54 protein-coding genes (2 of these 54 only partly in view) are annotated in these 57,268 nt (G+C 58.7%); 37 read left to right on the forward strand and 17 right to left on the reverse strand.

The annotated features are described in order from the left end of the window. The 12 genes in view from pulD to KB892_RS21100 are tightly spaced (at most 20 nt apart) and all read left to right on the forward strand, a layout consistent with a single transcriptional unit that may run on beyond the window. On the forward strand, positions 1-1,759 hold the 3' portion of the coding sequence (gene pulD / locus KB892_RS21045; protein ID WP_004151935.1) for a GspD family T2SS secretin variant PulD. Its footprint begins 215 nt before the window's first position; 1,759 of the gene's 1,974 nt are visible here — the last part of the coding sequence; the start codon falls outside the window, past its left edge; the stop codon is at positions 1,757-1,759. Further along, positions 1,756-3,249, forward strand: a complete 1,494-nt coding sequence (gspE, locus tag KB892_RS21050; protein WP_004151936.1) for a type II secretion system ATPase GspE — start codon at positions 1,756-1,758, stop codon at positions 3,247-3,249. The genes pulD and gspE overlap by 4 nt, the downstream gene beginning before the upstream one ends. 1 nt (position 3,250) lies before the next feature. Continuing rightward, on the forward strand, positions 3,251-4,465 hold the full coding sequence (gene gspF / locus KB892_RS21055) for a type II secretion system inner membrane protein GspF (RefSeq protein WP_004151937.1): 1,215 nt from the start codon (positions 3,251-3,253) through the stop codon (positions 4,463-4,465). A gap of 20 nt (positions 4,466-4,485) precedes the next feature. Further along, the gene (gene gspG, locus KB892_RS21060; RefSeq protein ID WP_002889054.1) at positions 4,486-4,908 is read left to right on the forward strand and encodes a type II secretion system major pseudopilin GspG; all 423 of its coding nucleotides are present in this window, start codon (positions 4,486-4,488) and stop codon (positions 4,906-4,908) included. Then, positions 4,908-5,423 (forward strand): type II secretion system minor pseudopilin GspH, encoded by a 516-nt coding sequence (gene gspH, locus KB892_RS21065; RefSeq protein WP_004151939.1) that lies wholly within the window; start codon positions 4,908-4,910, stop codon positions 5,421-5,423. Before gspG ends, gspH begins: the two co-directional genes overlap by 1 nt. Further along, positions 5,420-5,785 (forward strand): type II secretion system minor pseudopilin GspI, encoded by a 366-nt coding sequence (gspI, locus tag KB892_RS21070; RefSeq protein WP_002889025.1) that lies wholly within the window; start codon positions 5,420-5,422, stop codon positions 5,783-5,785. The genes gspH and gspI overlap by 4 nt, the downstream gene beginning before the upstream one ends. After that, positions 5,782-6,378, forward strand: a complete 597-nt coding sequence (gene gspJ / locus KB892_RS21075; protein ID WP_004151940.1) for a type II secretion system minor pseudopilin GspJ — start codon at positions 5,782-5,784, stop codon at positions 6,376-6,378. Before gspI ends, gspJ begins: the two co-directional genes overlap by 4 nt. After that, positions 6,375-7,361 (forward strand): type II secretion system minor pseudopilin GspK, encoded by a 987-nt coding sequence (gspK, locus tag KB892_RS21080; protein ID WP_004151941.1) that lies wholly within the window; start codon positions 6,375-6,377, stop codon positions 7,359-7,361. Before gspJ ends, gspK begins: the two co-directional genes overlap by 4 nt. Further along, positions 7,348-8,541: a type II secretion system protein GspL gene (gspL, locus tag KB892_RS21085; RefSeq protein WP_004151942.1), complete on the forward strand. Its 1,194-nt coding sequence runs from the start codon at positions 7,348-7,350 to the stop codon at positions 8,539-8,541. Before gspK ends, gspL begins: the two co-directional genes overlap by 14 nt. After that, the gene (locus KB892_RS21090) at positions 8,534-9,019 is read left to right on the forward strand and encodes a type II secretion system protein M (RefSeq protein ID WP_004151943.1); all 486 of its coding nucleotides are present in this window, start codon (positions 8,534-8,536) and stop codon (positions 9,017-9,019) included. Before gspL ends, KB892_RS21090 begins: the two co-directional genes overlap by 8 nt. Continuing rightward, on the forward strand, positions 9,009-9,755 hold the full coding sequence (locus KB892_RS21095; protein WP_004145897.1) for a type II secretion system protein N: 747 nt from the start codon (positions 9,009-9,011) through the stop codon (positions 9,753-9,755). Before KB892_RS21090 ends, KB892_RS21095 begins: the two co-directional genes overlap by 11 nt. Further along, the gene (locus KB892_RS21100) at positions 9,752-10,552 is read left to right on the forward strand and encodes a prepilin peptidase (protein WP_002888947.1); all 801 of its coding nucleotides are present in this window, start codon (positions 9,752-9,754) and stop codon (positions 10,550-10,552) included. The genes KB892_RS21095 and KB892_RS21100 overlap by 4 nt, the downstream gene beginning before the upstream one ends. 47 nt (positions 10,553-10,599) lie before the next feature. On the opposite strand, the gene hrpB is transcribed toward KB892_RS21100, so the two are convergent. Beyond that, complete coding sequence (gene hrpB, locus KB892_RS21105) at positions 10,600-13,029, reverse strand: ATP-dependent helicase HrpB (protein WP_004151944.1); 2,430 nt, start codon at positions 13,027-13,029, stop codon at positions 10,600-10,602. A 72-nt stretch (positions 13,030-13,101) separates the two neighbouring features. Here hrpB and thpR point away from each other — a divergent pair, with 72 nt between their 5' ends. The 9 genes from thpR (at position 13,102) to panD (ending at position 20,097) form a co-directional block, all read left to right on the forward strand. After that, a complete protein-coding gene (thpR, locus tag KB892_RS21110; RefSeq protein ID WP_004145901.1) occupies positions 13,102-13,638 on the forward strand; it encodes an RNA 2',3'-cyclic phosphodiesterase in 537 nt (178 codons plus the stop codon). Next, a complete protein-coding gene (gene sfsA / locus KB892_RS21115; RefSeq protein ID WP_002888848.1) occupies positions 13,638-14,354 on the forward strand; it encodes a DNA/RNA nuclease SfsA in 717 nt (238 codons plus the stop codon). Before thpR ends, sfsA begins: the two co-directional genes overlap by 1 nt. A 162-nt stretch (positions 14,355-14,516) precedes the next feature. Then, entirely contained in the window at positions 14,517-14,972 is a 456-nt protein-coding gene (gene dksA, locus KB892_RS21120) for an RNA polymerase-binding protein DksA (RefSeq protein ID WP_002888845.1), read from the forward strand. Positions 14,973-15,031: 59 nt separating this feature from the next. Continuing rightward, positions 15,032-15,913, forward strand: coding sequence for a tRNA glutamyl-Q(34) synthetase GluQRS (gene gluQRS / locus KB892_RS21125; protein WP_004145903.1), 882 nt, complete (start codon positions 15,032-15,034; stop codon positions 15,911-15,913). 62 nt (positions 15,914-15,975) lie between these two features. Next, the gene (gene pcnB, locus KB892_RS21130) at positions 15,976-17,370 is read left to right on the forward strand and encodes a polynucleotide adenylyltransferase PcnB (protein WP_071526609.1); all 1,395 of its coding nucleotides are present in this window, start codon (positions 15,976-15,978) and stop codon (positions 17,368-17,370) included. Continuing rightward, positions 17,367-17,846 carry a 2-amino-4-hydroxy-6-hydroxymethyldihydropteridine diphosphokinase gene (folK, locus tag KB892_RS21135; RefSeq protein ID WP_004151947.1) on the forward strand — a complete coding sequence of 160 codons (480 nt, stop codon included), beginning with the start codon at positions 17,367-17,369 and terminating at the stop codon, positions 17,844-17,846. The genes pcnB and folK overlap by 4 nt, the downstream gene beginning before the upstream one ends. 120 nt (positions 17,847-17,966) lie before the next feature. Then, a complete protein-coding gene (gene panB / locus KB892_RS21140) occupies positions 17,967-18,758 on the forward strand; it encodes a 3-methyl-2-oxobutanoate hydroxymethyltransferase (RefSeq protein WP_002888841.1) in 792 nt (263 codons plus the stop codon). Positions 18,759-18,769: 11 nt separating this feature from the next. Next, positions 18,770-19,624, forward strand: coding sequence for a pantoate--beta-alanine ligase (gene panC / locus KB892_RS21145; protein WP_002888835.1), 855 nt, complete (start codon positions 18,770-18,772; stop codon positions 19,622-19,624). 92 nt (positions 19,625-19,716) lie between these two features. Beyond that, a complete protein-coding gene (gene panD, locus KB892_RS21150) occupies positions 19,717-20,097 on the forward strand; it encodes an aspartate 1-decarboxylase (RefSeq protein WP_002888834.1) in 381 nt (126 codons plus the stop codon). Between the two features lie 35 nt (positions 20,098-20,132). On the opposite strand, the gene KB892_RS21155 is transcribed toward panD, so the two are convergent. The 4 genes from KB892_RS21155 to KB892_RS21170 form a co-directional block, all read right to left on the reverse strand. Further along, positions 20,133-21,386 carry a polysaccharide deacetylase family protein gene (locus tag KB892_RS21155; RefSeq protein WP_004145907.1) on the reverse strand — a complete coding sequence of 418 codons (1,254 nt, stop codon included), beginning with the start codon at positions 21,384-21,386 and terminating at the stop codon, positions 20,133-20,135. A gap of 58 nt (positions 21,387-21,444) precedes the next feature. Then, a complete protein-coding gene (locus KB892_RS21160) occupies positions 21,445-21,885 on the reverse strand; it encodes a PTS sugar transporter subunit IIA (RefSeq protein WP_002888830.1) in 441 nt (146 codons plus the stop codon). A 122-nt stretch (positions 21,886-22,007) separates the two neighbouring features. Continuing rightward, a complete protein-coding gene (locus KB892_RS21165; RefSeq protein WP_002888827.1) occupies positions 22,008-22,778 on the reverse strand; it encodes an ABC transporter permease in 771 nt (256 codons plus the stop codon). Further along, complete coding sequence (locus KB892_RS21170) at positions 22,775-23,701, reverse strand: ABC transporter ATP-binding protein (protein ID WP_002888823.1); 927 nt, start codon at positions 23,699-23,701, stop codon at positions 22,775-22,777. Before KB892_RS21170 ends, KB892_RS21165 begins: the two co-directional genes overlap by 4 nt. A gap of 184 nt (positions 23,702-23,885) precedes the next feature. Between KB892_RS21170 and can the strand changes: the two genes are divergently transcribed. Beyond that, a complete protein-coding gene (gene can / locus KB892_RS21175; protein WP_002888821.1) occupies positions 23,886-24,548 on the forward strand; it encodes a carbonate dehydratase in 663 nt (220 codons plus the stop codon). Positions 24,549-24,607: 59 nt separating this feature from the next. Here can and hpt read toward each other — a convergent pair whose 3' ends face one another. Beyond that, positions 24,608-25,144 carry a hypoxanthine phosphoribosyltransferase gene (hpt, locus tag KB892_RS21180; protein WP_002888819.1) on the reverse strand — a complete coding sequence of 179 codons (537 nt, stop codon included), beginning with the start codon at positions 25,142-25,144 and terminating at the stop codon, positions 24,608-24,610. A 4-nt stretch (positions 25,145-25,148) separates the two neighbouring features. Next, entirely contained in the window at positions 25,149-25,268 is a 120-nt protein-coding gene (locus tag KB892_RS21185) for a hypothetical protein (protein WP_012542835.1), read from the reverse strand. A gap of 80 nt (positions 25,269-25,348) precedes the next feature. Between KB892_RS21185 and KB892_RS21190 the strand changes: the two genes are divergently transcribed. After that, positions 25,349-27,739 (forward strand): glucose/quinate/shikimate family membrane-bound PQQ-dependent dehydrogenase, encoded by a 2,391-nt coding sequence (locus tag KB892_RS21190; RefSeq protein ID WP_002888816.1) that lies wholly within the window; start codon positions 25,349-25,351, stop codon positions 27,737-27,739. Between the two features lie 83 nt (positions 27,740-27,822). Here the strand turns inward: KB892_RS21190 and cueO are convergent, their stop codons facing one another. Next, complete coding sequence (cueO, locus tag KB892_RS21195; protein WP_002888811.1) at positions 27,823-29,421, reverse strand: multicopper oxidase CueO; 1,599 nt, start codon at positions 29,419-29,421, stop codon at positions 27,823-27,825. 145 nt (positions 29,422-29,566) lie between these two features. On the opposite strand from cueO, the gene KB892_RS21200 reads away from it, so the two are divergent. The 7 genes from KB892_RS21200 (at position 29,567) to speD (ending at position 35,731) form a co-directional block, all read left to right on the forward strand. Beyond that, on the forward strand, positions 29,567-29,914 hold the full coding sequence (locus KB892_RS21200) for a YacC family pilotin-like protein (protein WP_002888808.1): 348 nt from the start codon (positions 29,567-29,569) through the stop codon (positions 29,912-29,914). 247 nt (positions 29,915-30,161) lie between these two features. Further along, the gene (locus KB892_RS21205) at positions 30,162-30,572 is read left to right on the forward strand and encodes a hypothetical protein (RefSeq protein ID WP_002888804.1); all 411 of its coding nucleotides are present in this window, start codon (positions 30,162-30,164) and stop codon (positions 30,570-30,572) included. 581 nt (positions 30,573-31,153) lie between these two features. Then, complete coding sequence (locus KB892_RS21210; RefSeq protein WP_014342874.1) at positions 31,154-31,411, forward strand: hypothetical protein; 258 nt, start codon at positions 31,154-31,156, stop codon at positions 31,409-31,411. A gap of 48 nt (positions 31,412-31,459) precedes the next feature. Beyond that, positions 31,460-32,652 (forward strand): IS3-like element ISKpn18 family transposase gene (locus tag KB892_RS21215; RefSeq protein WP_085955245.1). Its coding sequence is split into 2 segments (ribosomal slippage): positions 31,460-31,736 and positions 31,736-32,652, totalling 1,194 coding nucleotides; the frame shifts between segments, so codons are not numbered across the junction. Between the two features lie 32 nt (positions 32,653-32,684). Continuing rightward, positions 32,685-33,902 (forward strand): FKBP-type peptidyl-prolyl cis-trans isomerase, encoded by a 1,218-nt coding sequence (locus tag KB892_RS21220; RefSeq protein WP_004151360.1) that lies wholly within the window; start codon positions 32,685-32,687, stop codon positions 33,900-33,902. Positions 33,903-34,051: 149 nt separating this feature from the next. Continuing rightward, positions 34,052-34,912 carry a polyamine aminopropyltransferase gene (gene speE, locus KB892_RS21225; RefSeq protein ID WP_002888741.1) on the forward strand — a complete coding sequence of 287 codons (861 nt, stop codon included), beginning with the start codon at positions 34,052-34,054 and terminating at the stop codon, positions 34,910-34,912. 24 nt (positions 34,913-34,936) lie between these two features. Continuing rightward, the gene (gene speD / locus KB892_RS21230) at positions 34,937-35,731 is read left to right on the forward strand and encodes an adenosylmethionine decarboxylase (protein WP_002888739.1); all 795 of its coding nucleotides are present in this window, start codon (positions 34,937-34,939) and stop codon (positions 35,729-35,731) included. Between the two features lie 72 nt (positions 35,732-35,803). On the opposite strand, the gene yacL is transcribed toward speD, so the two are convergent. Then, on the reverse strand, positions 35,804-36,166 hold the full coding sequence (gene yacL, locus KB892_RS21235; RefSeq protein ID WP_002888737.1) for a protein YacL: 363 nt from the start codon (positions 36,164-36,166) through the stop codon (positions 35,804-35,806). A gap of 186 nt (positions 36,167-36,352) precedes the next feature. Beyond that, complete coding sequence (gene acnB, locus KB892_RS21240) at positions 36,353-38,950, reverse strand: bifunctional aconitate hydratase 2/2-methylisocitrate dehydratase (protein WP_002888735.1); 2,598 nt, start codon at positions 38,948-38,950, stop codon at positions 36,353-36,355. Between the two features lie 431 nt (positions 38,951-39,381). On the opposite strand from acnB, the gene KB892_RS21245 reads away from it, so the two are divergent. Both KB892_RS21245 and KB892_RS21250 read left to right on the forward strand, forming a co-directional pair. Then, complete coding sequence (locus KB892_RS21245; protein WP_002888734.1) at positions 39,382-40,989, forward strand: DUF3300 domain-containing protein; 1,608 nt, start codon at positions 39,382-39,384, stop codon at positions 40,987-40,989. An 11-nt stretch (positions 40,990-41,000) separates the two neighbouring features. After that, positions 41,001-41,807, forward strand: coding sequence for a DUF2950 family protein (locus KB892_RS21250; protein ID WP_002888733.1), 807 nt, complete (start codon positions 41,001-41,003; stop codon positions 41,805-41,807). Positions 41,808-41,852: 45 nt separating this feature from the next. Here the strand turns inward: KB892_RS21250 and KB892_RS21255 are convergent, their stop codons facing one another. The 5 genes from KB892_RS21255 to pdhR all read right to left on the reverse strand — a co-directional run bounded on the left by KB892_RS21255 (position 41,853) and on the right by pdhR (position 49,425). Then, positions 41,853-42,137, reverse strand: a complete 285-nt coding sequence (locus KB892_RS21255) for a hypothetical protein (protein ID WP_002888732.1) — start codon at positions 42,135-42,137, stop codon at positions 41,853-41,855. A gap of 164 nt (positions 42,138-42,301) precedes the next feature. Next, complete coding sequence (gene lpdA, locus KB892_RS21260) at positions 42,302-43,726, reverse strand: dihydrolipoyl dehydrogenase (protein WP_002888731.1); 1,425 nt, start codon at positions 43,724-43,726, stop codon at positions 42,302-42,304. A 206-nt stretch (positions 43,727-43,932) separates the two neighbouring features. Then, positions 43,933-45,831 carry a pyruvate dehydrogenase complex dihydrolipoyllysine-residue acetyltransferase gene (gene aceF / locus KB892_RS21265; RefSeq protein WP_004178598.1) on the reverse strand — a complete coding sequence of 633 codons (1,899 nt, stop codon included), beginning with the start codon at positions 45,829-45,831 and terminating at the stop codon, positions 43,933-43,935. Between the two features lie 14 nt (positions 45,832-45,845). Beyond that, positions 45,846-48,509 carry a pyruvate dehydrogenase (acetyl-transferring), homodimeric type gene (gene aceE, locus KB892_RS21270; RefSeq protein ID WP_002888700.1) on the reverse strand — a complete coding sequence of 888 codons (2,664 nt, stop codon included), beginning with the start codon at positions 48,507-48,509 and terminating at the stop codon, positions 45,846-45,848. A 136-nt stretch (positions 48,510-48,645) separates the two neighbouring features. Continuing rightward, entirely contained in the window at positions 48,646-49,425 is a 780-nt protein-coding gene (gene pdhR / locus KB892_RS21275) for a pyruvate dehydrogenase complex transcriptional repressor PdhR (protein ID WP_002888699.1), read from the reverse strand. 643 nt (positions 49,426-50,068) lie between these two features. On the opposite strand from pdhR, the gene aroP reads away from it, so the two are divergent. The 3 genes from aroP (at position 50,069) to KB892_RS21290 (ending at position 53,980) form a co-directional block, all read left to right on the forward strand. Beyond that, positions 50,069-51,439, forward strand: a complete 1,371-nt coding sequence (aroP, locus tag KB892_RS21280) for an aromatic amino acid transporter AroP (RefSeq protein ID WP_004147090.1) — start codon at positions 50,069-50,071, stop codon at positions 51,437-51,439. Positions 51,440-51,623: 184 nt separating this feature from the next. After that, positions 51,624-53,030: a glycoside-pentoside-hexuronide (GPH):cation symporter gene (locus KB892_RS21285; protein ID WP_002888698.1), complete on the forward strand. Its 1,407-nt coding sequence runs from the start codon at positions 51,624-51,626 to the stop codon at positions 53,028-53,030. Continuing rightward, positions 53,030-53,980, forward strand: coding sequence for a glycoside hydrolase family 43 protein (locus tag KB892_RS21290; RefSeq protein ID WP_002888696.1), 951 nt, complete (start codon positions 53,030-53,032; stop codon positions 53,978-53,980). Before KB892_RS21285 ends, KB892_RS21290 begins: the two co-directional genes overlap by 1 nt. Positions 53,981-54,215: 235 nt before the next feature. Here the strand turns inward: KB892_RS21290 and ampE are convergent, their stop codons facing one another. Both ampE and ampD read right to left on the reverse strand, forming a co-directional pair. Next, on the reverse strand, positions 54,216-55,070 hold the full coding sequence (ampE, locus tag KB892_RS21295) for a beta-lactamase regulator AmpE (protein ID WP_002888694.1): 855 nt from the start codon (positions 55,068-55,070) through the stop codon (positions 54,216-54,218). After that, a complete protein-coding gene (ampD, locus tag KB892_RS21300; protein ID WP_002888692.1) occupies positions 55,067-55,630 on the reverse strand; it encodes a 1,6-anhydro-N-acetylmuramyl-L-alanine amidase AmpD in 564 nt (187 codons plus the stop codon). The genes ampE and ampD overlap by 4 nt, the downstream gene beginning before the upstream one ends. A 133-nt stretch (positions 55,631-55,763) precedes the next feature. Here ampD and nadC point away from each other — a divergent pair, with 133 nt between their 5' ends. Continuing rightward, a complete protein-coding gene (nadC, locus tag KB892_RS21305; RefSeq protein ID WP_002888684.1) occupies positions 55,764-56,657 on the forward strand; it encodes a carboxylating nicotinate-nucleotide diphosphorylase in 894 nt (297 codons plus the stop codon). A gap of 181 nt (positions 56,658-56,838) precedes the next feature. Further along, positions 56,839-57,268: the 5' portion of a prepilin peptidase-dependent pilin gene (gene ppdD / locus KB892_RS21310; protein ID WP_002888683.1), read on the forward strand. 2 nt of this gene lie beyond the right edge of the window; only the first 430 of its 432 coding nucleotides appear in the window; the start codon lies at positions 56,839-56,841; only part of the stop codon is in view: it crosses the right edge, with 1 base visible at position 57,268.

Here is a 57,268-nt window from a genome sequence, read left to right on the forward strand (position 1 = left end):
ACAATATTATCAATTCTTCCTCAGCGTGCTGGATGTATATGGCTTCGCCGTGATCAATATGAATAACGGCGTGCTAAAAGTGGTCCGCGCCAAAGACGCCAAGACCTCGGCCGTGCCGGTCGCCAGCGCGGCCGCGCCGGGCGAAGGCGATGAAGTGGTCACCCGGGTGGTGCCCCTGACCAACGTCGCCGCCCGCGATCTCGCCCCGCTGCTCCGCCAGCTGAACGATAACGCTGGCGCCGGCAGCGTGGTCCATTATGAGCCCTCCAACGTACTGCTGATGACCGGCCGCGCGGCGGTTATCAAACGCCTGCTGACCATTGTCGAGCGCGTCGACAACGCCGGGGATCGCAGCGTGGTGACCGTGCCCCTTTCCTGGGCCTCCGCCGCGGAAGTAGTCAAACTGGTTACCGAGCTTAATAAAGATACCAGCAAGTCGGCGCTGCCGGGCTCGATGGTGGCGAACGTGGTGGCCGATGAGCGCACCAACGCGGTACTGGTGAGCGGCGAACCAAACTCGCGCCAGCGCATCATCGCCATGATCAAACAGCTCGACCGCCAGCAGGCGGTACAGGGTAACACCAAAGTGATCTACCTGAAGTACGCCAAAGCCGCCGATCTGGTGGAGGTTCTGACCGGGATCAGCAGCTCGCTGCAGAGCGACAAGCAAAGCGCCAGGCCAGTGGCCGCGATCGACAAAAATATTATTATCAAAGCCCACGGCCAGACCAACGCCCTGATCGTCACCGCGGCGCCGGACGTGATGAACGATCTTGAGCGGGTGATCGCCCAGCTCGATATCCGCCGCCCGCAGGTGCTGGTGGAGGCGATTATTGCCGAAGTGCAGGATGCCGATGGCCTTAATCTCGGTATCCAGTGGGCAAACAAAAACGCCGGCATGACGCAGTTCACCAACAGCGGTTTGCCGATATCGACGGCTATCGCCGGCGCCAACCAGTACAACAAAGACGGTACCATCAGCAGCTCGCTGGCCAGCGCCCTCGGCTCGTTTAACGGTATCGCCGCCGGCTTCTATCAGGGGAACTGGGCGATGCTGCTCACCGCCCTCTCCAGCAGTACCAAGAACGATATTCTGGCCACCCCCAGCATCGTCACCCTCGATAACATGCAAGCCACTTTTAACGTCGGCCAGGAAGTTCCGGTATTAACCGGCTCGCAAACCACCTCAGGCGACAACATCTTCAATACCGTCGAGCGCAAAACCGTCGGCATTAAACTGAAGGTGAAGCCGCAGATTAACGAAGGCGATGCGGTGCTGCTGGAGATTGAGCAGGAGGTATCGAGCGTTGCCGACTCGGCCTCCAGCACCAGCAGCGATCTCGGGGCGACCTTCAATACCCGGACGGTGAATAACGCCGTGCTGGTCGGCAGCGGCGAAACGGTGGTGGTTGGCGGGCTGCTGGATAAAACCGTCACCGATACCGCTGACAAAGTGCCGCTGCTCGGGGATATTCCGGTGATCGGCGCCCTGTTCCGCTCCGACAGCAAGAAAGTGTCGAAACGCAACCTGATGCTGTTTATCCGCCCGACCATCATTCGCGATCGCGATGAGTACCGCCAGGCTTCTTCCGGCCAGTACACCGCCTTCAACAATGCGCAAACTAAACAGCGGGGTAAAGAAAGCAGCGAAGCGTCGCTCAGCAACGACCTGCTGCACATCTATCCGCAGCAGGAGACCCAGGCCTTCCGCCAGGTCAGCGCCGCCATTGACGCCTTCAATCTCGGAGGCCGCCCATGACGCCAGCCGCCGAACGCCGTCCGCTGTTGCCCTTCGCCTGGGCCCGCGCGCACCATCTTGTGCTGCTCAGCGACGGCGAATGCTGCGAAGCGCTGTGCCGCCCCGATACCGCCGCCCGGGCGCTGCTGGAAGCGCGCCGCCTGGCGGACGGCCCGATGCGCGTCAGCCGTCTGGCGCCGGACGCGTTCGAGAAAGTGCTGGTGCTCAGCTATCAGCGTGATTCGGCGGAGGCGCACCGCATGATGGCCGACATCGGCAACGAGCTCGACCTCTATACCCTCGCCGAAGAGCTGCCGGACACCGACGATCTGCTCGACAGCGAGGACGACGCGCCGATCATCCGCCTGATCAACGCCATGCTCACCGAGGCCATCAAAGAAAAAGCCTCGGATATTCATATCGAAACCTACGAGCGCCATCTGCAGATCCGCTTTCGCGTCGACGGCGTGCTGCGGGAAATTCTGCGCCCGCAGCGGCGGCTGGCCGCCCTGTTAATTTCGCGCATCAAGGTGATGGCCAGTCTGGACATTGCCGAAAAGCGGGTCCCTCAGGATGGCCGCATGGCGCTGCGCATCGGCGGGCGAGCAATCGACGTGCGCGTCTCCACCCTGCCCTCCAGCCACGGCGAACGCGTCGTCCTGCGTCTGCTGGACAAAAACAGCGTCAACCTGGATCTGCTGACGCTGGGCATGCCGCCCGCCCTGCTCGATCGGGTCGATGCGCTGATCGCCCGCCCGCACGGCATCATCCTGGTCACCGGTCCGACCGGCTCCGGGAAAAGCACGACGCTCTACGCCGCCCTCAGCCGCCTCGACGCCCGGGAGCGCAACATCATGACCATTGAAGATCCGGTGGAGTATGAGCTGGAGGGCATAGGCCAGACCCAGGTCAACGCCAAAGTCGAGATGACCTTCGCCCGCGGCCTGCGTGCCATCCTGCGCCAGGATCCGGACGTAGTGTTGGTGGGCGAAATCCGCGATGGCGAAACCGCCCAGATCGCCGTTCAGGCCTCGCTGACCGGGCACCTGGTGCTGTCGACCCTGCACACCAACAGCGCGCTGGGCGCCATTTCCCGTCTACAGGATATGGGCGTGGAGCCTTTTTTACTCTCCACCTCGCTGCTGGCGGTGATGTCGCAGCGGCTGGTGCGCCAACTGTGCCCGCACTGCCGTCAGCCCTGGCAGGCGGATGCCAACACCGCCCGGCAGATGGCGGTCCCGGTCGGCGCGCGGCTGTGGCAGCCCAAAGGCTGTCCGGAGTGTAATTTCATCGGCTATCGTGGGCGTACCGGGATCCATGAACTGCTGCTAATCGACGATCGCGTGCGCGCCGCCATCCACCGCGGCGAGAACGAGATCACCCTGATCCAGCAGCTGGGGCCAGCCTGGCAAACCCTGCGTCATGCCGGACGCGACAAAGCGCTGGCGGGGATCACCAGCTGGGAGGAGGTGATGCGGGTCACCGAACAGCAAACGACGGAAAGCGTCTAAGATGGCCCTGTTTCGCTATCAGGCGCTGGACGCGCAGGGCAAAACCCGCCGCGGCCTTCAGCAGGCCGACTCCGCCCGCCACGCCCGCCAGCTGCTGCGGGACAAGGGCTGGCTGGCGCTGGAAGTGACAACTGCCGACCCGGCGCGGCGACTGTGGGCCGGCGGATCCCTTACCCGGCGTACCAGCGCCGGTGATTTAGCCCTGCTCACCCGCCAGCTGGCGACTCTGGTTGCCGCCGGGATCCCGCTGGAAAAGGCGCTCGATGCCGTCGCCCAGCAGTGCGAAAAGCCGTCGCTAAGAACGTTAATGGCCGGGGTGCGCAGCAAAGTGCTCGAAGGCCACTCGCTGGCGGAGGCGATGCGCGCCTATCCCGCCTGCTTCGACGGGCTGTTCTACGCCATGGTGGCGGCCGGCGAAACCTCCGGCCATCTCGACGGCGTACTGAACCGGCTTGCTGACTATACCGAGCAGCGCCAGCAGCTCCGCGCCCGCCTGCTGCAGGCGATGATCTACCCCATCGTACTGACGCTGGTCGCTATCAGCGTGATCGCCATTCTGCTCTCCACCGTGGTGCCGAAAGTCGTTGAGCAGTTTGTCCATCTTAAACAGGCCCTGCCCTTCTCTACCCGGCTGCTAATGAGCCTGAGCGACATCGTGCGCAGCGCGGGCCCCTGGCTGGCGCTGCTGTCGTTACTGGCGCTGCTGGCGCTGCGCTATCTGCTGCGCCAGCCCGCCCGGCGGCTCGCCTGGGACCGGGCGCTGCTGCGCCTGCCGGTCATCGGCCGCGTGGCCCGCAGCGTCAACAGCGCGCGCTACGCCCGCACCTTAAGCATTCTCAATGCCAGCGCGGTGCCGCTGCTGCTGTCGATGCGCATCAGCGCCGACGTCCTCAGCAACGCCTGGGCGCGCAGCCAGCTGGCGGCGGCCAGCGAATCGGTACGCGAAGGCGTCAGTCTGCATCGGGCGCTGGAATCCACCGCCCTGTTTCCGCCGATGATGCGCTACATGATCGCCAGCGGCGAACAGAGCGGAGAACTGACCGCCATGCTGGAGCGCGCGGCGGAGAACCAGGACCGGGAGCTGAGCGCGCAGATCCAGATGGCCCTCAGCCTGTTTGAGCCTCTGCTGGTGGTCACCATGGCCGGCATGGTGCTGTTTATCGTGCTGGCCATCCTGCAGCCGATCCTGCAACTGAACACCCTTATGAGTATGTAACTGTATTAATGGAGAAAACTATGCAACGGCAACGCGGTTTCACGTTACTGGAAATTATGGTGGTGATCGTCATTCTCGGCATTCTCGCCAGCCTGGTGGTGCCTAACCTGATGGGCAACAAGGAGAAAGCGGACCGCCAGAAAGTCGTCAGCGATCTGGTGGCGCTCGAGGGAGCGCTGGACATGTATAAACTCGACAACAGCCGCTACCCCAACACCGAGCAGGGACTGCAGGCGCTGGTGACCGCTCCGGCCGCCGAGCCGCATGCCCGCAACTACCCGGAAGGCGGCTATATCCGCCGTCTGCCGCAGGACCCGTGGGGAAATGAGTATCAGCTGTTAAGCCCGGGTCAGCATGGCGCCATCGACGTCTTCAGCGTCGGCCCGGACGGGATGCCCGACACCAATGACGATATCGGCAACTGGACCCTCGGGAAGAAATAGTGTCTCAGCGCGGTTTCACCCTCCTGGAGATGATGCTGGTCCTGCTGCTGATCGGCGTCAGCGCCAGCATGGTGCTGCTGGCGTTTCCCTCCGCCCGCACCCAGGAGGCCACACAGATCCTGGCGCGCTTTCAGGCGCAACTGGATTTTGTCCGCGAGCGCGGGCAGCAAACCGGTCAGCTCTTCGGCATTATCATCCACCCTGAGCGCTGGCAGTTTATGCGCCTGCAGCCTGCCGACGATAGCGCCCCGGCGGCGGCTGACGACCGGTGGGGCAACGCGCAGTGGCTGCCGCTGCAGGCCGGACGCGTCACCACGGCGGAAACCCTCCCGCGGGCCAGGCTGACGCTGCGCTTTCCCGACGGCCAGGCGTGGACGCCGGGCGAGCAGCCCGACGTGCTTATTTTTCCCGGCGGTGAAGTCACGCCGTTTCAGCTGCGGATTGACGCCGCGATGGGCATCAACGTCGACGCCCAGGGCGACAGCCAGCCGCTGGCGGCGCGGGAGCAGCCATGAAGCGTGAAGCCGGAATGACGCTTATCGAAGTGATGGTCGCGCTGGTGATTTTCGCCCTCGCCGGCCTGGCGGTGATGCAGTCCACCCTGCAGCAGACGCGCCAGCTCGGGCGTATGGAAGAGAAAATCCTCGCCAGCTGGCTGGCGGATAACCAGCTGGTGCAGCTGCGGCTGGAGAAACGCTGGCCTGCCCTCAGCTGGTCTGAAACCACCGTGGAGGCCGCCGGGACGCGCTGGTTCGTTCGCTGGCAGGGAGTGGAAACCGCGCTGCCGCAGCTGCGGGCGCTGGACGTGGAGGTCCGGCGGCAAAAAAGCGATCCCGCGCCGCTGGCCACCCTGCGCACCTGGGTGACGCCGCCATGATAACGAAAATACGCGGTTTCACTCTGATCGAAACGCTGCTGGCGCTGGCTATCCTCGCCGTCCTCAGCGCCGCCGCCGTGATGGTGCTGCAGAACGTCATCCGCGCCGATGGCCTGACCCGCGAGAAAAGCCAGCAGATCGCGGCCCTCCAGCGCGCCTTTCGCCAGATAGCCGACGATGTCACCCACATCATTCCCCGTCGCGCCAGAAACAGCGACACGTTTTTCTTCGCCGGACGTTTCCAGTTGCAGAGCGACGACTGGGGACTGGCCTTCAGCCGCAGCGGCTGGCCAAACCCGCTGGGGATCCTCCCGCGCTCGGAGATCCAGAACGTCAGCTACCGTCTGCGCCAGCAGCAGTTTGAACGTCTGAGCTTCGATCAACAGGATCCGCTGACCGGCAGCCAGCCGACGGTCCGGGTGCTGCTGCGCGAGGTCACAGCGTTTCGCCTGCGGTTTTACGCCGACGGGCGCTGGCAGGAAACCTGGGACCGCCCGCAGAGGCTGCCGCAGGGGCTGGAGATCACCCTGACGCTGGCGAACAGCGGGGAGATAACCCGCCTGTTTTTACTCACCCCGGGAGGCGGCCAGTGATAAATCGGCAACGCGGCGTCGCGCTCCTGATGGTGCTGTTCATCCTCGCCCTGATGATGATCCTCGCCAGCGCCATGACCGAGCGCACCGCGGTCATGTATCAGCATACCGCCGTGACCCTCGATAATTTGCAGGCCAGATGGTACGCCCTGGCGGCGGAAAATATGGCCGCCGCGCTGCTGCAACGCGATGCGCTGGACTCGCCCAGTCAAACGAACCTGGCGCAAACCTGGGCGCAGGAGGGGCGCCGCTTTACCCTCGACGATGGCGAAATCCGCGCCACGATCCGCGACGGGCACGCCTGCTTTAACCTCAATGCCATCAACCATCGCACGGATGAGGCTGGCGACGGAACGCCCTACCCGACCGACGTCTTCGTTCGGCTGCTGGCGCTGCTCGGCGAGCCGCCGCTGCGCGCCAGCCAGATCGCCGCCGCCCTTGGCGACTGGACGGACAGCGACGGCCAGCCGCGGCTGAACGGGGCGGAGGACGAGGTCTATATGGCGCAAACCCCGGGCTATCTCGCCGCCAACCAGCCGATGCAGGATGTCAGCGAGTTGCGCCTGCTGGCCGGGATGGACGCCGCGCTCTATCAGCGCCTGCTCCCCTTCGTCTGCGTCCAGCCGGATGACGCGCTGCAGGTCAATGTCAACACCCTGCGCCCCTCCCAGGCCGCCCTGCTGGTGGCCCTCTTTCCCGGCGATCTGACGCTGCAGGAGGCGCAACAGCTGCTGCACAACCGCCCGCGAACCGGGTGGAGCAGCGTCGCCGCCTTTCTCGCGCAGCCGACGCTGCAGAAAACCGATACCACGCTTGCCCGTCCCTGGCTGACGGTGCACAGCGCACGCTTTATCGCAGCTTTTACCGTGGTGACTGGCAATCTCCGCTTTCAGCTGTACAGCGTCCTGCAACAATCGGGGCGCACGTTTACCGTCGTCCAGCGGCGATATGGACTCTCTATGGTGGTCGATGAACAAGATTAATGCTTCTCCCCAGGCCATGCTGATCGTGCGCCTCGCCGCCGCGCAGGCGCCGCTGCACTGGCAACTCTTCGCCCCCGGCGAGCCGCACCACGAGGCCAGCGGCCGGTGGCCGACTGACGACGCCAGCCCTTTCCCGGCGCTGGCTGAGCAGTACCCGGCCTGGGTGCTGATCCCGGCCAGCGACTGCGCGTTTCACTCGCTCAACCTACCGGCGGGCCTGCGTAAACCGCCGCTGCAGGTGGCCCCGTTTCTGCTGGAAGAGCAGCTGGCAGACGATGTGGAAGCCACCCATTTTGCTCTGCTCCACCGCCAGCAGGCCCAGTGCGAGATCGTCGCCGTACAGCGGCAAAAAATGCGCGACTGGCTGGCGCGCTGCGAATCGCTCTCCTTACAGCCCCTGGCGTTGACGCCCGACGTGCTGGCCCTGCCCTGGCAACCGCCGGCGTGGAGCGCGGTGCAGGTGGACGAGCAGTGGCTGATCCGCCACCAGCCGTGGGGCGGCATGGCGGCGGAAAACGTCTGGCTGACGGAGCTGCTGCAGAGCGAGGCGGAAGAGCACGTCATCGACAGCTATTCGCCGCCGCCCGCGGCGCCGGGCGTCTGGCGGGAGCAGCCTGCGCAGACATTGCTGACCCTTGCCGCACGCCATCCGGCAGCGCAGAAACTCAGTCTGCTGCAGGGGGAGTTCGCCGTCCGGCGGCGGTCTGCGCAGGCGAGCTGGCGTCCGGCGCGGTATGCCGCGCTGGCTCTGGCGTTACTGGCAGGGGCAAACAGCGTGCTGGACCATCGCGATCTGGCGCGTCAGGCCGAGGCGGCGCAACAGGCCAGCCGGGCCTTCTATCACCGCTGGTTTCCGACGGAGAAAAAGGTGATTAACCCACGACTGCAGATGCAGCAGCACCTGCAAACCCTCACCCGTCAGGCGCAGCATGCCCCCCTCGTCGACCGCCTCAGCGCCTTGCAAAACATCCTCAGCGAAACGCCGGGGATCCGTCTGCGAGCGCTGAGCTGGGATGCCGCGGGCAATCGTCTGCAGCTGGATATCGCCGCGGTCACTTCCCGGGCGCTGGAGCAGTTTACCCAGCGGGCGCAGCCGCGGTTTCGCGTCCGGCCGGGCGACATGATCACGAAACCGGATGGCATTGAGGGACAACTGACGCTGGAGGAAAACGATGGCTAATCTGCTTATCTGGTGGCGGCAGCGCACGCCGTCGGAGCAGCGCCTGTTGCTTGGTCTGACAGGGCTGCTGGCGGCATGCGCCTTCTGGTATGGGCTGTGGCAGCCCTGGCGAGCCCGCGAGGCGCAGTGGCGGCAAACCCTGGTGAAAGAGCAGGCCAGCCTGCGCTGGATGACGGAGCAGGCTCCGCGCCTGCAGCAGCTCAGCCAGCAGCCCGCGCCGGCGGCAAAAGAGGCGCTCACCGCGCTGGTGATGCGCGAGGCGGCGAGCCACGGACTGACGGTCATCCGCCTGCAGCCGCAGGGAAAACGTCTGCAGATCACCCTTCAGCCCTGCGCTTTCCAGGCGCTGATCGACTGGCTGGACGCTCCGGCGATGCGCGGCGTCAACGCGATCTCGCTGTCCGTGACCGGGCAGCCGTCGCGACCCGGCTGGGTCACGGTCAACCATCTGCTGCTGGAGCGCGACGATGAAGGCTAACTGGATCGCGGGCGGACTGCTGCTGGTCCTCTATCTGTTGTGGCTCACCGCCACGGCTCCGGCGCGCCTGCTGGCCCCCATGCTGCCGCCCGGCGTACAGGTGGGGCAGTTTAGCGGCAGCGTCTGGCGCGGCGCGGCGCAACCGGTCTACTGGCATGGGGAACGGCTTGAACGACTGGCGTGGTCGCTGACCCTGGCGGGCTGGCAGGTCTCTCTCAGCGATCCCCGCGGCGTGATGGGTCAGGCCCGGCTGTGGGGCCTTCGCGATCTGCGCCTACAGGAGGGGCGGCTCACCGCCCCCGCCAGCCTGCTCAGCCGCTGGTTGATGTCGACTATGCCCGTCAAGGCCGCGGGGGAGGTCACCTTCAGCCTGACCGAAGGGCGGTTCAGCGACGGACGCTGCCGGCATATCATCGCCGGAGGCGCGCAGTGGCGGCAGGCCCGACTGCACTCTCCGGTCGGCAGCCTGGAGCTGGCCCAGGTTAATGGCACCTTCCGCTGTACGGTGGACGGCGCCGTGGCGCTGACTCTCCGTCAGGACTCTCATCAGCTGAGCCTCAGCGGCCAGGGGACTCTGTCGCCCGATGGCCGCTATCTGTTTCGCGGCACGCTACAGCCCCGGCAGGGGATGCCGCCGCTGCTGGCGCTGCTGGTCACGCGCCCGACAGCGAATAACGCCCCGGGCCCGACGCCGTGGCAGCTGCAGGGAAAATGGTTACCACAGGAGCAAAAATGACGACACTAGCCGCGTTATCGCTGCACTTTCCCTTTGTCTGGTATGGCTTTCTACTGCTGTTCGGCCTGGCGCTGGGCAGCTTTTACAATGTGGTGATCTATCGTCTGCCGCGCATGTTGACCCAGACCGCGGACGACGAGCGGATAACCCTCAGCACCCCGGGCTCTTCCTGCCCGCAGTGCCGCCAGCCGATCGCCTGGCGGGACAATATCCCGCTGCTCAGTTTCCTCTGGCTGGGCCGTCGCGCCCGCTGCTGTCAGGCGCCCATCGCGTGGAGCTATCCGCTGACCGAGCTGGCCACCGGCCTGCTGTTTATCCTCGCCGGAGCTTTGCTAGCGCCGGGCCTGCCGCTGGCGGGCGGCCTGGTGCTGCTCTCGTTCCTGCTGATACTGGCGAGGATTGACGCCCGGACCCAGCTGCTGCCCGATCGCCTGACTCTGCCCCTGCTGTGGGCCGGGCTGCTGTTCAATCTTAACGAGGTGTACATTGCCCTGCCGGATGCGGTCGCCGGGGCGATGGCCGGTTATCTGGCGCTGTGGTCGGTCTACTGGCTGTTCCGCCTGCTGACCGGGAAAGAGGCGCTGGGCTATGGCGATTTTAAGCTGCTGGCGGCGCTGGGCGCCTGGTGCGGCTGGCAGGTTCTGCCGCAGGTGCTGTTGCTCGCTTCGGCCAGCGGGCTGGTGTGGACCCTGCTGCAACGCCTGTGGACCCGGCAGTCGCTGCAGCAGCCGCTGGCCTTCGGCCCCTGGCTGGCGCTGGCCGGCGGGAGTATTTTTCTCTGGCAGCAGATGGTCTAGCGTTTGCGAACCGACTGGCCGGGCAGGATGCCGCCCGGCAGCGGCGGCTACGAGTATTTTTTGCTGCGGCGGGTCGGGGCGGCGTTGGCCGGATCGTCCGGCCAGACGTGCTTCGGATAGCGTCCCTTCATCTCTTTCTGCACCTCGCGGTAGCTCCCTTGCCAGAAGGCGCTCAGATCGCAGGTGATCTGCAGCGGACGCTGGGCAGGCGACAGCAGCTCCAGCACCAGCGGCACCCGTCCCTCGGCGATCACCGGCGTCGTGGCCTCGCCGAACATCTCCTGCATACGCACCGCCAGCGCTGGCGGGTTCTCCGCATGGTATCGGATCGCCAGGCGGCTGCCGGTCGGCACGGTATAGTGCGTCGGCAGCTCACGATCCAGCTTCTGGCGCAGCGGCCATGGCAGCCAGTCCTGTAGCGCCTGACGCAGATCCAGCGCCTTCAGCGTCCGCAGGGAATGAACGCCGTTCATCTGCGGCAGCAGCCATGTCTCCAGCGAGGCCAGCAGCGAAGCGTCATCCACTGCGGGCCATGCCTCTTCCGGCAGCCACTGCGCCGCACAGTGCAGCCGCAGGCGCAGCTGCTCAGCCTCTGGCGTCCAGTTGAGCACCCCGAGGCCTTTCTCACGAATACCGTTGAGCATCGCCTGATGCAGCTCTGCCTCAGAGGGCTTCGCCAGCGGCTGGGTCTTGATCACCAACTGGCCGATCACCGTCCGCCGCCAGGCTTTCAGCGTCCCCTGCGCTTCATCCCACTCCACCGTGTCGGAACTTTTCGCCAGTTCAGGGCGGGCGGCGATCAGCTCGCCGATTTCCACTGGCAGAGCCAACAGCATGCGGGCATCCGGCGAAGCGCTGCCCTGCAGCAGCAGCGGAGCGATAAGCCATTCATGACGGCCCAGCGCGTCGTCGGCGTCCAGCATCGCGCCCATGCCGTTCGCCAGCTGGTAGCGCCCCTCCTGACCGCGGCGGCGGGCGATGCGATCGGCGAAGGCCGACGCCAGCAGCCCCGCCATTAGCCCGGCATCGGGCTGGCCGCCGCGGCGGGCCAGGCGCTTCATCAGCTGCTGCGATCGCTGCTGCCAGTTGGCCTGCTGACGGGAAAAGACGGCCCCCAAATCCACCAGTCCGCCGCGCGGCGGCTCCTCGAGGATCGCCGCCAGCTTTGCCGCTGTCACCGCCTCGTCATCGGTCTGCGCGGCGGCCAGCATCGCCGCCAGCCGCGGCTCGTTGCCAAGCGCTGCCATTTTGCGGCCAAACGCCGACAGCCGCTCGCCGTCCAGCGCCGACAACGCCTCCAGCAGGCGGCGCGCGGCGGCCAGATTGACCGCGGGCGGCTGATCCAGCCAGGCCAGCGCGGCCGGATCGTGGCAGCCCCACTGCAGCAGCTCCAGCAACAGCGCCGACAGATCGCTGTGCAGGATCTCCGGCTCGCTCTGCGCCGCCGCCCGTTCCGCCTGTTCTTTGCCGAGCAAATGCAGGCAGATCCCCGGGGAGAGACGACCGGCGCGTCCGGCACGCTGCATCATCGATGCCTGGCTGATGCGCTGCGTCACCAGCCGGGTCAGGCCGGTGCGCGGGTCAAAGCGGGCGACCCGCTCCTGGGCGCTGTCGACCACCAGGCGGATCCCCTCGATGGTCAAACTGGTCTCGGCAATATTGGTGGCCAGCACCACTTTGCGCTTCCCGGCCGGCGCCGGGAGGATCGCTTTGCGCTGTTCGCTTAAGGGCAACGCGCCATACAGCGGGCAGAGAATGACATCCTCCGCCACGCGCTCCGTCAGCTGTTCCAGAACGCGCTGGATCTCGCCGACGCCGGGCAGAAACAGCAGCATCGATCCCTGTTCATGCCGCAGGAGCTCCGCCACCGCTACCGCCACCGCCTCATCAAAACGCTGGTGCGCGGAGAGCGGGCTGAAGCGACGCTCCACCGGATAAGCGCGCCCCTCCGAGACCACCACCGGCGCCTCCGGCAGCAGACGCTGCAGGCGATCGTTATCGAGGGTCGCCGACATGATCAGCAGCTTGAGATCGTCACGTAACCCCTGCTGGACGTCCAGCAGCAGGGCCAGGGCCAGATCCGCCTGCAGGCTGCGCTCGTGAAACTCATCGAGGATCACCAGCCCCACGCCCGTCAGCTCCGGATCGCGCTGGATCATGCGCGTCAGGATCCCCTCCGTAACCACCTCCAGGCGGGTCTGCGGTCCGACGCAGGTTTCGGCGCGCATGCGGAAACCCACGGTCTCCCCCGGCTTTTCGCCAAGCAGTTCAGCCAGCCGCTGCGCGACATTACGCGCCGCCAGGCGCCTCGGCTCGAGCAGGATAATGCGTCCCGCGATGTTGCCCTCGGCGAGGATCTGCAGCGGCAGCCAGGTCGACTTCCCGGCGCCGGTCGGCGCGTTGAGCAAAACCTGCGGCGCATGCTGCAGGGCGGATAACAGTTCTGGAAGGACAGCGGCAACCGGCAATGAGGACACAAAAGGCTCCGGGGGTTAACATTCAGGGGTTCGCATTGTAGCATCCCCCTAATTCATTACCGAGTCTCTATCATGTCTGAGCCGAAAAGGCTGTTTTTTGCGCTTGAACTGCCGTCTGCCGTCCAGAAGCAAATTGTCCAGTGGCGGGCAACGCACTTCCCCGAAGATGCCGGCAGGCCCGTCGCGGCGGATAATCTTCATCTGACGCTGGCGTTTCTCGGCGAGGTGAGCGCGGAAAAACAGCGGGCGCTGGCCGCTCTCGCTGGCCGGCTGCGCCAGCCGGGCTTTACCCTGACGCTGGACGATGCCGGACAGTGGCTACGTTCGCGAGTGGTATGGCTCGGAACCCGCCAGCCGCCGCGCGGCCTGCTGCAGCTCGCCAGCATGTTGCGCGCTCAGGCGGCGCGCAGCGGCTGCTATCAGAGCCCGCAGCCGTTTCACCCGCATATTACCCTGTGGCGCGATGCTCGCCGGGCGGTGCCGATCCCGGCCCCCGGCTTTCGCTGGACATTTCCGGTGAACGAGTTCGTGCTCTATGAGTCCAGCTTTAGCCGGGGGCGCACGCGCTACACGGCGCTGGAACGTTATCCGTTTGATAAGGAAAGTTGATGCAGTTTGATCCGCCGTTGCAGCCCGCCATTTTGCTTAAACGTTACAAACGATTTCTTGCTGACGTGGTCACCCCCGATGGCCGCGAGCTGACGCTCCACTGCCCGAATACCGGAGCGATGACCGGCTGCGCCGCCCCGGGCGACACCGTCTGGTATTCCACCTCGGACAATGCGAAGCGCAAATATGCCCACACCTGGGAATTAACTGAAACCCAGCAGGGCGCAGTTATTTGCGTCAATACGCTGCGCGCGAATTCTTTGGCGAAAGAGGCGATTTCCGCCGGAATAATTCCTGAACTTTCAGGCTATAACCAGCTGAAAAGCGAAGTGAAATATGGCGAAGAGAATAGCCGTATCGATATTATGTTACAGGCAGATGACCGACAAAACTGCTATATTGAAGTGAAATCGGTTACGTTGGCGGAGAAAGAATACGGTTATTTTCCCGATGCGGTGACCACGCGCGGTCAGAAGCATCTGCGGGAACTGATGGCCGTCGCGGCAAATGGCGACCGCGCGGTGATTTTATTTGCCGTCCTGCATTCGGCAATTGACCGTTTTTCTCCCGCGCATCATATTGATGCCAGATACGCACAGCTGTTAACAGAAGCCCAGGACAAGGGGGTGGAAATTCTCGCCTGGAAAGCGGAACTTTCTACGACGAGGATGACTCTGAATAAGCCGATCGCCGTGGTGTTAAACCCCGGTAAATAAGTGGCTAAATAGTGTTCGGGTCGCAAGCGCGAATACGCTTTTCTTCACAGGGTTGTCAAGTGTAACGTTTAGATAATTGCTATCCGGAAAAGCATCTGCTATTTATAGCGGCCTGATTTTCCCCCACATGGGGATCGATAGTGCGTGTTAAGGAGAAGCAACATGCAAGAAGGGCAAAACCGTAAAACATCGTCCCTGAGTATTCTCGCCATCGCTGGGGTGGAGCCGTACCAAGAGAAACCGGGCGAAGAGTATATGAACGAAGCCCAGCTGGCGCACTTCAAGCGTATTCTTGAAGCATGGCGTAATCAACTCAGGGATGAAGTGGATCGCACCGTATCGCACATGCAGGATGAAGCAGCTAACTTCCCGGACCCGGTAGACCGTGCCGCCCAGGAAGAAGAGTTCAGCCTGGAACTGCGTAACCGCGACCGCGAACGTAAACTGATCAAAAAGATCGAGAAAACGCTGAAAAAAGTTGAAGACGAAGACTTCGGCTACTGCGAATCCTGCGGCGTGGAGATCGGCATTCGCCGTCTGGAAGCGCGTCCGACAGCGGATCTGTGCATTGACTGCAAAACCCTGGCGGAAATTCGCGAAAAACAGATGGCGGGCTAATCCCCTGCTGCCTCACTCTCTGGCGGGAGTCTCTCCCGCCTGGTTCTGTTGTCCGTACCATGACTGACTCACGCTATATAGGGCGCTTCGCCCCCTCCCCCTCCGGCGAACTCCACTTCGGCTCTCTGATCGCCGCGCTCGGCAGCTACCTGCAAGCCCGCGCGAACCAGGGTATCTGGCGTGTTCGTATTGAAGATATCGACCCGCCGCGCGAAGTCCCCGGCGCCGCCGATACCATCCTGCGCCAGCTTGACCACTACGGTCTGCACTGGGATGGCGACGTGCTGTGGCAGTCGCAACGGCACGAAGCCTACCGCGAGGCGCTGACGTGGCTGGGCGAGCAAGGGCTGAGCTATTACTGCACTTGCACCCGCGCGCGGATCCACGCCGTGGGCGGGATCTACGACGGCCACTGCCGCGACCTCGGGCTGGGGGCGGAAAACGCCGCGCTGCGCCTGCGCCAAACCCGTCCGGTACTGCAGTTTAGCGACCGTCTGCGCGGCACGCTCATCGCCAATGAGCCGCTGGCGCGAGAGGATTTTATTATCCACCGTCGCGACGGGCTGTTCGCCTACAACCTGGCGGTGGTGGTCGACGACCACTTTCAGGGGATCACCGAGATTGTCCGCGGCGCAGACCTGATTGAGCCGACGGTGCGGCAGATTTCGCTGTATCAGCATTTTGGCTGGCAGGCGCCGGATTACCTCCATCTGCCGCTGGCTCTCAATGGCGACGGCAATAAACTCTCTAAACAAAACCACGCGCCGGCGCTGCCGGAAGGCGATCCGCGCCCCGAAATCGTCCGGGCGCTCCGCTTTCTGAATCAGGCGATCCCCGAGGAGTGGCAGGCCCTGAGCATCGATGATTTACTCGCCCAGGCCGTCGCCAACTGGCAGCCGGCGAAAATCGAGCATTCTCAAATGGCTCCCGCTGAGCTATGATTAGCCGCTATTTTTACACTGTACAGTTGATCTGAAGTCCGTCTGACACTACGAGGTGCACCATTTTTACCCGAGTCGCTAATTTTTGCCGTAAGGTGCTAAGCCGTGAGGAGCGCGAGGCAGAAGCCGCCGTCGAACCAACGCCTATGACGGTGATCCCGCGTGAGCAGCATGCTATTTCCCGCAAAGATATCAGTGAAAACGCCCTCAAGGTCATGTACCGCCTCAACAAGGCGGGCTACGAATCCTGGCTGGTCGGCGGCGGCGTCCGCGACCTGCTGCTTGGCAAAAAGCCAAAAGATTTTGACGTTACCACCAACGCCACGCCGGATCAGGTACGCAAGCTGTTCCGCAACTGCCGTCTGGTTGGGCGACGTTTCCGCCTGGCGCATGTGATGTTCGGGCCGGAAATCATTGAGGTCGCCACCTTCCGTGGCCATCACGAAGGGCATACCACCGATCGCGTCACCTCCCAGCGGGGCCAGAACGGCATGCTGCTGCGCGATAACATCTTCGGCTCGATCGAGGAGGATGCCCAGCGTCGCGACTTCACTATCAACAGCCTCTATTACAGCGTGGCGGACTTTACCGTTCGCGACTACGTCGGCGGCATGAAGGATCTGCAGGACGGCGTGATCCGTCTGATCGGCAACCCGGAAACCCGCTATCGCGAGGATCCAGTGCGCATGCTGCGCGCGGTGCGCTTTGCCGCCAAGCTCAATATGACCATCAGCCCGGAAACGGCTGAACCGCTGCCGCGCCTGGCCGCCCTGCTCCACGATGTGCCGCCGGCGCGTCTGTTCGAAGAAGTGCTCAAGCTGCTACAGGCCGGGTATGGCTACCAGACCTACATGCTGCTGCGGGAATACAGCCTGTTCCAGCCGCTGTTCCCGACCATCACCCGCTACTTTACCGAGCGCGGCGACAGCCCGATGGAGCGGATCATCAGCCAGGTGCTGAAGAATACCGATACCCGCATTCATAACGATATGCGCGTCAATCCGGCCTTCCTCTTCGCGGTGATGTTTTGGTATCCGCTGCTGGAGACGGCGCAAAAAATCGCTCAGGAGAGCGGCCTGGCGTACTACGACGCCTTCGCCCTGGCGATGAACGATGTGCTGGACGAAGCCTGCCGTACGCTGGCGATCCCTAAGCGCATCACCACCCTTATTCGTGATATCTGGCAGCTGCAGCTGCGCATGTCCCGTCGTCAGGGCAAACGCGCCTGGAAGCTGATGGAGCATCCGAAATTCCGCGCCGCCTATGACCTGCTGGAGCTACGCGCCGGCGCCGAGAACAACCACGAACTGCAGCGCCTGACCAAATGGTGGGGCGAATTCCAGGTCGCCGCGCCGCCGGCGCAAAAAGATATGCTCAACGACCTCGGGGACGATCCGGCGCCGCGCCGTCGTCACCGTCGTCCGCGCAAGCGCGCACCGCGCCAGGGTAGCGCATGACTCTGGTCTATATCGCTCTTGGCAGCAACCTTGCTTCTCCACTGGAGCAGGTGCAGGCGGCTATCCGCGCCCTGGGCGAAATTCCGCACAGCCGCGTGGTCGCCGTCTCTTCGTTCTACCGCACGCCGCCGCTGGGCCCGCAGGATCAGCCGGACTATCTCAACGCCGCCGTTGCGCTGGAAACCGCCCTGCCCCCCGAGACGCTGCTCGATCATACTCAGCGCATCGAACTGCAGCAGGGGCGAGTGCGCAAAGCCGAACGCTGGGGGCCGCGCACGCTGGACCTCGATATCATGCTGTTTGGCGATGCTGTCATTAACAGCGAGCGCCTGACCGTTCCGCACTACGATATGAAAAACCGCGGCTTTATGCTCTGGCCGCTGTTCGAGATCGCCCCGGACCTTCACTTTCCTGACGGCCCGGCGCTGCGCGCCGTGCTGGATAATCTCGGCGCGGAAAAGCCCGCCAGCTGGTAATCCCCTCTCCCTTTTTTAGCATTTGCGGCGATCGTCGTAATCGGTTGCCCAAAATCATTGCCCCTCTGAATGCTGCTGTTAGAATGCCGGTTAATATGACTTTCATCATCAGGAAATGTTATGAAACCGACCACCATTGCCCTGCTGCAGAAATGCAAACAGGAAAAGAAGCGCTTTGCCACCATTACCGCCTACGATCACAGCTTCGCGAAGCTGTTCGCCGATGAAGGCATAAATGTGCTGCTGGTAGGCGACTCGCTGGGAATGACGGTGCAGGGTCACGACTCCACCCTGCCGGTTACCGTGGAAGATATCGCCTATCACACCCGCGCCGTCCGCCGCGGCGCGCCAAACAGCCTGCTGCTTGCCGACCTGCCGTTCATGGCCTATGCCACCCCCGAGCAGACCTTTGCAAATGCCGCCATCGTGATGCGCGCTGGCGCCAATATGGTCAAACTCGAGGGCGGCGCCTGGCTGGCCGACACCGTGAGGATGCTGGCGGAGCGCGCGGTGCCGGTTTGCGGCCATCTTGGCCTGACGCCGCAGTCGGTGAACGTATTCGGTGGGTATAAAGTGCAGGGTCGCGGCGATGCGGCGCAGACCCTGTTTGAAGACGCGTTAGCGCTGGAGGCGGCGGGTGCGCAGCTGTTGGTACTGGAGTGCGTGCCGGTTGAACTGGCGAAGCGCATCACCGACGCTCTGACCATTCCAGTGATCGGCATCGGCGCGGGCAACGTCACCGACGGGCAAATCCTCGTGATGCATGACGCTTTCGGCATTACCGGCGGCCACATTCCTAAATTTGCCAAGAATTTCCTTGCCGAAGCGGGCGACATCCGCGCCGCGGTGCGGCAGTATATTGCCGAAGTCGAATCCGGAGTCTATCCGGGCGAAGAACACAGTTTCCATTAAGGAGTCTTGTTGTGCTGATTATTGAATCCGTACTGCTGCTGCGGCAGCATATCCGCCGTCTGCGTCAGGAAGGTAAGCGTATCGCGTTGGTCCCGACAATGGGCAACCTGCATGATGGTCATATGAAGCTGGTTGATGAAGCCAAAGCCAGTGCGGACGTGGTGGTGGTCAGTATTTTCGTCAATCCGATGCAGTTTGACCGCGTCGACGACCTGGCGCGCTACCCGCGCACCTTACAGGATGATTGCGAAAAGCTGAACAAACGTCATGTCGACTTTGTCTTCGCGCCGACGCCGGCGGAAGTGTACCCCCAGGGTACTGAAGGCCAGACCTACGTCGACGTTCCGGGATTATCCACCATGCTCGAAGGCGCCAGCCGCCCGGGCCATTTCCGCGGCGTGTCGACCATCGTCAGTAAGCTGTTCAACCTTGTTCAACCAGACGTCGCCTGCTTCGGCGAGAAAGACTTCCAGCAGTTGGCGCTGATCCGCAAGATGGTCGCCGACATGGGCTACGACATTGAGATCATCGGCGTGCCGATCGTCCGCGCGAAAGATGGCCTGGCGCTGAGTTCGCGTAACGGCTACCTGACCGCCGACCAGCGCAAAATCGCGCCTGGTCTGTATAAAGTGCTGAGCGCGGTGGCGGAAAAGCTGGCCGCCGGCGATCGGCAGCTCGATGAGATCATCGCTATCGCTGAACAGGAGCTGAATGAGAAAGGCTTCCGCGCCGACGACATTCAGATCCGCGATGCCGACACCCTGCTTGAGCTGACCGATGCCAGCCAGCGCGCGGTGATCCTGATGGCCGCCTGGCTGGGGCAGGCTCGCCTGATCGACAACCGGATCGTCACGCTCGCTCAGTAGACAGCGGGTAAAAATCGGGCAATACTGCCCGGGCTTTTCTCAGGGCGGGCGCCGTGTCCGCTCTGCTACATTAAGGTTGAAGGGTAGAAGTTATGATGCGTAATATGCTGCAGGGCAAGCTCCACCGCGTAAAAGTCACGCAGGCGGACCTGCACTATGAAGGTTCTTGCGCCATTGACCAGGACTTCCTGGATGCGGCCGGTATTCTGGAGAATGAAACTATTCACCTCTGGAACGTCACCAACGGCAACCGTTTCTCCACCTACGCCATTGCCGCCGAGCGGGGCTCCCGGATCATCTCCGTTAACGGCGCCGCCGCGCACTGCGCCAGCGTCGGCGATATTTTGATCATCGCCAGCTTCGTTACCATGTCGGACGAAGAGGCGCGCAGCTGGCAGCCTAACATCGCCTACTTCGAAGGCGACAACGAAATGAAGCGCCAGGCGAAAGCTATTCCGGTACAGGTCGCCTGATGGCCGCGACGCTGCGCTCAGGCGCAGCGTCGGTATTACCCCTGCGGCTGGTTACTGATCAGCCGCGACATCGTCTCCAGCGAATCCGTGCGTAAGATATATAACCGCTTTAACAGAAACGGATTGTCCCCCGGCTTCACCTTCCCACGCACCGTCGTTACCGCCATATGAAACCCGGCGTCATTCGCCGCCTGCACCGCCGTAGCGTTATAGCCGCCGAAGGGATAGGAAAGGTAGAGAACGTGCGGATTAAACTGGCTCAGCGCCCGGCGCGAGCGGGCGAAATCAAACAGAATATTATGGTAATTGCGACTGAATAAAATTGGCCGCCGGCCGGCGTCAACCCGATGCAGGAAGTGAGTATGCGACTGAATATCAAAGACGTCCTGGATCTGGCGTAGCTCGGAAATGCTCATAAACTGCAGGGATTTCGGATCCCACTTCTGCGGATGGCGCTTAATACGCGAGGAGATAATAAACGCGGTGGCATGGAAACCGTACTGTTTCAGCACCGGATAGGCGTAGCGGTTCACCGATTTCAAGCCATCATCGAAAGTGATCGCCACCGCCCGCGCCGGGAGATTGATTTTATTACGCACATAGCCTTCCAGCTGATACAGGGTCAGCGTGGTATAGCCCTGATCGCGCAGCCAGGTCATCTGATTCGTGAAGGCGCGAACCGAGGTGGTGGTCGACGTATGACGAAAACGGGTGTTCTCTTCATCGCGCAGAATATGGTGATAGGTCAGCACGGGAATACCGTGATCCTCCTGCGCGTCCAGACTACTGACCCACGCCAGTCGGTCGCCAATGCGGATCTGAAACCAGGTCTGATTGAGCCGGTCCTTCAGCTTGCTGAGGATCGGATAGCGCAGATTGTTGGCCAGCGTTCCGAACGGCGCGCTGCTTACCGAGGGAGCGTCATAGAGCGGTGTATCTTTCCAGGTGAGTAAATTTTGGTTACTCAGCGGTTTATTAAGATCCCCCAGACGGTCCTCCACCCGCTGCTTGCCCTGCACCGGCTCGAGATGCCCTTTATCAATAAACCCGGTGCCAAAGCCGAAACGAAACTCATAGTAGTCAGCCGCCGTCGGGACGACTGCGAGGATCTGCCCGGCACGAACATTGCCGACGCTGACCACATGGTTTCCCACCTGCGCCCAGATGACCGCGTCTTCGGTGGTTTGCATATAGCGCACAGCCTTGCCCTGCTGGCTAAGCAGGCTGGCGGAGGCGCTGAGTGAGGTCAGGAAAAGAAGCAGGGTCAAAAATCGGGCAAGCATACGCATCAAACCGTTATACCATCAACGGCGGTTATTGTAACAAAAGCGGTATCTGTCCCACTGCTTAATTTCCCCAGGCATCATGGCGCAACCGGAACGGGGTGTTCTTCTGCTGCTGATGCCACAGGCTGCTCACCATCGGCCCGCCCGCGCTGACGATCGCCTGGCGAAACGCCACGCTGCTTAACGTGCCTCGCAGGAGATACATTCGCTCAAGGAGTGGATAGCTGACGCCGGAGATCACTTCGCAGTGGGTATGTTTGTGACTCATCAGCGCCGCGGCCCGATAAGGCGCCGCACCGGTTTTGTCAGTGAGAAAAATGACCCCGTCCCCGGAGTCGGTGGCATGCAGCGCATCGCACATCATCCGGCTCAACATATTGCTGCTGAGATTGCGCCAGTAATTGACCGCCCGGCACTGGGCCAGCGGACCAAACTTTTGTTCAAGACGATCCAGCATCTCCTGCGCCAGCTCATCGTGACAGGTAATGACCCATCCGAGCATGCTTCCCTCCTTAGCCAGCGAATAATGTAGCAAGGTGAAGATGACGTATCGGTGATGGGAGTCAAAGATAAGCGGTTAGCGCTTCGCATATTTACTTCAGGAAGCGCTAACCATGATGAGTATCAGCTACGCAGGCCGCGACCGCGCTGAATTAACGACCAGCACAGCAGATAGAAGGCGACAATGAACACCACCAGCACGGCGAAGGTGGTCGCCAGCGGGACGTCGTTGATACCGAGGAAGCCGAAGCGAAAACCGCTGATCATGTAGACGATGGGGTTCAGATGCGACAGCCCCTGCCAGAACGGCGGCAGCAGGGTCAGCGAGTAGAACACCCCGCCGAGATAGGTCAGCGGCGTCAGCACAAAGGTCGGGATCAGGCTAATGTCATCGAAGGTCTTGGCAAACACCGCGTTCAGCAGCCCGGCCAGCGAGAACAGCACCGCGGTGAGGAGCAGCGTCAGGGCGACAAACAGCCAGGAGTGAACCTGGAACGGCACAAAGAATAGCGACACCGCAGTCACCAGGATACCTACGCACAGTCCTCGCGCTACCCCGCCGCCCACGTAGCCGGCAATAATCACATGCGTCGGCACTGGCGCCACCAGCAGCTCTTCAATATTGCGCTGAAACTTGGCGCTGAAGAAGGATGAGGCGACGTTGGCGTAAGCATTAGTGATCACCGCCATCATGATCAGGCCTGGGACGATAAACTGCATATAGGTAAAACCATGCATCTCACCAATGCGCGAGCCGATCAGGTTGCCAAAGATCACGAAATACAGGGTCATGGTGATCACCGGCGGCACCAGCGTCTGTACCCAGATGCGCATAAAACGGTGGATCTCTTTGGTCCAGATGCTTTTCAGCGCGACCCAATAAAGCTGCATCATGCTGATTCTCCTTTTCGCTCATGCACCAGCGTGACAAACAGCTCTTCCAGACGGTTAGCTTTGTTACGCATACTCAGTACCTGCACCCCCTGGGCGCTCAGCTGCGCGAAGACGCTGTTAATTCCCTGCTCACGCAGAACCTCCACTTCCAGCGTCGAGGTATCGACCAGCTGGTACTGGTAGCCTTCGAGCTTCGGCACCGGGCTTTTTGGCGCGAGGTCAAGAATAAAGGTCTCTGACTTCAGCTTCGACAGCAGCGCTTTCATCGAGGTGTTTTCCACCAGCTCGCCGTGCTGGATGATGCCGATGTTGCGACATAGCATTTCGGCCTCTTCGAGATAGTGGGTGGTCAGGATAATGGTGGTTCCGCGATCGTTGAGATCCTTGAGAAAGCCCCACATCGAGCGACGCAGTTCAATATCGACGCCGGCGGTCGGTTCGTCGAGGATCAGCAGCTTCGGCTCATGCATCAACGCGCGGGCGATCATCAGACGGCGCTTCATCCCGCCGGAGAGCATTCTCGCGCGTTCGTTGCGTTTTTCCCACAGGTCGAGCTGTTTTAAATACTTTTCACTGCGGGAAAGGGCTTCTTTACGCTCAACGCCGTAGTAGCCCGCCTGGTTAACGACGATCTGCTGCACGGTTTCGAACGGGTTGAAGTTAAACTCCTGCGGCACCAGGCCAAGCTGGCGCTTGGCATTGACGACGTCTTTCTCCAGATCGTAGCCAAAGACATTGACCTGACCAGAGGTTTTGTTCACCAGCGAGCTGATGATGCCGATGGTCGTGGATTTTCCGGCCCCGTTCGGGCCCAGCAGGGCATAAAAATCCCCCGCTTCGACCTGCAGGTCGATCCCCCGCAGCGCCTGAACCCCGCCGGGATAGGTTTTTTTGAGCTGTTTTAATTCCAGAGCAATGGTCATTAAATATCTCTTCTCGTGTCGTGACACGTCATTAACCCGCCTGACTCACGTTTGCGCTGGACCGGCGCTGACGCCGCCAACGCATCTGCAGCCTGAAGTATCACGGGTTAAGATGGTTTTAAAAAAGGTGAGCTTACCCTATATTAGCGCAACGCACTTACTTGGTTACAGGCCGATAACGTCCATGAATGATATAGATACACTCATCAGCAACAATGCACTATGGTCAAAAATGCTGGTGGAAGAGGACCCCGGCTTTTTTGAGAAACTGTCGCAGACGCAGAAACCGCGCTTCCTGTGGATTGGCTGTTCGGACAGCCGCGTTCCCGCTGAGCGACTCACCGGCCTGGAGCCTGGCGAACTGTTCGTGCATCGTAACGTAGCGAACCTGGTGATCCACACCGATCTCAATTGTCTGTCGGTGGTGCAGTATGCCGTCGATGTCCTGGAAGTCGAGCACATTATTATCTGCGGCCACTACGGCTGCGGCGGCGTGCAGGCGGCGGTGGAGAACCCGGAGCTCGGGCTTATCGACAACTGGCTGCTGCATATCCGCGATATCTGGTTTAAGCACAGCTCGCTGCTCGGTGAAATGCCAGAGGAGCGCCGTCTGGATACCCTTTGTGAACTGAACGTGATGGAACAGGTGTACAATCTGGGACATTCGACGATTATGCAATCCGCGTGGAAGCGCGGACAGAAGGTGACCATCCACGGCTGGGCTTACGGGATTCACGACGGACTGCTGCGCGATCTGGATGTCACCGCTGTGAGCAGGGAAACCCTCGAACAGCGCTATCGCCACGGGATCTCCAACCTCAAGATCAAGCACATCAATCACAGATAGCCTTCAGACTTCGCCACCCTGGAGAGCGCGGCGCGCGCTGTCCAGAGTGGGATATCCCCTTACTCGTCCAGCAGGGTGACTTTGCCGATATACGGCAGATGGCGGTAGCGCTGAGCATAGTCGATACCGTAGCCCACCACGAACTCATCCGGAATCGCGAAACCGACGTATTCAACCGGGACGTTCACTTCGCGGCGGCTGGGTTTATCAAGTAGCGTACAAATGGCCAGCGATTTCGGCTCGCGCAGGCTGAGGATTTCGCGAACTTTAGACAGGGTATTGCCGGAGTCGATGATGTCTTCCACGATCAGAACGTCTTTACCACGGATGTCTTCATCCAGATCTTTAAGGATTTTCACATCACGAGTGGTGGACATGCCGCTGCCGTAGCTGGAGGCGGTCATAAAATCGACTTCATGCGGCACCTGCACTTCACGGCACAGGTCGGCCATGAACATAAACGAGCCGCGCAGCAGCCCCACCAGCACCATTTCGCTGCCGCTGTTCTGATAATGTTCGTTGATTTGACGACCCAGTTCCGCGATACGCGCTTTGATCTCGGATTCCGGGATCATCACTTCTACAGTATGTTTCATAATACTAACCATTTGATTCTAAATATAAATCATCAAAGCCGCTGCTTTCGCCCCGACGATGACCGGCAAGCCATCCAGTATACCAGCAAAAAGAAATCTTCGGTGCAGGGATTAATAAAGCCATATTTGTGATTCCGATCACACTTGTTAAATCCTATAATTAATTGCAGTTAAAAAATTTAACAAACACATGAGTAACTTTTTATGGCTGAAACAAAGTCTCAACAATCAAGGCTCCTGGTGACGCTGACTGCGCTATTTGCAGCGTTCTGCGGCCTCTATCTATTAATCGGCGGGGCATGGCTGGTCGTGCTTGGCGGCTCCTGGTACTACCCTATCGCCGGGCTGGTGATGCTGGGCGTGACCGTAATGCTGTTCCGCGGCAAGCGCGCTGCGCTGTGGCTGTACGCCGCGCTGCTGCTGGCGACCATGATCTGGGGCGTCTGGGAAGTTGGTTTCGACTTCTGGGCGTTGACGCCGCGTAGCGATATCCTCGTCTTCTTTGGCATCTGGCTGATCCTACCCTTTGTCTGGCGTCGTCTGCCGGTGCCTTCCGCTGGCGCCGTTGGCGCGCTGGTCGTCGCCCTGCTGATCAGCGGCGGCATGCTGACCTGGGCTGGTTTTAACGACCCGCAGGAAGTCAACGGCACCCTGAGCGCCGACGCTACGCCGGCCGCACCGATTTCCACCGTCGCCGACGGCGACTGGCCGGCCTATGGCCGTAACCAGGAAGGCCAGCGCTTCTCCCCGCTGAAGCAGATTAACGCCGATAACGTGAAGAACCTGAAGGAAGCCTGGGTGTTCCGCACCGGCGACCTGAAACAGCCGAACGATCCGGGTGAAATCACTAACGAAGTGACGCCGATTAAAGTCGGCGATACGCTCTTCCTGTGTACCGCTCACCAGCGCCTGTTTGCGCTGGACGCCGCCACCGGTAAAGAGAAGTGGCATTTTGACCCGCAGCTGAACGCCGATCCGTCGTTCCAGCACGTCACCTGCCGCGGTGTTTCTTATCACGAAGCGAAAGCGGATAACGCCCCTGCCGACGTTGTCGCCGACTGTCCGCGCCGCATTATCCTGCCGGTGAACGATGGTCGCCTGTTCGCGGTAAACGCCGACAACGGTAAGCTGTGCGAAACCTTTGCTAATAAAGGTATTCTCAATCTGCAGACCAACATGCCGGTCACCACGCCGGGCATGTATGAACCCACTTCACCGCCGATCATCACCGATAAAACCATCGTGATTGCCGGCGCGGTCACCGATAACTTCTCTACCCGCGAGCCGTCAGGCGTGATCCGCGGCTTTGATGTGAATACCGGTAAACTGCTGTGGGCCTTCGATCCGGGTGCGAAAGATCCGAACGCCATCCCGAGCGATGAACATCACTTCACGCTCAACTCGCCGAACTCATGGGCGCCTGCCGCCTACGACGCTAAGCTGGATCTGGTCTATCTGCCGATGGGCGTGACCACTCCGGACATCTGGGGCGGCAACCGTACGCCGGAGCAAGAGCGTTATGCCAGCTCGATTGTGGCACTGAACGCCACCACCGGTAAGCTGGCCTGGAGCTATCAGACCGTCCATCACGATCTGTGGGATATGGACATGCCTTCCCAGCCGACGCTGGCTGATATTGAGGTCAACGGCAAAACCGTACCGGTCATCTATGCCCCAGCGAAAACCGGCAACATCTTCGTGCTGGATCGTCGTAACGGCGAGCTGGTGGTCCCGGCGCCTGAAAAACCGGTTCCGCAGGGCGCTGCCAAAGGTGATTACGTTACCAAAACCCAGCCCTTCTCCGATCTGAGCTTCCGTCCGAAGAAAGATCTGACCGGCGCGGACATGTGGGGCGCCACTATGTTCGACCAGCTGGTGTGCCGCGTGATCTTCCACCAGCTGCGCTATGAAGGTATCTTCACCCCGCCGTCTGAGCAGGGCACGCTGGTGTTCCCGGGTAACCTGGGGATGTTTGAATGGGGCGGTATCTCCGTCGATCCGAACCGTCAGGTGGCTATCGCCAACCCGATGGCGCTGCCTTTCGTCTCAAAACTGATCCCGCGCGGGCCAGGCAATCCGATGGAGCCGCCGAAAGATGCGAAAGGCTCTGGTACGGAGTCCGGCGTGCAGCCGCAGTACGGCGTCCCGTACGGCGTAACGCTGAACCCGTTCCTGTCGCCGTTCGGCCTGCCGTGCAAACAGCCGGCCTGGGGGTATATCTCCGCCCTGGATCTGAAAACCAACGAAGTGGTATGGAAAAAACGTATCGGTACTCCGCAGGACAGCCTGCCGTTCCCGATGCCGGTTAAACTGCCGTTTACCATGGGGATGCCGATGCTGGGCGGTCCGATCTCCACGGCCGGTAACGTCCTGTTCATCGGCGCGACTGCAGATAACTACCTGCGCGCGTACAATATGAGCAACGGCGAGAAGCTGTGGGAAGCCCGTCTGCCAGCCGGCGGTCAGGCGACTCCGATGACCTACGAAGTGAATGGCAAACAGTATGTTGTCATCTCTGCCGGCGGTCACGGCTCGTTCGGTACCAAAATGGGCGATTATATTGTCGCCTATGCGCTCCCGGATGACGCCAAATAAAACGCAAAACGGCAACGAAAGTTGCCGTTTTTTTTGGTGTTCCGTCCTTCTTCCCGTTGGGGATCGCAGCAGGTCGCAGAGACTTAAACCGTGAACCCCAACATCATCCCGGTGTCTTCATGTTCCAGCAGGTGGCAGTGTGCCATATAGGCAAACTCCTTCGGCGCCGGATGATCAAACTTCACTAATACTTCACTCACGTCCCCTTCCACACGAACGGTGTCTTTCCAGCCGCGACGATGCGCCGCTGGCGGCTTGCCGTTTTCGCTGAGGATACGGAACTGGGTGCCGTGGATATGGAACGGATGCAACATCATGTCGCCCTTACCTGAAATCACCCAGCGCTCATACTGGCCTCTGGCGGCGGCAAACATCGGCTCATTCATGTCGAAGGCTTTGCCGTTGATGCGGTTGGCGTTATGGAAATCAAAGCCCTTGCCTGACGACATGCCATGCTCCATGCCGGATCCGTGGTTCATGCTCATGTCGCCGTGATGCATATTCCCCATGTCGCTCATGTCGCCATGCCCCATCATGCCGTGATCCATTCCGGCCATCGCCTGGTCGCCATACTTCTCCATCAGCGCCTGCATGCCCATCCGGTCGAGCATCGGATCCATAGACAGCTGGAGCTGACGCTGCGTCAGCCCCGTCAGGGACGGTAACGCCGGGAGAGCGGCCAGAGTATCCAGCAGCTTGCCGGAGGCGGGAATGACCAGCGGCTGGACGCGCAGTACCGGCTGTGGTTTATCAAAAGGCGCAATCGCCATGCCCATCTGGCTCACCGGCAGAGTCACCAGATCGAAAGGTTTACCGTCGCTGGTGTCCACCAGCACCTCAAAGCGTTCCCCCATCAAGACCGGCAATTCATCGACCTTGACCGGCTCGGCCAACAGACCGCCATCGCTGGCCACTACGTACAGCGGGCGCTTATCGCTGGTGGCAAAATTGAGGGAACGGGCATTACAGCCGTTCAGCAAGCGCAGGCGCAGCCAGCCGCGCGGCGCGGCATGTTCGGGATAGAGGGCCCCATTGGTCAGTAGCGTATCGCCAAACCAGCCGACGGCGGCGCTCATCACATCCAGCTGATAGTCGATCTCGCCGGCGGCGGTGAACTTCTTATCCTGGACGATCACCGGCACATCATCGATCCCCCACTGCTTAGGCAGCAGCAGGCGCCCGCTCTCTTCATCCTCGATCAGCACCAGGCCGGCCAGCCCCATCGCCACCTGCCGGCCGGTGCTCCCATGCTGATGCGGATGAAACCAGCAGGTCGCCGCCCGCTGCGTTGGCGTGAAGCTTACCGTGCGGGTGGCGCCCGGCGCGATAACCCCCTGTGGCCCCCCGTCGACCTCGCCCGGTACCTCCAGACCATGCCAGTGCAGCGTGGTCTCTTCCGCCAGCTGGTTAGTAATATCCACCGTGACGGTCTTCCCCTGCGTCAACTGCAGCGCAGGGCCCAGCAGCGACCCGTTGTAGCCCCAGGTAGTGACATTCAGGGCGCCAAACCGCGTTTTGCCCGCCTGGATCCTGAGCGCGATGCGGTTGCGCGCATCGGCGGCTAACAGCGACGGTATCGGCAGAGCCGGGCGACTGGCGGCAAAGACCGCCCGGCTCCATAACGGCAATGCGCTGGCCATGCCGACCGCGGCGGTCAGTTTGAGGAAGTCTCTACGTTGCATATTCACATCCTTTTATTCTGCGGGCGAATATTTGAGCTTAAACCCTACCGTAACGGGAAGGTCAAGCAGAAGAGTAAGAATAAAGATCGGCGCTGTGTAAAGAAGTATGCTAATTTGAAGCGTCGGTGATCTAATGGTAGAAAAAATGAAGACGCTTTTCAGAACAATGGTACTCGGCAGCCTGCTTGCTCTCTCCGCCAACAGCTACGCGCTCAGCGAATCCGAAGCGGAAGATATGGCTGATTTAACCGCGGTTTTTGTGTTTCTGAAAAACGACTGTGGCTACCAGAACCTGCCCAACACGCAGATCCGTCGCGCGCTGGTGTTCTTTGCCCAACAGAACCAGTGGGACCTGAGCAACTATGACAGCTACAACATGAAAGCGCTTGGCGAAGACAGCTATCGCGATCTTAGCGGCATTAACATTCCGACGGCGAAAAAATGTAAAGCGCTGGCCCGCGATTCGCTCAGCCTGCTGGCTTACGTTAAATAATTCCCTGCGCGGGCGGCAACGCTCCGCGCCTTTAGCATTTCAACTTCCCCCTTTAAATATTTATATTTATTATTGTATATAAACAAACCTTATTTAATTGCGAACCTATCAATTTGCCAAATAAAGTAAACCCATAATAATGAAGAATGACTAAAAAACTAATAAAATATCATTATTCATATATTGCAAAATAAAAAGCACCCTTCTAGAATCCGGTAAAAATATACCTACTTCATGGACTGAAATTGTGAATATCTCGCTGACTCTTCGTGTTATCCCACTCGCCGCGCTGTTAGTAGCCGGCTGTAGCAATACCTCTTCCCGCCAGCCGGTTAAACCGATCGCCACGCCGCTGACGACACAGCAGCAGGCAGAGCAGGAGCGGGCAGCCAGCGAACAAGCGCGCATTGAATCCTGTCGCCAGGCGCTGGATTCGCTAAAAGAGGTTAACCCACAGCAAGCCACTAAACTCAGCAATGACTTTAACGCTTTAGTGCGCGCGGCGTCACAATATAATAGCGTGCGCGAGAAAGTGGCAGATCCTACCCGGCTTGGCATTGACTCCATGTATCAGTTTAAATCCATCAAACTGTGCGCCGATATCCAGAAAACGCTGATCGATAGCCTGGTACAGCGTGGTGAAAGCAAACAGCCATGAACAGAGCCGCCACGCTGACCCTCAACGCGCCCCTGCTGATGCTCGTCGCTGCGCTGGCGCTTTCAACCCCCTTCACCGCCGGCGCCGCGCCGGCCTTTCTTGATTACGCCCAACAGCAAACCCAGCAATCTCAGGCGCAAGAAAAAAACGATGCCGCAAGCGCAAAACAAACACAAGAAAGCCGCCAGAGCGCAGATAATAAAAAAACCGGTACCAGCACCTCACAATTACAAAAAAGAATCACCAGCCAGCAGGCGGCGATTGCACAAAAAGATAAGCTTATACAGCAATTAAAAAAACAGCTTGCCGCTACGCCGCAAACGGATACTGCCGGAGCGAATGAGCAAGCGGCGTTGAATAAGAGAATTAATGAATTACAGGTCGCCTTAAGCGCCGCTACTGCAGAAAAAGAGGCATTAATAAAAAAAGCAGGCGTTGTGCAGAATAATAATCTACAGCAAAGCCAGGCCGCGGCGCGTCAGCAGATCCAGCAATTAACGACGCAGATTCAGCAAGCCGAAGCTGAAAATAAACGCCTCAGCGCCAGCTTTACCACGCTTAATAAAGATAAACACGCGCTAATGACCCAACTGGCCGCAACGGAAAAAGAGAAACAGGCCGCTCTTGAGCAGGTCAAAGCGCTTAACGCTGACAAACAGCCGCTGACGACCCGGCTGGCCGCCGCGGAAAAAGAGAAACAGGCCGTCCTCGAGCAGGTTAAGGCCCTTAACGCCGATAAACAGTCGCTGACTATTCGCCTCGCCGCTGCGGAGAAGGCGCAGCAGGCCGCTCTTGACCAGGCTAAAGCGCTTAACGCTGACTGTTGTGGTCAAATTTAAATGGACACTTTGATCGGGTGTTTTCCCCCCGACAAGGAACATGAAGAGATGACCGACAAGACAACCGACACAACCAAGAATCGCCGAACCTTTGATCCAGCGTTCAAGTTACAGGTGGCGCGCATGGTGCGCGAGCAAGGCGTCAGCGTCAGCCAAGTCTGCCGCGAAATGAAGCTGACCGAAAGTGTGGTCCGACGCTGGGTACACCAACTGGATGACGAGTCAGCCGGCAGGCCGGGGATTGGTAAACCGTTAACGGCTGAGCAGCAACGTATTCGAGAACTGGAAGCCGAAGTCAGGCGACTAAAATCAGACAATGAATTATTAAAAAAAGCTTCGGCCTTCTTCGCACGGGAAATAAAGTGATCCACGATGTTGTCACTGAGTTAGCGAAGCAGGCCCCGATCAAGCAGGTCTGTCAGGCGTTGGACATCAGTCGCTCTGGTTACTACGCAGCGCGTCGCAGAGTCAATACACCCAAACCTATTTGCCAGGACAGCGTGCATGCTCAGGCGGTTTTTCTTGCCAGTGGTCGCACCTATGGCAGTCGTCGTTTGAGTGCAGCCCTGCGTGCCCAGGGCCATGATGTTGGACGTCATCGCTGTCGTACCTTGATGAAAGCCTGTGGACTCAAGGCCTGTTGGCGTCGCAAGTTCGCTCATACCACCGATAGCAAACACCATTTGCCGGTGGCAGAGAACGTGCTCAACCGTCAGTTTGAGCCTGAAGCACCCAATACGGCCTGGGTGTGCGATGTGACGTACATTCGGACCGACAGCGGTTGGCTATATCTGGCCGCTGTGCTGGATCTGTATTCACGTCGCATCGTGGGTTGGTCCATGGCACCGACCATGCCTGCACAGCTGGTGTGCGATGCGTTGAGCATGGCTATTTCGGTTCGCCAACCGGCACCGGGTTTATTGGTTCATTCGGACCGGGGCAGTCAATATGCCAGTGCTGAACACCGGCAATTACTTGAAAACCATGGTCTGGTACTCAGCATGAGCCGCAAGGGTAATTGCTGGGACAATGCCGTGATGGAGCGGTTCTTTCTGAATTTGAAAATGGAGCGTGTCTGGCAGACTCGGTATGCCAACCATACAGAAGCCAAACAAGACATCACCGACTACATCGTTAACTTTTATAACAGTACCCGATTGCATTCAAAACTTGGCTACCGATCACCCGCACAGTACGAAACGCTGGCCAGCCCTGCCGCCCAGTTGCCCGCCTGTGCATAACCCTACCATCTGATCGGCGTGTCCAAAAAAACTTGACCACAACAGACAAACAGCCGCTGGCTACCCGACTGGCCGCCGCGGAAAAAGAGAAACAGGCCGTCCTCGAGCAGGTTAAGGCCCTTAGCGCCGATAAGCAGTCGCTGACTATTCGCCTCGCCGCTGCGGAGAAGGCGCAGCAGGCCGCTCTTGACCAGGCTAAAGCGCTTAACGCTGACAAACAGCCGCTGGCGACCCGGCTGGCCGCCGCGGAAAAAGAGAAACAGGCCGTCCTCGAGCAGGTTAAAGCCCTTAACGCCGATAAGCAGTCGCTGACTATTCGCCTCGCCGCTGCGGAAAAGACGCAGCAGGCTGCCCTCGATCAGGTCAAAGCCCTTAACGCCGATAAACAATCTCTGTCCACCCGGCTGGCCGCCGTGGATAAAGCGCCGCATGGCCCCGCTAACGACGCCGCTGCGCCAAAAAATGAGCCACCAGAGATGGCGGCCATAGTGGCAGCCTATCGCCTGCAGGCGGATAAAGACAACGCCCAGCTACGGATGAAAGAAGATGAAATCGAACTGCTGAGAACGCAGCTTTCTGTACAGTCCAAAACGCGCAGCGGCGAGAGCGCCGCCGCCAAACTCAGCGCATCGGGAGAACAGCAGGCTTATGCGATCGGCGCCTCGATGGGAAGCGAGGCGCTCAACGTCCTTACCACCCGTCGCACTCAGGGAGTTACCGTCGACGCAGGCCTGGTGCTGCAGGGCATCGAAGATGCCTTTCGCGGCCAGCTTCGTCTCGGAGAGCAGGAACGTAACAAGGCGCTGTTTGATGTGTCACAGCAGGTTTTTCAGAACCTGAATAAAATAGAGCAGAAAAACATCAGTGCCGGCAAGAAATATCAGCAGGCGTTTGCGCGCAAAAAAGATGTGGTCTTTAAAGAGGGCGTCTACAGCCGCGTCGATTACCTGGGTAAAGGAAAAATAAGCGGTAACGACCTGGTTACCGTGGTGATCAAAGAGATGCTGACGGACGGGACGGTGATCAACGATATGGAAGCGAAAGATCAGGCGCTTACGCAAAAGCTGGATGCCTATCCCCCGGTGTTTCGCGAACCGCTGAAGCGTCTACAGAACCACGGCTCTGTGACGCTCGTCGTCCCGCCTGAAAAGGCCTATGGCAGTAAAGGATTACCGCCAAAAATCCCGCCAGGCGCCACCATGGTTTATTCCGTGCGGATAGTAGATAGCCAACCCGAGCCGGCAAAATAGCCTCATCCTCTCCACCGCCCTTCCGGGGCGGTGGCTGTTATTCCTGCCTCATTGCTGCAATAACCGCCGTGCATCCTCATCTATAGTTGTCTATGATGTTGCACTCGTTTTACGGGTGTAACAGATGTTAACGAAGGAGGAGCCTTATCGTGGCCGATAATCCACTGTGGCATGAAACGCTGCATGACCATTTTGGTCAGTATTTTAGCGTTGATAACGTGCTGTACCACGAAAAAACCGATCATCAGGATCTGATCATCTTTGATAACCGCGCCTTTGGCCGGGTGATGGCGCTGGATGGCGTCGTACAAACCACCGAACGCGACGAGTTCATCTATCACGAAATGATGACCCATGTGCCGCTGCTGGCTCACGGCAACGCGAAGCATGTGTTGATCATTGGCGGCGGCGATGGCGCGATGCTGCGCGAAGTCTCTCGTCACCGTAGCATCGAAACCATCACCATGGTGGAAATCGACGCCGGGGTAGTTTCATTCTGCCGCCAGTACCTGCCGAACCATAACGCCGGCGCCTATGACGATCCGCGCTTTACGCTGGTGATTGATGATGGCGTCAATTTTGTTAATCAGACGACGCAAACGTTTGACGTGATCATTTCGGACTGTACCGACCCTATCGGCCCGGGAGAAAGCCTGTTCACCTCGGCTTTTTATGAAGGCTGCAAACGCTGCCTGAACCCGGGTGGGATCTTTGTTGCCCAGAATGGCGTCTGCTTCCTGCAACAGGATGAAGCGGTAGGCAGCCATCGCAAGCTAAGCCACTATTTTCGCGACGTCAGCTTCTACCAGGCGGCAATTCCAACCTATTACGGCGGGATCATGACCTTTGCCTGGGCGAGCGACAATGAGGCGCTGCGCCATCTCTCCAGCGAAATCATTCAGGCGCGCTTTCACAAAGCCAACCTGACCTGCCGTTACTACAATCCGGCAATCCATACGGCGGCCTTCGCCTTACCACAATATCTGCATGATGCTCTGTCCGCACCGTGACGCGAAATAAGGGGGTGAACTAAATTGAAAAAATTGAAGCTGCACGGCTTTAACAACCTGACCAAAAGCCTGAGTTTTTGTATCTACGATATCTGTTACGCCAAAACGGCAGAAGAGCGCGACGGCTACATCGCCTATATCGACGAACTCTATAATGCCAATCGCCTGACGGAGATCCTGACAGAAACCTGTTCTATTATTGGCGCCAATATCCTGAATATCGCCCGTCAGGATTATGAACCCCAGGGCGCCAGCGTGACCATTCTGGTCAGCGAAGAGCCTGTCGATCCCAAGCTGATTGACCAGACCGAACATCCTGGCCCGCTACCGGAAACCGTGGTCGCCCATCTCGATAAGAGCCATATCTGCGTGCATACCTACCCGGAGAGCCATCCGGAGGGCGGCCTGTGCACCTTCCGCGCCGATATCGAAGTTTCAACGTGCGGCGTCATTTCCCCGCTTAAAGCGCTGAACTATCTGATTCACCAGCTGGAATCGGACATTGTGACCATTGACTACCGTGTGCGCGGCTTTACCCGCGATATCAATGGGATGAAGCATTTTATCGATCATGAAATCAATTCGATTCAGAACTTTATGTCCGACGATATGAAGTCGTTGTATGACATGGTCGACGTCAACGTTTATCAGGAAAATATCTTCCATACCAAAATGTTGCTCAAGGAGTTCGACCTTAAGCACTACATGTTCCATACCCGACCGGAAGAGTTGACTGCCGAAGAGCGCAAGGTCATTACCGACCTGCTATGGAAAGAGATGCGCGAGATTTACTACGGCCGCAATATTCCTGCCGTGTAATCTATGAAATGCCCGGCGGCGCTTTTGCTTGCCGGGCCTGTAGTTCTGCGCCGCCCGACATAAAAGGCGTCATTAACGCTGCTGCATAAACTCACGATAGGCGGCGACCACCTGCAGGAAATCCTCAACACCGCACAGAGAGAGACTTTCTTCGTCGTAGTAGCTCATCCCCTCCTCGATTTCGTCGCCGGAAAACTCCAGCTGATTGGCGCGGATCATCACCTCTTCGCCATCCAGCCACAGCGTATATTCATGCCCGGCACGCTGCCAGGAACGCTCGCTGCCCTTCACGGTGCGCGCAGCCTGCTCCACTTCGTCCAGCAGAGCAAGATTGCCTTTCACCTCCTCGTTGAACCAGTGGCCGATCGCCTCGTGATCCATCGACATTCGCACCTTTACCACTCCGGTAATATCGCGCAGAAATTCGTAATCCATAGTCTTTTCCTCTGCAAGGGCAATGCGTCACCGCTGCACTGTACCCATGCAGTAATTATCGCAGCAGACAGAAAGAAAAAAAGCGTAGCGGGCGGGAGGTTTGGAAATAAAAATGCCCGCTGATGCAATGTTCACCGGGCATTGGAGAGTTTATCGCCAAACGGTCAGCCGGGCTGACCGAATGGTTTACACCGCGGTCTGGAAGATCACGCCGTCAGCTTTTTCAGTGTACTGATCCAGCTGGTTGAAGTTCAGATAACGGTAGGTATCTTCCGCCGTCTTATCCACCTGCGCCACGAAGGTCTGGTACTCTTCCGGCGTCGGCAGTTTGCCGAGCAGCGAAGCCACCGCTGCCAGTTCGGCAGAGGCCAGATAGACGTTAGCGCCGGTACCTAAACGGTTCGGGAAGTTACGGGTAGAGGTGGAAACCACCGTCGCGCCGTCGGCCACGCGCGCCTGGTTACCCATACACAGGGAACAGCCAGGGATTTCGATACGCGCCCCGCTCTTACCAAACACGCTATAGTAGCCTTCTTCGGTCAGCTGCGCGGCATCCATACGGGTTGGCGGCGCCACCCACAGGCGAGTCGGCAGTTGGCCTTTGTGGCTATCCAGCAGCTTACCGGCGGCACGGAAGTGGCCGATGTTGGTCATGCAGGAGCCGATGAACACTTCGTCGATCTTCTCGCCCTGCACATCAGACAGCAGGCGGGCATCGTCCGGATCGTTCGGCGCGCACAGAATCGGCTCTTTAATATCCGCCAGATCGATGTCGATCACTGCCGCGTATTCCGCGTCAGCATCGGCTTCCAGCAGCTGCGGATCCGCCAGCCATTTTTCCATGCCCTGGATACGACGCTCCAGGGTACGGCGGTCGCCGTAGCCTTCGGCGATCATCCACTTCAGCAGAACGATGTTGGAGTTCAGATACTCAACGATCGGCTCTTTATTCAGCTTGATGGTGCAGCCGGCGGCAGAACGCTCCGCCGAGGCATCGGTCAACTCGAACGCCTGCTCGACTTTCAGATCCGGCAGACCTTCGATCTCGAGGATGCGACCAGAGAAGATGTTTTTCTTACCTTTCTTCTCCACGGTCAGCAGGCCCTGCTTGATGGCGTACAGCGGGATGGCGTGGACCAGGTCACGCAGGGTGATCCCCGGCTGCATTTTACCTTTGAAACGCACCAGCACCGATTCCGGCATATCCAGCGGCATCACGCCGGTCGCGGCGGCGAAGGCCACCAGACCAGAGCCTGCCGGGAAGGAGATGCCGATTGGGAAACGGGTGTGGGAGTCACCGCCGGTACCCACGGTATCCGGCAGCAGCATGCGGTTCAGCCAGGAGTGAATCACGCCATCGCCCGGACGCAGAGAAACACCGCCGCGGTTCATGATGAAGTCCGGCAGAGTGTGGTGCGTGGTAACGTCAACCGGCTTCGGGTAGGCCGCGGTGTGGCAGAAGGACTGCATCACCAGGTCTGCAGAGAAGCCCAGGCACGCCAGGTCTTTCAGCTCATCACGGGTCATTGGACCGGTGGTGTCCTGAGAACCGACGGAGGTCATTTTCGGTTCGCAATAAGCGCCCGGACGGATACCGGCAACGCCGCAGGCGCGGCCAACCATTTTCTGCGCCAGCGAGAAGCCGCGGGTGCTTTCCGCCACGTCTTTCGCCTGACGGAAGACATCGCTGTGCGGCAGGCCCAGCGCTTCACGCGCTTTGGTGGTCAGACCGCGACCGATGATCAGCGGAATACGGCCGCCGGCGCGCACTTCGTCGATCAGCACATCGGTTTTCAGCTCGAAGCTGGCCAGCAGTTCGTTGGTCTCGTGGTTACGCACTTCGCCTTTGAACGGGTAAACGTCGATTACGTCGCCCATGTTCAGGTTAGACACATCAACTTCGATAGGCAGCGCGCCCGCATCTTCCATGGTGTTGAAGAAAATTGGCGCGATTTTACCGCCCAGACACAGGCCGCCGCCGCGCTTGTTCGGCACGTTCGGGATATCGTCGCCCATAAACCACAGCACCGAGTTGGTGGCGGATTTACGTGAAGAACCGGTCCCGACCACGTCGCCGACGTAGGCCAGCGGGTAGCCTTTCTGCTGCAGGGCTTCGATCTGTTTGATTGGGCCAACCACGCCCGGCTGATCCGGCTCAATACCTTCGCGGGGGTTTTTGAGCATTGCCAGCGCATGCAGCGGGATATCCGGGCGCGACCACGCATCCGGCGCCGGAGAGAGATCATCGGTGTTCGTTTCGCCGGTGACCTTGAAGACGGTAACAGTGATTTTCTCTGCCAGCTGCGGACGGTTCAGGAACCACTCGGCGTCAGCCCAGGATTGCATAACCTGTTTAGCATGCTCGTTACCCGCTTTGGCTTTCTCTTCCACGTCGTAGAAGTTATCGAACATCAGCAGGGTATGGGAGAGCGCTTTCGCGGCAATCGGCGCCAGTTTCGCGTCGTCCAGCGCATCGATCAGCGGATGGATATTGTAACCGCCCTGCATGGTGCCCAGCAGTTCAACGGCTTTTTCAGGGGTAACCAGGGGGGAGGTCGCTTCGCCTTTGGCGATCGCGGCAAGGAATCCAGCTTTAACATAGGCGGCTTCGTCGACGCCCGGCGGTACACGGTTAATCAGCAGGTCTAACAGGAATTCTTCTTCGCCCGCAGGCGGGTTTTTCAGCAGTTCTACCAGCGCGGCCATTTGGGTTGCATCTAAGGGTTTGGCAACAATCCCCATGGCGGCACGCTCAGCTACGTGCTTACGGTATTCTTCTAGCACGACGGTTCTCCTCGCTCTCATTGTCATAATGCGGCCTACACGTCTTCAATCAATCTGCCTCTGTCCTGGCTTAGCTTGCCGCGTGACGCATCTTGAAGGATTTAGTGGCTGGGCGATTTTCTTCACGCTCCTGTGAGACAGCAGTTTGTAGGGTAAATGCCCGATACCGCGTCGGCAGCATAGCAGGATTTTTGAAAGGTGTTAATCTGTTTACAAAAAAGCAACATTAAAATTTAGCTGAATCGTTAAGGGCAGGATATTGCAGGCTTTCTGTTCAAATCCCGCGACAAAAATTCCTTTCCGCGTACAACGCCACGGGCCGATCCCAACAATAATCAATAAAAAGCCATACCGCTTACTTATACTCAGCAAACGCGCCGTTTTCGCAGATACTTTAGCGAGATGGGTTACTTTTTGGGTCAGGAGTTTCCATGTCACTGCCGTTCAAACCCCATATTATCGCCCTGCTCTGTAGCGCTGGCTTACTCGCGGCGGCAGGAACACTCTATGTACAAAGCCGAACCCCAGCGACGATCGCTGAACCGCCTGCGCAGCAAGCGCCAGCGCCCGCAGCGTCGACGACACAGCCGGTGGCCGCCACTTACACCCAGGCGCAAATTGATCAGTGGGTCGCCCCTATCGCGCTCTACCCGGACAGTCTGCTGTCGCAGGTGTTGATGGCCTCCACTTATCCCGACAACGTCCTGCAGGCGGTCCAGTGGTCCCAGGATAACCCCGCGATGAAAGGGGATGCGGCCGTGCAGGCGGTTGCCAGCCAGCCGTGGGACCCTAGCGTCAAATCTCTTGTCGCTTTCCCTGCCCTGCTGGCGATGATGGGCGAGAATCCGCCCTGGGTGGAAAATCTTGGCAATGCGTTTTTGGCCCAGCCGCATGATGTGATGGATTCAGTGCAGCGCCTGCGCGCCATTGCCCAACAAACCGGGACGCTGAAATCCACACCGCAGCAGAAAGTGATTGTCACCCCTGCCGCACTGGTTTCAGCCAGCAGCAGCACGGCAGCAACCGCAACCGCCCACACAGCGGCGCCTGCGCCCACGCAGGTCATTAAAATAGAGCCGACCAATCCACAGGTGGTCTATGTTCCCAGCTATAACCCCTCCACCGTCTATGGTACCTGGCCGAACAGCGCCTATCCGCCGGTCTATCTGCCGCCCCCTCCCGGGGAGCAGTTTACCGATAGCTTCGTCAAAGGCTTCGGGTACAGCCTCGGCGTGGCCACCACCTGGGCGCTGTTCAGCAGTATCGACTGGGATGATGATGACCATCACCATCACGATGACGACTACCGCCACGGCGATTACTCGCATAATGGCGATAACATCAATATTAATGTAAATAATTTCAATCATATAACAGGAGAAAACCTGCCGGGAAACCACGTTAACTGGCAGCACAATCCTGCCTATCGCGGACACACACCGTATCCCGATAATACGGTAGCTCAGCGCTTCCATCAGACCAACGTTTCCGGCGGACTGAGCGCGACCCAACATGCGCCAGTCGATCGCGAAGCGCAGCGCCAGGCAGCGATGACCCAGCTGCAGCATAACGTACCGACGGCCACAGCGGGCAATCTGGCGGCAAACAACGCCTCACGCGACGCCCAGCGTCAGGCGGCCTCGGCGCAGCTGAAGCAAGCCACCCAACGCAGTAATTACCGCGGTTACGACAGCACGCCGACCCAACAGCAGCGTCGCGAGGCGGCAAAAACGCAGCTGAAAACCCCCACGCCGCAGCAACAGCAGCGTCGAGAAGCCGCCAGGAGCCACGAGCAGAACCGCACACCTCAGCAGCAGCAGCGCCGGCAGCAGTTCCAGTCCGCCACGCCAGCCCAGCGTCAGCAGACGCTCAGCCATCTGCGCGCCAACGCCCTTAGCGGCAACGAAAGCCGCGCCCCCTCCTGGCAAGCGCAGCAGGAACGAGGACTGCAGAGCCGCCAGTTATCCGGCGTAAACCGCGAGTTACGCGAGGGCGCCAGAGAACGTCTTTCCGAACACCATGAACTGCGTCGCCGCTAAGGATGAGCAGAATGAGAAACCCATTATCCGTTGCCCTGTTTACGTTAATGCTGTCGCCGCTTGCCGCCTTCGCCCAACAGCAGTTTGCCACGCCGGAACAGGCCGCAACTGCGCTGGCCGAAGCGATCAGCCAGCCTAATGAAGCCGCGCTGAGCGAAGTACTCGGCGATAACTGGCAGCAGTTTTTACCCACGGACGGGATCGACCCTGCCGCCGTCGATCGCTTTCAACGCGACTGGCAGGTGAAACATGTCATCATCCAGCAGGGTGACAAAGCCTGGCTCGATGTCGGTAGCGAGGCATGGCGTCTGCCCGTGCCTATCGTAAAAGCGTCTGAGGGATGGCGCTTTGATATGGCCGCTGGCGAAGAGGAGATCCTCACCCGCGCCATCGGCCGCAATGAGCTGTCGGCGATCGCCGCCATGCATGCCTATGTTGATGCCCAGCAGGATTATTATCATCTGAACCACCGCTGGGCGCAGAAAATCATCAGTAGCGAAGGCAAAAAAGATGGCTTGTACTGGCCAACTTCGCCGGGCGAAGCGCCAAGCCCGCTCGGTCCGGCCTTTAGCCCGACGGTGCCCGGTAGCGGCTACCATGGCTATCGCTTTCGAATTATCGCCGGTCGCGATGACCAGAGCGTCGCCTTGCTGGCCTGGCCGATAGCCTGGGGTGAAACCGGCGTGATGAGCTTTATGATCGATCAGCAGGATAGGGTCTATCAGGCCAATCTCGGTGAAGAGAGCGCCGCAAAGGCACAGGAGATAACGCGTTTTACCCCCGACGCTGACGCCGGCTGGCAAGTGGCAGAACCTTAAAAAAAACGCCCGGTTGCACTCACGCAACCGGGCGTTTTCATTCACTTAGCCCTGGTGAGGCATCAGAGAAGGATCGCCGGCAAAGGCTGGTTTTGTGCTGGATAATGCCGCTTCGTCAGCGCTGATGCTACCGGAATTCGCCGCCCATACCCCTTCATTGGTCTTCGTCACCTGCTGATGCTGGGCATTCAGATCCTGGCCCATCGCCGCAATGTGGGTCGTTTCCGTACCGCCGCTGTTGTCCGCCCAGGGAATGTTGGCGTCAGCGGCGCAAGCCACACCGGTAAAAAACGTTGCAGCGACCAGCGCTGTGGTTAAAAAGCGTTTCATCTCACACCTCATCGATATCATTAACTACCTATAAGTTTACTGAGTGACTATTTTCAAAGTATGTATGAAGTGTAGCGGTTTATGAACAGTGACATAGTTCTAAACATCAGGCATAAAAAAAGCGGCTCCCGGAGCCGCTTATGCTTTTTTCCTGAAAGAAAAAGTTACTTTTTCTTCGCTTTGGCGTTTGGCAGGTCGGTGATGCTGCCTTCGAACACTTCCGCCGCCAGGCCAACGGACTCGTGCAGAGTCGGGTGAGCGTGGATGGTCAGGGCGATGTCTTCAGCGTCACAGCCCATCTCGATAGCCAGGCCGATCTCACCCAGCAGCTCGCCGCCGTTGGTGCCGACAATCGCGCCGCCGATAACACGGTGGGTCTCTTTGTCGAAGATCAGTTTGGTCATACCATCTGCGCAGTCAGAAGCGATAGCACGGCCGGAAGCAGCCCACGGGAAGGTGGCGGTTTCGTAGCTGATGCCTTTCTCTTTCGCTTCTTTCTCGGTCAGACCGACCCATGCCACTTCTGGTTCAGTGTAGGCGATGGATGGGATCACTTTCGGATCGAAGTAGTGTTTCAGACCGGAGATAACTTCTGCGGCAACGTGGCCTTCATGGACACCTTTGTGCGCCAGCATCGGCTGGCCGACGATATCGCCGATAGCAAAGATGTGCGGCACGTTGGTGCGCATTTGTTTGTCAACGCGGATGAAGCCGCGATCGTCAACTTCCACGCCAGCTTTACCTGCATCGAGGTTTTTACCGTTCGGGACGCGGCCGATAGCGACCAGCACTGCGTCGTAACGCTGCGCTTCCGCCGGTGCTTTTTTACCTTCCATGGAAACGTAAATACCGTCTTCTTTCGCTTCAACGGCAGTCACTTTGGTTTCCAGCATCAGGTTAAATTTCTTGCTGATGCGTTTGGTGAAGACTTTCACCACGTCTTTGTCGGCAGCCGGGATAACCTGGTCGAACATTTCCACCACGTCAATCTCTGAACCCAGCGCATGGTATACGGTACCCATTTCCAGACCGATGATACCGCCGCCCATCACCAGCATGCGTTTCGGTACAGATTTCAGTTCCAGCGCGTCGGTGGAGTCCCATACGCGCGGATCTTCATGCGGGATAAACGGCAGCTGAATCGGACGGGAACCCGCCGCGATGATGGCGTTGTCGAAGTTGATCACGGTTTTGCCGTTTTCGCCTTCCACTTCCAGGGTGTTAGCGCCGGTAAATTTACCCAGACCGTTAACCACCTTCACTTTACGACCTTTGGCCATGCCAGCCAGACCACCGGTCAGCTGAGTGATGACTTTTTCTTTCCAGGTGCGGATCTTGTCAATGTCAGTTTTCGGTTCGCCGAAAACGATGCCGTGTTCGGCCAGCGCTTTCGCTTCTTCGATAACTTTTGCCACGTGCAGCAGCGCTTTAGAAGGGATACAACCCACGTTCAGACAAACACCACCGAGGGTGCTGTAACGTTCTACGATGACGGTTTCCAGACCTAAATCAGCGCAACGGAAGGCTGCAGAGTAACCTGCGGGGCCTGCCCCAAGTACCACGACCTGAGTTTTGATTTCAGTACTCATCATGACCTCTGTAATTTATATCCGGCGGGTCTGACGCTATTATTCTTACGCCCAAGTCCACCGGGACGTTCTATCCGCGTGTATTTTACAAAATTGTTAACAATTTTTAAACAACAAACGGCAAACGATTTTGTCCTTTGTTGCTGATAATCCCCAACAGCCTGAGGTTATCAGAAAAAAGCCGGCCGTCAGGCCGGCTTTTTCGATTACATCACCAGGCGGCGAATGTCGCTCAGGGTGTTGTTAATGATGGTAATGAAGCGGGCACCATCAGCACCGTCGATGACGCGGTGGTCGAAGGACAGAGAGATCGGCAGCATCAGGCGCGGCACAAACTCTTTACCATTCCATACCGGCTCCATCGCGGACTTAGACACGCCGAGGATGGCCACTTCCGGCGCGTTAACAATCGGCGCGAAGTGGGTGGTACCCAGGCCGCCGATGCTGGAGATGGTGAAGCAACCGCCCTGCATTTCGCCAGCCGTCAGTTTGCCATCGCGCGCTTTCTTCGAGATGGTGGTCAATTCACGAGACAGCTCGGTGATGCTCTTCTTGTTCACGTCTTTGAAGACCGGAACCACCAGACCGTTCGGGGTATCCACCGCCACACCGATGTTGATGTATTTCTTCAGCGTCAGGCGCTGACCATCTTCGGAGAGCGAGCTGTTGAAGCGCGGCATCTGCTCAAGCGCAGCGGCAACCGCTTTCATGATGAAGACCACTGGAGTGAATTTCACGTCCAGTTTACGCTTCTCAGCTTCGGCATTCTGCTGCTTGCGGAACGCTTCCAGATCGGTGATATCGGTTTTGTCGAAGTGGGTAACGTGCGGAATCATCACCCAGTTACGGCTCAGGTTGGCGCCAGAGATTTTCTGGATACGACCCAGCTCCACTTCTTCGACTTCGCCAAACTTGCTGAAGTCAACCTTCGGCCACGGCAGCATGCCCGGGATACCGCCGCCAGCGGCAGCCGCCGGTGCGGATTCAGCGCGTTTAACCGCTTCTTTCACGTAAGCCTGAACGTCTTCGCGCAGGATACGACCTTTACGGCCGGTGCCTTTCACTTTAGCCAGGTTAACACCGAACTCGCGCGCCAGGCGGCGAATCAGCGGGGTCGCGTGAACGTAGGCATCGTTTTCAGCGAATTCGCTTTTACCTTCTGCTTTCGCAGCCGGCGCAGCGGCAGGCTTAGCGGCCTGAGCCGGGGCAGCAGCTGGTGCCGGGGCAGCAGCCTGAGCCGGAGCGGCGGCAGGCGCAGCGCCTTCCACTTCGAAGACCATAATCAGGGAACCGGTTTTGACTTTATCGCCGGTGCTGATTTTGATCTCTTTAACGGTACCCGCGAACGGCGCCGGAACTTCCATAGAGGCTTTGTCGCCCTCTACGGTGATCAGGGACTGTTCCGCCGCGACTTTATCGCCGACTTTAACCATCACTTCGGTGACTTCAACTTCGTCGCCGCCGATGTCCGGGACGTTAACATCTTTCACGCCTGCTGCGGCAGCCGGAGCCGCAGCAGCCGGCGCGGCAGCCTGTGCCGGAGCGGCTGCAGGCGCAGCGCCCGCCACTTCGAAGATCATAATCAGGGAGCCGGTGGAAACTTTATCGCCGGTATTGATTTTGATCTCTTTGACGGTACCGGCGAACGGCGCCGGAACTTCCATAGAGGCTTTATCGCCTTCTACGGTGATCAGGGATTGCTCAGCGGCGATGGTGTCGCCCACTTTAACCATGATCTCAGTGACTTCGACTTCATCGCCGCCGATATCCGGGACGTGAACTTCTTTCGCTGCCGCGGCAGCCGCTGGAGCAGCGGCGGCCGGAGCGGCTTCTTTCTTCTCTTCCTGCGCAGGTGCAGCGGCGGCTGCACCTTCGGCGGAATCGAAAATCATAATCAGTTTGCCAGTCTCGGTTTTGTCGCCGACGGAGACTTTAATCTCTTTCACGACGCCAGCCTGCGGAGACGGGACTTCCATAGAGGCTTTGTCGCCTTCTACGGTGATCAGCGACTGTTCAGCTTCTACTTTGTCGCCAACTTTGACCAGGATCTCGGTGATTTCAACTTCATCAGCCCCGATGTCCGGTACTTTGATTTCGATAGCCATTATTCTTTTACCTCTTACGCCAGACGCGGGTTAACTTTTTCTGCATCGATGTCGAATTTCGCGATAGCGTCAGCCACCACTTTCTTATCGATTTCACCACGTTTAGCCAGTTCGCCCAGCGCTGCTACGACCACATAGGAAGCATCGACTTCGAAGTGGTGACGCAGGTTTTCACGGCTGTCGGAACGACCGAAGCCATCGGTACCCAGTACGCGGTAATCATCAGCCGGTACGTAAGTACGAACCTGCTCAGCGAACAGTTTCATATAGTCAGTGGATGCCACTGCCGGAGCGTCGTTCATTACCTGAGCGATATACGGCACGCGCGGGGTTTCCAGCGGGTGCAGCATGTTCCAGCGTTCGCAATCCTGGCCATCACGCGCCAGTTCGGTGAAGGAGGTAACGCTATACACGTCGGAACCCACGCCGTAGTCTTTCGCCAGGATCTGCGCTGCTTCACGCACGTGACGCAGGATAGAACCGGAGCCCAGCAGCTGAACTTTACCTTTGCTACCTTCGATGGTTTCGAGTTTGTAGATACCTTTACGGATACCTTCCTCGGCGCCTTCCGGCATGGCCGGCATGTGGTAGTTTTCGTTCAGCGTAGTGATGTAGTAGTAAACGTTCTCTTGCGCTTCGCCGTACATACGGACCAGACCATCATGCATGATGACAGCCACTTCATAGGCGTACGCCGGGTCGTAAGAGATACAGTTCGGGATAGTCAGCGACTGAATGTGGCTGTGACCATCTTCGTGCTGCAGACCTTCGCCGTTCAGGGTAGTACGACCGGAAGTCCCGCCAATCAGGAAGCCGCGAGCCTGCTGATCGCCAGCCGCCCAGCACAGATCGCCGATACGCTGGAAGCCGAACATCGAGTAGTAGATGTAGAACGGGATCATCGGCAGGTTGTTGGTGCTGTAAGAGGTCGCAGCAGCCAGCCAGGATGCGCCTGCGCCCAGCTCGTTGATCCCTTCCTGCAGAATCTGGCCTTTCTCGTCTTCTTTGTAGTAAGCAACCTGCTCACGGTCCTGCGGGGTATACTGCTGGCCGTTCGGGCTGTAAATACCGATCTGACGGAACAGACCTTCCATACCGAAGGTACGCGCTTCGTCGGCGATGATCGGCACCAGACGATCTTTGATCGACTTGTTCTTCAGCATCACGTTCAGGGCGCGAACGAAAGCGATAGTGGTAGAGATTTCTTTGTTTTGCTCTTCCAGCAGCGCGCTGAAGTCGGCCAGGGTCGGCAGCTCGAGTTTCTCAGTGAACTTCGGCTGACGAGTCGGCAGATAGCCGTTCAGCTTCTGACGCTGAGCGTGCAGGTAAGTGTGCTCTTCGGAACCTTCCGGGAAGGTTACGTACGGCAGTTTTTCGAGATCGGCATCCGCCACCGGCACATTGAAACGATCGCGGACGTAGCGAACACCGTCCATGTTCATTTTCTTAACCTGGTGCGCGATGTTCTTACCTTCAGCGGTATCGCCCATACCATAACCTTTAATGGTATGCGCCAGGATCACGGTCGGCTGACCTTTGGTCTCCTGCGCTTTCTTCAATGCAGCGTAGACTTTCTTCGGATCGTGACCACCGCGGTTCAGAGCCCAGATCTGCTCGTCAGTCCAGTCAGCGACCAGGGCAGCGGTTTCCGGATATTTGCCGAAGAAGTGCTCACGAACGTAAGCGCCGTCTTTGGATTTGAAGGTCTGGTAGTCGCCGTCAACGGTTTCGTTCATCAGCTGAATCAGCTTACCGCTGGTGTCTTTACGCAGCAGCTCATCCCAACGGCCGCCCCAGATAACCTTGATAACGTTCCAGCCAGCACCACCGAAGATGCCTTCCAGTTCGTTAATGATTTTGCCGTTACCGGTGACCGGGCCGTCCAGACGCTGCAGGTTGCAGTTGATGACGAAGACCAGGTTGTCCAGTTTTTCACGGGTGGCGATGGTGATAGCGCCTTTTGATTCCGGCTCATCCATCTCGCCGTCGCCCAGGAAGGCGTAAACGGTTTGTTCGGAGGTGTCTTTCAGACCGCGGTGTTCCAGATATTTCAGGAATTTGGCCTGATAGATAGCGCCCAACGGCCCCAGCCCCATGGATACGGTCGGGAACTGCCAGAATTCCGGCATCAGTTTCGGGTGCGGATAAGAGGACAGGCCCTTGCCGTGAACTTCCTGACGGAAGTTGTCCATCTGCTCTTCGGTCAGACGGCCTTCCAGGAACGCACGTGCATATACGCCCGGAGAGATGTGACCCTGGAAGTACACCAGATCGCCGCCATCTTTCTCAGTGCGCGCACGGAAGAAGTGGTTGAAGCAGACTTCGTAGAAGGTCGCGGAAGACTGATAGGACGCCATGTGGCCGCCCAGTTCGAGATCTTTTTTCGACGCGCGCAGAACGGTCATGATGGCGTTCCAGCGAATCGCAGAACGAATGCGACGTTCCAGATCCAGATTGCCCGGGTATTCCGGCTCATCTTCAACGGCAATAGTGTTGACGTAGTTGCCGGCGGAAGCGCCTGCAGCAACCTTCACTCCGCCTTTACGGGCTTCAGAAAGGAGTTGGTCAATCAGATACTGAGCGCGCTCAACACCTTCTTCACGGATGACCGATTCGATCGCCTGTAGCCAGTCGCGAGTTTCGATCGGATCCACGTCATTGTGTAAACGTTCTGACATGGGGGTATTCCTTATCTATCTAATCGTTGATTAATCTGGAACCTGTCCCATTGAACTCTTCGTTCTTCACGCTGGAACAACCAAAAATTCAATAAGACAGGTTCTGCGTTTAGTTGCCGCGCTCTAAAAATGGCGCTTAAGAACCGGAGTTCTCGTCCTTTCGTTGCTGTAAACGACGCAGTGAGCGCTCTCGACGGCTCTGCTCACGACTACGATCCAGCAAAATTTCCTCAATGAACGCCAGGTGACGGTGCGACGCTTCACGCGCCTGCTCCGGCTCCCCGGCCATTATCGCCTCGAAAATGCGAGTGCGATGGTTGCTGACCAACGGGAGCATTTCCCGCCGGGCATACAGCAATTCAAAGTTCTGACGCACGTTTTGCGCCAACATCGGCTCCATACACCTTAGCAGATGAAGCAACACCACATTGTGTGCCGCCTCGGTGACGGCGATTTGATACTGGACGACGGCGCCGGACTCAGCGTCCAAATCGCCCGACTGCTGAGCGCGTTCAATAGCCTGATGCAGCTCACGGATACGGTCGCGATCCTCATCATTGCTGCGCAGCGCCGCGTAATAGGCCGCGATGCCTTCCAGCGCGTGACGGGTCTCAAGCAAATCGAATTGGGATTCAGGGTGATCGGACAGCAGCTCAACCAGCGGATCGCTGAAGCTCTGCCACAGGCGGCTCTGAACAAACGTTCCACCTCCCTGACGACGAAGCAACAAGCCCTTGGCTTCGAGGCGTTGAATCGCCTCACGCAGCGAGGGGCGGGAAACGTCGAACTGTTTAGCCAGTTCGCGTTCTGGCGGGAGTTTTTCACCGGGGCGCAAGGTCCCCTCAAGAATCAGAAACTCCAGCTGCTGCTCTATCACATCGGATAATTTTGGTTGGCGGATTTTGCTGTAGGCCATATTCCCTGTCTCTGCCATTAGCCCGGAGTCAATTGGTCTTACCAATTTAAAGTTCGTAGCGCTAAAGTAACAAAGTATTCACCTTCTGTCCATACAGGTTTTGATTGAAATCAGTAAACCTGGGACATTTTAACAACCTTACAGAAATAACATTTCAGAAATGTAACCTTGCACAAATGTTACGTTTACTCACAAAGAGGTAGCCTTAACTTTATAGAAACGAAAAATTACGCTTTCTGAACCGATTCAACGCTGCAATAAATGAATACAGAGTCACTTACAGTGAATAAATAATGACAAAGCAGCATGCATCAAAATACGACAGATTGTGACTATTGATGTCTTTTTAGACACATCGTCATCATCCCTTCATAAAGCAGGTGCATTCAAATGCGCTTACCACTATTCTGCCGGAGACGAAAGGCCTTTTTCGGAATTACCACACAGCCTTCCGTAAACAAAACAATACAGAAACGGAAGTTCCAAAATACACAAACACAACAATATGTGCGCGCCATCACTCGGGTAAAAAGTGGGCCACTTCGCCCAAATTTTCGCTGGCTATGCTTTCAGGCAGAGACAGCAGTGAAGCAGCAACCTGACGGATGACGTACACAAAAAATAACCACACACGAGGTTTCATATGGAAGGTCAACAGCACGGCGATCGGCTGAAGCGCGGCCTGAAAAACCGTCACATTCAGCTCATCGCGCTGGGCGGGGCTATCGGCACCGGCCTGTTTCTGGGGAGCGCGTCCGTCATTCAGTCCGCCGGCCCGGGTATCATTCTTGGTTACGCTATCGCCGGTTTTATCGCTTTCCTGATCATGCGTCAGCTGGGCGAAATGGTGGTGGAAGAGCCGGTGGCCGGCTCATTTAGCCACTTTGCTTACAAATACTGGGGCGGTTTTGCCGGCTTCGCCTCCGGCTGGAACTACTGGGTACTGTATGTCCTGGTGGCCATGGCGGAACTGACCGCCGTTGGCAAATATATCCAGTTCTGGTGGCCGGAAATCCCTACCTGGGCCTCGGCGGCGGTCTTCTTCATCGCCATCAACGCCATTAACCTGACCAATGTCAAAGTGTTCGGTGAAATGGAATTCTGGTTCGCGATTATCAAAGTGGTCGCCGTAGTGGCGATGATTTTGTTCGGCGGCTGGCTGCTGTTCAGCGGCAACGGCGGCCCGCAGGCGACGGTACGTAACCTGTGGGACCAGGGGGGCTTCCTGCCGCACGGCTTTTACGGGCTGGTGATGATGATGGCGATCATCATGTTCTCCTTTGGCGGCCTGGAGCTGGTGGGGATCACCGCCGCGGAAGCGGATAATCCGGAGCAAAGCATTCCTAAAGCCACCAATCAGGTTATTTACCGTATTCTGATCTTCTATGTTGGTTCGCTGGCGGTGCTGCTCTCCCTGCTGCCGTGGACCCGCGTCACCGCGGACACCAGTCCGTTCGTCCTGATCTTCCATGAACTTGGCGATACGCTGGTGGCAAACGCTCTGAACGTGGTGGTGCTGACGGCAGCGCTGTCGGTTTATAACAGCTGCGTGTACTGCAACAGCCGTATGCTGTTCGGCCTTGCTCAGCAGGGCAACGCGCCAAAAGCGCTGCTCAGCGTCGACAAACGCGGCGTGCCGGTGAATACCATTCTCGTCTCGGCCCTGGTCACTGCGCTGTGCGTGCTGATCAACTACCTGGCGCCTGAATCTGCTTTCGGTCTGCTGATGGCGCTGGTGGTCTCAGCCCTGGTCATCAACTGGGCGATGATCAGCCTCGCGCATATGAAATTCCGTCGCGCCAAAAAGCAGCAGGGCGTGGTCACGCGTTTCCCGGCCCTCTTCTATCCGCTGGGCAACTGGCTGTGCCTGCTGTTTATGGCGGCGGTGCTGGTGATTATGCTGATGACCCCGGGGATGGCGATTTCCGTCTGGCTGATCCCGGTATGGATTGCGGTGCTGGGCGTGGGCTATCTGTTTAAAGAGAAAGCCGCCGCCACCATAAAAGCACAATAATACATCTCATCAATACTTCACTTTGCTCTGCGCCCTCCCCTGAATAATGGGCGCAGAGCATTGTTATCTGCTTCACACTTTCCCCTCCATAGCTTATTTATCCATATCGTCAACGAGTTCTTGCAACGTATTTCTGCCAACCGCAGCCAATAATTCTCTCCATACTGCAACGGAGAGACCGCACATGGCAGAGAACACGCTTTCAATAAGAGAAAAGATTGGTTACGGGATGGGTGATGCCGGATGCAATATTATCTTTGGCGCCATCATGCTGTTTGTGAACTATTTTTACACTGATATATTCGGACTAGCGCCGGCGCTGGTCGGCGTACTTCTGCTCTCGGTGCGAGTCATCGATGCGGTAACCGACCCTATCATGGGCGCTCTTGCCGACCGCACCCGTAGTAAATATGGTCGCTTTCGTCCATGGCTGCTGTGGATCGCCTTCCCCTACGCCCTGTTCAGCGTCCTGATGTTCACCACTCCTGAGTGGACCTACAATAGCAAAGTCATCTATGCGTTTGTGACCTACTTTCTGCTGTCGATTACCTATACCGCGATTAATATTCCTTACTGCTCGCTGGGAACGGTGATGACCGCCGATCCGAAAGAGCGTGTTGCCTGCCAGTCTTATCGTTTCGTCATGGTGGGTATCGCCACGCTCCTGCTGTCATTGACGCTGCTGCCAATGGCCGACTGGTTCGGCGGCGCCGATAAAGCGAAGGGCTACCAGATGGCGATGACCGTGCTGGCCTTTATCGGTATGTGTATGTTCCTGTTCTGCTTCGCCACCGTGCGCGAACGTATCCGCCCGGCGGTGCAGACGAATGACGAACTGAAAAAAGATCTGAAAGACGTCTGGAAAAATGACCAGTGGGTGCGCATCCTGCTGCTCACGCTGTGCAACGTCTGTCCGGGCTTTATCCGCATGGCCGCCACCATGTACTACGTCACCTGGGTGATGGGACAAAGCACCCATTTTGCCACCCTGTTTATCAGCCTCGGCGTAGTTGGGATGATGATTGGCAGCATGCTGGCGAAAGTCCTGACCGACCGCTGGTGCAAACTGCAGGTTTTCTTCTGGACCAATATCGTGCTGGCCGTGTTCTCCTGCGCCTTCTATTTCTTTAATCCACACGCCACCACGCTGATTATGGTGCTCTACTTCCTGCTCAACATTCTGCATCAAATCCCTTCCCCGCTACACTGGTCGCTAATGTCCGACGTTGACGACTACGGCGAATGGAAAACCGGCAAGCGCGTCACCGGTATCAGCTTCTCCGGTAATCTGTTCTTCCTCAAGGTCGGCCTGGCGGTCGCCGGGGCAATGGTCGGTTTCCTGCTGTCATGGTACGGCTACGACGCCGGCGCGAAAGCGCAAAGCGCCTCCGCGCTGAACGGTATCGTGCTGCTATTCTCAGTCATTCCCGGCGTCGGCTATCTGATCACCGCCGGCGTGGTGCGCCTGCTGAAGGTTGACCGTACCCTGATGCGCCAGATTCAGAGCGATCTGGAGAAGCGCCGCAGCAACTACAGCGAGCTGAACGAATACCAGGAACTGAAAACCAGTGAACACGTAAGGAAAGCCTGATGAACAACTGGCCAAACCCCTTTATTGAACAGCGTGCAGACCCCTTTATCCTGCGCCATCTTAGCCACTACTACTTTATTGCCTCGGTGCCGGAATACGACCGGCTGGAGATCCGGCGCGCGGTAACCCTTGAAGGATTACGCGATGCTGAGCCGGTCGTGGTTTGGCGCGCGCCGCAAAGCGGGCCGATGAGCCAGCTGATTTGGGCGCCGGAGCTGCATGAAATAGACGGTAAGTGGTATATCTATTTTGCCGCCACCCATACTCACGATCTGGATGCGCTGGGGATGTTCCAGCATCGCATGTTCGTTCTCGAGTGCGCTGACAGCGATCCGCTGACCGGCCGCTGGCAGGAAAAAGGCCAGGTGGTCACGCCTTTCGATACCTTCGCCCTCGATGCCACCACTTTTACCCATCAGGGGAAACGCTGGTATCTGTGGGCGCAAAAATCCCCGCATATCGAAGGCAACTCAAACCTGTATCTCGCCGAAATGGCTAACCCGTGGACGTTAAAAGGCGAGCCGGTCATGCTGAGCAAGCCGGAGTTCGACTGGGAGTGCCGGGGATTTAAGGTCAACGAAGGGCCTGCGGTACTGATGCATGGCGATAAGCTATTTATCAGCTATTCCGCCAGCGCCACCGATGAAAACTACTGCATGGGGTTGTTATGGATCGACCGGCAGGCCGATCCGCTGCAGCCGGCAAACTGGCATAAAGCTCCGCAGCCGGTGTTCCGCACCAGCTATGAAAACCGCCAGTTTGGCCCAGGTCATAATAGTTTTACCCAAACGCCGGAAGGGGAAGATGTGCTGGTGTATCACGCGCGGAATTACACTGAGATAGAAGGCGACCCGCTGTATGATCCCAATCGCCATACGCGGTTAAAGCTGGTCAGCTGGCGGGAAGACGGGATGCCCGACTTCGGTATTCCACCGGCGGATACGCTGTAGCGGTTCGGAATGTTACCCGCTGGCGCGGGTTCTCCAGGCCGGGTCAGGCGAAGCCGCCACCCGGCAACATGACCAGCACGGCGTCTGATATATCGCCCGGCGGCGCTGTTGCTTGCCGGGCCTACGTGACGTGAGCCTGCGGGTGACTCGCCAGGCCGGATAAGCGCAGCGCCATCAGGCAACAAAAGCCCCGCAGGTACGTACATCGTGGCAGGCAGCGCGCGGGCTCAGGCCGTTAAACCAGGGTACCGTAAATCGTCAGCAGCGCCATAATCACCACTACCACCAGCGAAGTCTTCTTAGCCATCGATACCGCAGCCTTCGGCGTCGCTACTTTATCCACGTGCGGCTCACGGGCCAGGGAATACTGCGCCAGGCGGGTCAACACCTGATACTGCGACGAATGGCGGTCGCCCAGCGAAGCAAACCACGCCGGGAGCGCTTTTTCACCATGGCCCACCAGGGCATAGACCACCCCCACCAGACGCACCGGCAGCCAGTCCACAATATGCAGGATACCATCGATCCCGGACTGCAACCGGTGGTGCGGCGTCTGGTAGCGCGCCAGCCATGTCTGCCAGGCGCGCAGTACGCTGTAGGCGATAAGCGTCAGCGGGCCCCAGGCGCCCCCCACGACAAACCAGAAAAGCGGCGCCAGATAGTATCGATAGTTAATCCACAGCAGCGCATTTTGCAGTTCGCTAAGGTACTCACGCTCATCACAGCCCGGCGGCACGCCGTGAATCAGCGTCAGCTCGCTGGCCATGGCATCGCAGGCGCGACTGTCATTGCGCGACGCCGCTTTCAGATAGGCATGGTAGTGCAGCCGAACTTTGCCGGCGCCAATGCATAGCAGGCCCAGTAAAATCCAGAACACCAGCAGCGGTATGTTAAACAGCTGCCCCTGCAGCAGACGCTGAATGATATACACGACCGCGACGGCCACCAGCGTCATCAGCAGCGTGCCCGGTAACGAGAAATGTTTTATCCGGCGAAACACCACCTCCAGCCGATGATCAAGCTGCCAGTGTTCGCCCAGCTTAAACAGCCGTTCGGCGATAAGCACCAACAGCGTCGTAAACAGCGTCATGAGGTCTCCTTTTCTGACGGGGCGCTGAGCAGCGCACGGTATTTTATCCAGTCAAAGGCCGGTCCTGGATCGGTTTTCCGCACGGGCGCGATATCGCTGTGGCCCGCAATGTTTTCGGCGATAGCCGGATAAAGCGCGATCAGCAGATCCGTCACCGCCGCCAGCTGCCGGTACTGCGCGTCGGTATACGCCAGAGTATCGGTGCCTTCCAGCTCTATGCCGATGGAAAAGTCATTGCAGCGTTCGCGTCCCTGATAACAGGAGACGCCCGCATGCCACGCCCGCTTATCGAAAGGCACATACTGCACGATTTCGCCATCACGGCGAATCAGACAATGCGCCGAAACGCGCAGATGAGCAATCTCGGCAAAGAAAGGATGCGCGTGCGGATCCAGGGTACCAGTGAACAGCGCATCAATCCACGGACCACCAAATTCCCCCGGTGGCAGGCTAATGTTATGCACCACCAGTAAGGAAGGGGTCTCTTCATCCGGACGGCAGTCATGGTGCGGCGAGGGAACCCGACGCGCGCCGACCAACCACCCCTCGTTCAACTGCATGCGGGATCTCCTTTCGCGAACTCATGCTTCCGGGCCACACGCCGGCCCAAAGGATGAAGTGTGTATGGTACTGAAACGTCGTTCAGGTTAGCATGTTTCCCACTTCTGAATCTTATCTATCTGGAGCTTTATCATGTCGCCTCGTCGTTACAACCCCGACCGCCGCCGTGACGTGCTGCTGGAACGTATTAATCTCGATATTACCGATGCTGTCGCACACTCCCTGCGGGAAGATCTGGGCGGCGAAGTCGACGCCAACAACGATATTAGCGCGCAATTATTGCCGCAGGATGCACGCTCCCATGCGGTGGTCATTACTCGTGAAGATGGCGTCTTCTGTGGCAAACGCTGGGTGGAAGAGGTCTTTATTCAGCTCGCCGGTGACGATGTGAATATCACCTGGCACGTGGCCGACGGCGATGCGGTCAAAGCCGACCAGCCGCTGTTCGAATTGGAAGGCCCGTCGCGTATTCTGCTCACCGGCGAACGCACGGCGCTGAACTTTGTGCAAACCCTCTCCGGCGTCGCCAGCGTCGTCCGTCGCTATGTCGACCTGCTCGCCGGCACCAAAACCCAACTGCTGGATACGCGCAAAACGCTGCCAGGGCTGCGTACCGCGCTGAAATACGCGGTACTCTGCGGCGGCGGCGCCAACCATCGACTGGGCCTGTTCGACGCGTTCCTGATTAAAGAAAACCACATTATCGCCTCCGGATCGATCCGTCAGGCAGTGGAAAAGGCGTTCTGGCTGCATCCTGATGTGCCGGTGGAAGTGGAAGTGGAAACCCTGGATGAACTGGAGCAGGCGTTAAAAGCCGGGGCCGATATCATTATGCTCGATAACTTCACCACCGACCTGATGCGCGAGGCGGTGAAAATTACCGCAGGCCAGGCGGCGCTGGAGGTCTCCGGCAACGTTACCTTTGACACCATCCGCGAATTCGCCGATACCGGCGTCGACTATATTTCCGTCGGCGCCCTGACCAAACATGTGCAGGCGCTCGACCTGTCGATGCGCTTCCGCTGAGCAACAGGCCTTCACGCTTCCGGGCGTGAAGGCCTGAATTTGCGTCCCGCCTCGCAGTCGCCCGTGCTCACCATGAAATCCAGATAAAAACCCTGGAACCCGCTTTCCCGGATCGTTTTCGCCCCCTCGCCTGCGCCCCTCAATCCCTTCACAGTGCTTCTGTCACAACAAGGAGCGACTTATGGATAAACAACGAGGTTTTACCCTGATTGAACTGATGGTGGTTATCGGAATCATCGCCATTCTTAGCGCCATCGGCATCCCGGCCTACCAGAACTACCTGCGTAAAGCCGCCCTCACCGACCTGCTGCAGACCTTTGTCCCTTACCGGACAGCCATCGAACTTTGCGCGCTCGATCATGGCGGCCTAACGCCATGCGACGGCGGCAGCAACGGCATTCCCTCGCCGACAACCACGCGCTACCTTTCCGCCATGAGCGTGGCCAAAGGGGTCGTCACCCTCACCGGTCAGGAGAGTCTGAACGGACTGGGGGTCACCCTGACGCCGACCTGGGACAATGCCGAGGGCGTCACCGGCTGGCAGCGCGTCTGCACCATCACCGGCAATAGCGCGCTTCAGCAGGCCTGCGAAGACGTTTTCCGGGTGAAGT

The sequence above is a fragment of the Klebsiella sp. P1927 genome (assembly GCF_018204675.1).
In the GTDB taxonomy this organism is placed as follows: domain Bacteria; phylum Pseudomonadota; class Gammaproteobacteria; order Enterobacterales; family Enterobacteriaceae; genus Klebsiella; species Klebsiella pneumoniae.

Bases quoted from the DNA above. Each gene is read 5' to 3' on its own strand.
- gspE (WP_004151936.1), top strand. From the start codon at position 1,756: ATGACGCCAGCCGCCGAACGCCGTCCGCTGTTGCCCTTCGCCTGGGCC.
- can (WP_002888821.1), top strand. From the start codon at position 23,886: ATGAATGATATAGATACACTCATCAGCAACAATGCACTATGGTCAAAA.
- gspG (WP_002889054.1), top strand. From the start codon at position 4,486: ATGCAACGGCAACGCGGTTTCACGTTACTGGAAATTATGGTGGTGATC.
- ampE (WP_002888694.1), bottom strand. From the start codon at position 55,070: ATGACGCTGTTTACGACGCTGTTGGTGCTTATCGCCGAACGGCTGTTT.
- KB892_RS21190 (WP_002888816.1), top strand. From the start codon at position 25,349: ATGGCTGAAACAAAGTCTCAACAATCAAGGCTCCTGGTGACGCTGACT.
- thpR (WP_004145901.1), top strand. From the start codon at position 13,102: ATGTCTGAGCCGAAAAGGCTGTTTTTTGCGCTTGAACTGCCGTCTGCC.
- hpt (WP_002888819.1), bottom strand. From the start codon at position 25,144: ATGAAACATACTGTAGAAGTGATGATCCCGGAATCCGAGATCAAAGCG.
- KB892_RS21255 (WP_002888732.1), bottom strand. From the start codon at position 42,137: ATGAAACGCTTTTTAACCACAGCGCTGGTCGCTGCAACGTTTTTTACC.
- aroP (WP_004147090.1), top strand. From the start codon at position 50,069: ATGGAAGGTCAACAGCACGGCGATCGGCTGAAGCGCGGCCTGAAAAAC.
- KB892_RS21100 (WP_002888947.1), top strand. From the start codon at position 9,752: ATGACGACACTAGCCGCGTTATCGCTGCACTTTCCCTTTGTCTGGTAT.
- KB892_RS21250 (WP_002888733.1), top strand. From the start codon at position 41,001: ATGAGAAACCCATTATCCGTTGCCCTGTTTACGTTAATGCTGTCGCCG.
- KB892_RS21210 (WP_014342874.1), top strand. From the start codon at position 31,154: ATGACCCAACTGGCCGCAACGGAAAAAGAGAAACAGGCCGCTCTTGAG.
- gspI (WP_002889025.1), top strand. From the start codon at position 5,420: ATGAAGCGTGAAGCCGGAATGACGCTTATCGAAGTGATGGTCGCGCTG.
- sfsA (WP_002888848.1), top strand. From the start codon at position 13,638: ATGCAGTTTGATCCGCCGTTGCAGCCCGCCATTTTGCTTAAACGTTAC.
- KB892_RS21170 (WP_002888823.1), bottom strand. From the start codon at position 23,701: ATGACCATTGCTCTGGAATTAAAACAGCTCAAAAAAACCTATCCCGGC.
- KB892_RS21200 (WP_002888808.1), top strand. From the start codon at position 29,567: ATGAAGACGCTTTTCAGAACAATGGTACTCGGCAGCCTGCTTGCTCTC.
- KB892_RS21165 (WP_002888827.1), bottom strand. From the start codon at position 22,778: ATGATGCAGCTTTATTGGGTCGCGCTGAAAAGCATCTGGACCAAAGAG.
- lpdA (WP_002888731.1), bottom strand. From the start codon at position 43,726: ATGAGTACTGAAATCAAAACTCAGGTCGTGGTACTTGGGGCAGGCCCC.
- panB (WP_002888841.1), top strand. From the start codon at position 17,967: ATGAAACCGACCACCATTGCCCTGCTGCAGAAATGCAAACAGGAAAAG.
- KB892_RS21095 (WP_004145897.1), top strand. From the start codon at position 9,009: ATGAAGGCTAACTGGATCGCGGGCGGACTGCTGCTGGTCCTCTATCTG.
- KB892_RS21155 (WP_004145907.1), bottom strand. From the start codon at position 21,386: ATGCGTATGCTTGCCCGATTTTTGACCCTGCTTCTTTTCCTGACCTCA.
- KB892_RS21245 (WP_002888734.1), top strand. From the start codon at position 39,382: ATGTCACTGCCGTTCAAACCCCATATTATCGCCCTGCTCTGTAGCGCT.
- gspF (WP_004151937.1), top strand. From the start codon at position 3,251: ATGGCCCTGTTTCGCTATCAGGCGCTGGACGCGCAGGGCAAAACCCGC.
- KB892_RS21185 (WP_012542835.1), bottom strand. From the start codon at position 25,268: ATGGCTTTATTAATCCCTGCACCGAAGATTTCTTTTTGCTGGTATACT.
- KB892_RS21290 (WP_002888696.1), top strand. From the start codon at position 53,030: ATGAACAACTGGCCAAACCCCTTTATTGAACAGCGTGCAGACCCCTTT.
- folK (WP_004151947.1), top strand. From the start codon at position 17,367: ATGACTCTGGTCTATATCGCTCTTGGCAGCAACCTTGCTTCTCCACTG.
- KB892_RS21160 (WP_002888830.1), bottom strand. From the start codon at position 21,885: ATGCTCGGATGGGTCATTACCTGTCACGATGAGCTGGCGCAGGAGATG.
- yacL (WP_002888737.1), bottom strand. From the start codon at position 36,166: ATGGATTACGAATTTCTGCGCGATATTACCGGAGTGGTAAAGGTGCGA.
- gluQRS (WP_004145903.1), top strand. From the start codon at position 15,032: ATGACTGACTCACGCTATATAGGGCGCTTCGCCCCCTCCCCCTCCGGC.
- KB892_RS21285 (WP_002888698.1), top strand. From the start codon at position 51,624: ATGGCAGAGAACACGCTTTCAATAAGAGAAAAGATTGGTTACGGGATG.
- pdhR (WP_002888699.1), bottom strand. From the start codon at position 49,425: ATGGCCTACAGCAAAATCCGCCAACCAAAATTATCCGATGTGATAGAG.
- ampD (WP_002888692.1), bottom strand. From the start codon at position 55,630: ATGCAGTTGAACGAGGGGTGGTTGGTCGGCGCGCGTCGGGTTCCCTCG.
- gspJ (WP_004151940.1), top strand. From the start codon at position 5,782: ATGATAACGAAAATACGCGGTTTCACTCTGATCGAAACGCTGCTGGCG.
- gspL (WP_004151942.1), top strand. From the start codon at position 7,348: ATGAACAAGATTAATGCTTCTCCCCAGGCCATGCTGATCGTGCGCCTC.
- dksA (WP_002888845.1), top strand. From the start codon at position 14,517: ATGCAAGAAGGGCAAAACCGTAAAACATCGTCCCTGAGTATTCTCGCC.
- aceE (WP_002888700.1), bottom strand. From the start codon at position 48,509: ATGTCAGAACGTTTACACAATGACGTGGATCCGATCGAAACTCGCGAC.
- KB892_RS21090 (WP_004151943.1), top strand. From the start codon at position 8,534: ATGGCTAATCTGCTTATCTGGTGGCGGCAGCGCACGCCGTCGGAGCAG.
- cueO (WP_002888811.1), bottom strand. From the start codon at position 29,421: ATGCAACGTAGAGACTTCCTCAAACTGACCGCCGCGGTCGGCATGGCC.
- panD (WP_002888834.1), top strand. From the start codon at position 19,717: ATGATGCGTAATATGCTGCAGGGCAAGCTCCACCGCGTAAAAGTCACG.
- nadC (WP_002888684.1), top strand. From the start codon at position 55,764: ATGTCGCCTCGTCGTTACAACCCCGACCGCCGCCGTGACGTGCTGCTG.
- aceF (WP_004178598.1), bottom strand. From the start codon at position 45,831: ATGGCTATCGAAATCAAAGTACCGGACATCGGGGCTGATGAAGTTGAA.